Origin of the sequence: Dongia deserti (assembly GCF_003574735.1) — a bacterium.
Classification (GTDB): domain Bacteria; phylum Pseudomonadota; class Alphaproteobacteria; order Dongiales; family Dongiaceae; genus Dongia_A; species Dongia_A deserti.
This window is the reverse complement of sequence record NZ_QORW01000033.1, coordinates 1-40,569: the sequence shown is the minus strand read 5'-3', so window position 1 is coordinate 40,569 and position 40,569 is coordinate 1. Positions and strand designations below refer to the sequence as shown.

The window sequence follows — 40,569 nt, the reverse complement described above, 5'->3', positions numbered from 1 at the left end:
CCATCGAAACCACCTGGCGCGGCATCGGTCAGCTCATCGACGTCTTCACACCACAGGAATGCGCTAACTACTTCAGAAACTCAGGATACGCTCCAGAATGAAGGAATCACGCTCTAGAACTGCCGCAGCAGCCGGTCGAGATAGTCGCGCTCGATCTTGGGGCGGAAGGGCTGGTTGCGGCGTTGGCGGAGCTCTTCGAAGATCTGGCGGCTGCGGTCGAGTTGCTCGTCGAGCGGCACGACGTCCGAGCCTTCGCGGGCGAAGGCGTCGCCGCCGGGGCCTTCGTCGTCGCTCAGCGCGCGGCCGAAGGGATCCATCGGGTCGCGCTGGCCGGGGCCGCGCTGGGCGCCCATCTGCTGGCGCATCGCTTCGCTCATCTGCTGCATGCCCTGCTTCAACTGCTCGAGCGCGTCGTTCTGCGCCTGGGCCGCGCTGTCGAGCTGCTCGCCGCGCAGCGCGTCGGTGGCGCCGCGCATGAACTGCTCGGCCTGGCCCAGACCCTGCGGGATGTCGCCGGTCGCGTTGCCGAAGCGGCGCATCAGCTCGCCGAGCTGCTGGCGCAAGGCCTCCTGCGCATCCGCGCCGTTGCCGCCGGGCATGCCCTGGCCGGTGCCTTCGCCCATGCCCTGCTCCTGCTGCCCTTGGCCCTGGCCGGGCTGCTGGCCACGCTGCCGGCGGAAGGTGTCCTGCAGCAATTGCTGCTGCTCCTGCATGATCTTGCCGAGGTCGTTCATCATGCGCTGCGCCTGGCCGTTGCCCTGTCCCGGCATCGGCATCGCCATCTGCAAATTCTCCAGCATGTTCTGCAGCTGCTGCAGCATCTGCTGCGCGGATTCACGCGCGCCGTTCTGCGCCATGCGGCGGGCCTCGTTCAGCATCTGGTTCAGATCCTGCTGCGAGAGCTGGAGCGCGTTGGGATCGAGCCGGCCGAGCTCCATGCCCTTCTGCATCGCCTGGGCCAGCTGCTCCTGCATCTGGCGCAGATATTCGTTCATCGCCTGCTGCAGCTCGTTCATCAGGCGCTCGATCTCTTCATCGGAGGCGCCGCGCGCCAGCGCTTCCTCGAGCTCGCGCTGCAGCCGCCTGAGCTCGCGCATCGCCATGGAGACGCCGCCATCCTCGAGCGCCAGGGCGGTGTCCCACATGAGCTGCATGACGCTGCCCAGTTCCTCCTTGTCCATGGCATTGGAGGTCATGCGCTTCACCGCGAAGTCCAGCGCCATGAAGGTGGTGATGCTGTTGTCGAAGGCCTCCGGCTGAATCATCAACTGGATCAGCTTGCGCGCGACGGGCAGCGCGCTGGCGCCGCCATCCTTGGCCAGGCGCTTGCGCTGCTCGATGATGGCGCGCGCCACCGGGTGATAGAACTTGCGCTCGGGCAGGGTCATGGCAACGGGCGCGGAGGCGCCGATCTGATCCAGCGCATCGCGCGCGACCGCGCGCAGCTCGACCGGAAGGCCGGCCCAGGGATGGGCGGTCAGGTCCTGATAGCTGGCACCTTTCACCTGGCGCGGATCGGCGCCATGGGCGGTCAGCGGCAGCTCGAATGAGTCTTCGCCCTGGGTGATCACCAGGCGCATGTCGGTGACGCCGAAATCATCCTTGCCGCCATAGGCCACCTGCAGGACGGCACGCTCCGTCGCGCGCGGTTGCTGCAAGGCCGCGGTCGGCGGCAGGTCGGGCCGAAGCGCGATCGGCCAGCCGACATCGAGCCCGCCGCCGGAAATGCCGATCTTGTCGCCCTCCTTCAGCACCAGCTCGGCGCGTTGGGTCTCGCTGTCCAGCATCTCCAGCGGCTTGGTGGCGTTGTTGGCATTGAGGCTGGCGGCACCATCGAGCCCCTGGATCTGGACCAGCAGCTTGCTGCCGACGGGTGTCTCGATCGGGGTGGCGTCGGCGGCTTCCACCGGCTCCTCGGTCGACTCCGCGGCGGGGTCGGCCTTCAGTGCGATGGGTGCCAGGCGGGTGTAGTCCGGCGGTGTAATCCAGGCTTCAACCGTGATGGTGGAGAGGTCAGCGGTGCTGCGCGCCTGCGGCGTCACAGCGGCGAACAGGCGGGTGCCGGACTGATCCCAGGCGATGGCGATGCCTAGCGCCAGCAGCAGGACGGCGAGCCCGCGCAACGCCAGCGGATCACGGCGCGCCACATTGCTGGGCCGCCGCGCCAGGGTCAGCTCGCCAAGGCCGGCGAGCAGCCGCTTCTGATGATGCGCCCAGAGGACAGTGGCCCAGGGGTCGACCAGGTTGCTGGCCTGCCGGTCGGTCAAATGGGTGAGGGGCCGGTGAACGAGGCCGCTATCGGCCTCCAGCCGGTGGAGGGCATCGCTGCGCAGCGGCGGGCGCCAAGTCCGGAAGCCCCACCACAGGCCCGCAATGAGCGCTGCGGCGAACAGCGCCAGCAGGCTCCAATGGAGCCACAAGGGCAGGGCGCTGAAGACGTCGAACAGGCTGAGAATGGCAAAGACGCCGATCACCGCCAGGGCCGGGCCGAGCGACCGCACGGTCTGCTCCAGCACCATCAGCAGCCAAGCAGTCCAGGTCCAGAAGCGGACGCGAGCCGGCAGCGCCGCCATTGGATCGGTGGCAGCCTGCGAACGCAGAGAGGGTTTCGGGTCCTGCATGGGTCGCGCCGGCCTTCCGATCCGATCCTAACCCAGATTGGTTAACAATCTAGCCGGCAATTGGTTCGATTGCGAGGGCAAGGTTGTCGCAAAGTGTGTCAGGCCAGCCAGTCAGGAATTCTGTCTAGATCGATAATGTGGTCATAAGATGGCCGCGGCCGCACCACGTCGAAACGGCCGCCCTCAACCAGCACCTCGGCCGCCGGCAGGCGGGTGTTGTAGGTCGAGGACATGACCGAGCCGTAGGCGCCGGCGGTCGCGAATGCCACCAAATCCCCCGGCTTCACCGGGGGGAGGGGCCGCTGCTCGGCGAAGCGGTCGCCGGTCTCGCAGATCGGACCGACCACGTCGCACCGCTCGACCGGCGCATCGCTGGGTGGCAGGGCAATGGGGATGATGTCGTGATACGCGTCGTAGAGGCTCGGGCGGATGAGGTCGTTCATCGCGGCATCGACGATCACAAATTTGCGACTGACGCCCGGCTTCACGTTGATAACGCGCGAGACCAGCAGGCCGGCATTGCCGACGATGCTGCGGCCGGGCTCGATTTCGATCTTCGTGCCGAGCGGTGCGATGATCTCCTGCACCAGGGCCGCATAGTCCTTGAGGTCAATGGTGCTCTCGGCGCGGTAGGCGATGCCGATGCCACCGCCGAGATCGATGCGCTCCACAGGGAGGCCCGCCTTGCGCAAGGTTTGCGCGAGCTCGGCGATCTTGAGGAACGCGGCGCGATAGGGTGCGATATCCGTGAGCTGCGAGCCGATGTGGACGGCGAGGCCGACGATCCTGATGCCCCTCATGCGCGCGGCGGCGGAATAGAACTGCGCGGCATGATCGATGTCGATGCCGAACTTGTTCTCCGCCTTGCCGGTAGAGATCTTGGCGTGGGTCTTGGCATCGACGTCGGGGTTGATGCGCAGCGTCACCGGCGCCGTCACGCCGAGGCGTGATGCCACGTCGCTCAAGGTTTCGAGCTCGCCGAAACTCTCGACGTTGAACTGGTAGATGCCGGCCTTCAGCGCCGCCTCCATCTCGTCGATGGTCTTGCCGACGCCGGCGAAAACGATGCGCTCGGCAGGGATGCCGGCCTTGAGCGCGCGATACATCTCGCCGACGGAGACGACATCGGCACCGGCGCCGAGCTTGCCAAGGGTGCGGATGATTGCCTGGTTGGAGTTCGCCTTCAGCGAATAGAAGACGTCGACACCGAGCTTGCCGAGCGTATCGACATAGGCCTGGTAGTTGTCGCTGAGGGCTGCGGTCGAATAGCAGTAGAACGGCGTGCCGACCGCCTCCGCGATCCGCCGCACCGGCACCTGCTCGACGTGCAATTCGCCGTCGATGTAGGGGAAGTGAGTCATGAGGTATTACCGGCTGACGGCTAACGGGGCCGCAAATCCCGTCATCCTCGTGCTCGGCACGAGGATCCACGAGTTTGCCTGAAGCAGGACGATCTGGCTCAGCGAAACTTGTGGATGATCGGGCCAAGCCTGTCGGCGAATGCCGACATGCGTCGGCTGGCCATGACGAAAGGGGGAATGCTTGGAGTCCATGGCGTCCATATTGCGCGGCATCAGTTGAACACGCCCTGCTGGGGCTCGGTGCTCCGGGGGTACTGGTGCGGGAACTCGTCTGTCTTTCCGGGCGGCAGCACCGGCGCGCCCTTTTTGCCGCAGGCGGCAGGCATCAGCGCCAGCGCACCGAGCAGCGCCGCCAGCATCAACCGTCCGAAGATTCCACGCCGTCTCATTTGAATCGCTCCCGTGCCTCTGCGATGGCGCGCCGTACGGTGTCGGGGGCTGTTCCGCCATAAGACTTGCGGCTGGCCACCGACTGATCGACGCCGAGGACGGAGAATAGCCCATCGGTGATGCGCGGCTCCACCTTTTGCATCTCGGCGAGCGACAGGTCCTGCAAGCGGCAGTTCTTCGACTCCGCGAGGCGCACCAGCTCGCCGGTCACGTGATGGGCGTTGCGGAACGGCATGTTGAGCTGCCGCACCAGCCAGTCGGCAAGATCCGTCGCGGTCAGGAAGCCGCCGTCGGTCGCCTGGCGCATGCGGTCGGCGTTGACCTTCATGTCGCGCACCATGCCGGCCATCGCGGCGACGCTGAGCGCCATCGCATCAGACGCCGCGAAGGTCGGCGCCTTGTCGTCCTGCAGATCCTTGCCGTAGCTGAGCGGCAGGCCCTTCACGATGATCAGCAACTGCGTGAGCGCGCCGACCACCTGTCCGACCTTGCCACGCACCAGCTCCGCGGCGTCGGGGTTGCGCTTCTGCGGCATGATGGACGAGCCGGTGGTGTAGGCATCGCTCAAGGAGATGAAGCGGAAGCCGTCGCTCATCCAGATCACGATCTCCTCGGCGAAGCGCGAGAGATGCGCGCCGAGAATCGAGAGGGCGGCGAGATATTCCAGCGCGAAGTCGCGGCTCGACACGCTGTCCATCGAGTTCGCCGTCGGCCGGTCGAAGCCGAGCGCCTGTGCGGTCGCATGGCGGTCGATCGGGAAGGGTGTACCAGCGAGCGCCGCGGCGCCGAGCGGGCATTCGTTCAGGCGCGTGCGGCAGTCCGTCAGGCGGCCGAGATCGCGACCCAGCATCTCCACATACGCCATCAGATGATGGCCGAAGGTGACAGGCTGCGCGGGCTGCAGATGGGTGTAGCCCGGCATCACCGTCGCGGCGTGTTCCTCGGCACGGTCGAGCAAGGCGTGGATGAGATCCTTGAGCGCGGCGGACAGATCGTCGATCGCGCCGCGCACCCACAGGCGGAAGTCGGTCGCCACCTGGTCGTTGCGCGAGCGCGCAGTGTGCAGCCGCCCGGCCGCGTCGCCGATCAATTCGCGCAGGCGCGATTCCACGTTCATGTGGATGTCTTCGAGCGCGGTCTGGAACTCGAACCGGCCTTGGTCGATCTCCTTGCGGATGCGCGTGAGACCGTCCGCGATGGCGTCGCCATCCTCTTTCGTCAGGATGCCCTGCTTCACCAGCATCGCGGCGTGGGCGAGGGAACCCTGGATGTCCTCCTTGTAGAGGCGCTTGTCCACATCAATGGAGGCGTTAATCTGCTGCATGATCGCAGCTGGACCGGCGGCAAACCGGCCGCCCCACATCTGGCTGGCGCCGGATTGCGTGTTCTTCTGAGTAGCCGGTTTGGAGGGTTTCTTGTCCATCGCGTGCAACATGGTCCCCGATTGCCCCCGTCTTGTGGCCGACACGCGCGACCGGGTCAAGCACAGGGCGATCGCTTATGACAAGCCCGCGCTGATTCCCCCTTCCCCGACTTGGGGGAGGGGACCACAGCGTGCGTTCGTCATATGCGATAGCCCCCGAAGTTGGGGGACTGGGAGCCAGCCGCGATGAATCGCCTTCTGCTCATCGCGATCGCGGCGGTGCTTTCGGTCATCGGCGTGGTGGGGGCGTTGCTGTATCACCAGCCCCTGGAGCCGGCGCCCACGGCCGCCGTGACCGATCCCGCAACCGGCGCGCCGACGGGCCGCTTCGTTCCGATGGAGGGCGACTTCAACCGGGTGGCGCCGGTCGACGGCGCGGGGCAGCCGGCCGACATGGCGCCCTATCGCGGCAAGGCGCTGCTGGTCAATTTGTGGGCGACCTGGTGCGCGCCCTGCATCGAGGAGCTGCCGTCCCTGGGCGAGTTGCAGCGGGAATTGGGCGGGGAGAACTTCCAGGTCGTCACCATCGCGATCGACGAGCGCGACCTTTCCAAGATCGAGCCATTCCTGGAGAAGCACGGCGCCGGCGAGCTCCCCGCCTTGATCGACCGCGACCGCACCATCGACACGGTGGCGAAGATCATCGCGCTGCCCACCAGCCTGCTGGTGGCACGCGACGGCACGGTCAAGGCCAAGCTCACCGGCGATGCGCGCTGGCACTGTGGCAAGGCGCTGGAGGCGGTGAAAGCGTTCATCGCCGATGGGACGGTGATGGAGGACGAGCTGGAGAAATGCGAGTAGGCCTCGCGCACGTGAAAGCTTCGGGACGCGGCGTACGGCTTATTCCGCAACCAGCGGCGCGTTTTCCGACGCGTCACGTGCATCGGTAGCGCTGGAGGTAATCCCGCGGATGTAGTTCGCGAGGAAATCGGTGAGGGCCCGTACATGGGGCTGGGCCTTGATGTCCTCGCGCACGATCAGCCATAGCTCGGAGCGCAACTCCGGCGGTGGTGGAAGGCACCGCATCAGCTCCGGCTCGGCATCGCCGATCAGAGTCGGCAGCACACCAAGGCCGAGGCCCGCTTTCAGATTGGAGACCAGATTGACGAGGCTGTTGCTGCGGAACCGCACCACCGCGTCGGGCGCGGACTCCTTCAGCCAGAGCCACGCGGGCAGCCGTCCCATCAGCCCGTCCAGGCCGACAATCTCGTGCCCGCGGATGGCAGCGCGGTCCCCGGGAACACCGCGCTCGGCAGCGTAGGCGTGGCTGCAATAGACCGTCCAATACTGGTCCGGCAGGCGCCGGGCGACGATGCCGGCGCCCTCCGGACCTGAACCCGCGCGCAGTGCCACATCTGCTTCGCCGCTAGCGATGTCGAGGAATTCGTCGGCGACCAGCAGTTCCACCACGATGGATGGATAGAGCGACTGGAACGCGCGCATCCCCGGTATGACGAGCCGGTCGGCCAATCCCACGCTGGTCGTCAGGCGCACCGATCCGGCGAGGGTCCGCCGGCGCGCGGCGAGCGTGTTCTCGAATGCCTGCGCCTCGCGCTCCATCCGCAGCGCCGCTTCCGCCGCGAGGCGGCCGATCTCGGTTGGCTTCAGGCCTGAGCGCCGCCGCTCGAAGAACTGCGCTCCGGCGGCGGCCTCGATCGCGTCCAACCGGCGCAGAACGGTGGCCTGGTTGACGCCCAGCCGCTCTGCCGCGCGCAGTGCCGAGCCGGTCTGCACCACCGCGAGAACGTATAGGAAATCATTCCACCGCATGGCGGTTCATACTGCATTCGTGCAGCACGATTGTGCAAGCCGATGTATTCCGCCAAGGGTCCAGGCGAAACTATGTTCGCCGTCACATTCCGCGCGCCCGGTGCGCGCTATCAGCATCGAAAAAACTCGCTGGAAAGGACATGCATGTTTCGCACGCCCAGAACCCTGCTCGCGCTCACGTGTCTGAGCCTTGCTGCACACCTTGCCCCGGCACAGGCCGGGCAGACCTATCAGCCCGCACCCGGCGAGCCCACGCTTGAGGAGGTGCGCCGCGCGACCGAGCGCTTCCGCGATGTCGAGGTGGCGGTCGCGGAAGGCTATCTCCGCGATCCATTCGATCTGTGCGACACCGCAGAGATGATGGGCAAGCCGGCCGCGCTCGGCGCGATGGGCATCCATTATTTCCGCCCTGAGCTGCTCGGCATCAGCGCGCCGCCCTCGCCGCGCGTCGATGGCAACGGCACGCACACGGATTTCCTGAAGCCGTCGATCCTGATCTACGAGCCGCAAGCGGACGGCTCGCTCGAGCTGGTTGCGGTGGAGAACCTCGTCTTCGCCAAGGCTTGGCACGCGACCGGCCACGCCGCGCCGCCGAGCTTCCACGGCGTGGAATACGACACGATGAAGGATGATCCGCAGACGCCGGCCGACGAGGCGCACATGTTCGAGCCGCACTATGACCGGCACGTGTGGATCTATCGCGACAATCCGAACGGTGTGTTCGCGCCGTACAATCCGGCGGTCTCGTGCGCACACCACACCGGCGCGCATACGCACGCCACGCATCAGCAGTAAGAAAGCGGAGAGTCTACGACATGAGTCCCGATTCAGGAGCCCCGTCACCAATGCCGACCTTGCGCGCCGCGACTGCAGCGGACACTGCGGCGGCCGGCGTCATCTGCTACGAGGCGTTCAAGACCATCGCCGAGCGGCATAATTTTGCGCCCGACTTTCCCGATCCGGAAACCGCCATGGGGCTCATGGAGCACCTGGTCTCGCGCGAGGACATTTACGGCGTGGTGGCCGAGGCGGCGGGCCGCGTCGTCGGCAGCAACTTCCTGTGGGAGGATGGCGTGGTCGCCGGCGTCGGTCCGATCACCATCGATCCGGCAGCGCAGAACAACGGCCTCGGCCGCAGGCTGATGGAAGCGGTGATCGAACGGGCGCGCGAGCGCGGCATTCCCTCCGTGCGCCTGCTGCAGGCCGCCTATCACAATCGATCCATGTCGCTGTACACCAAGCTCGGCTTCGAGGCGCGCGAGCCCCTGTCCATCATGCAGGGGCCAGCGCTTGGGCTGCGGATGGAGGGCTACGCCGTGCGCACGGCGCGCGCGGCGGATATCGAAGCGGCCGATGCGCTGTGCCGGCGCGTGCATGGGCACGCCCGCTCCGGCGAACTCAGCGCGGCAACCGCGCAGGGCACGGCGATGGTGGTCGAGCGTCAAGGCCGGGTGACCGGCTATACCACCGGGATCGGCTTCTTCGGCCACGCGGTGGCCGAGACGGTCGAGGATCTGCAAGCGCTGATCGGAGCGGCACCCTCGTTCCCGGGGCCCGGCTTCATGGTGCCGACCCGCAATAGCGGCCTGGTACGCTGGTGCCTCGCGCGCGGCCTGCGCATCGTCCAGCCAATGACGCTGATGACGATGGGTCCCTATCAGGAGCCGCAGGGTGCCTACCTGCCGTCGATCCTCTATTGAGGCAGGCCGGCGCAGCGCGCCTTGAGGATCTAAGCAAACACCACCAACAAGACTGCGATCACCGCCACGACGATCCATGCGCTCATCACGAAATGGTGGCCGCGCGCGTGCTCCGCGAGCACCTCGCGGTAGGAGTCGAACGGCAGCATTGCCCGTCCTCCCAAAAAGACTATGTTCGAAAAGAGGTCGCCCGAGCCCAAATGCTCCACCGGCGATGACCGGAGCATAGAATACCGGAACGCCGCGCGCTGTGAAGCGGATCACGCCCCGGCGCGATCGCACGACTTTGTGAGCTGCAGGTGCGCGGACTTTGATCCGATATCTGCGCCCTATGTTCCTCTTCTACCGACTTGCTTCCCACGCCGTGGCGGGCATAGGACGAACCCGCAGCCTCTCACTTTCGGACACGCGATCTGGCGGCGGTCCTCGCTTTGCGCTGCGCGGGCGTTGCGATGAGGGCATCCCACGCCATCATCGCCGCGTCGGCGACCTTCGTCATCGCCTCGCGCGAGGCCCCGTCACGGGCGCGCAAGGACAGGCCCTGCATGACCGTGATGTAGAAGGCGGCGATCGACCTGACGTCGGCATCGGACGGCAGATCGCCCTCGGCGATGCCGCGGCGCAGGCGCTCCTCGAGCGCGGCCTGGATCTCCTTGCGACGCTGCGCGAGGTACTGGTGAACGCCGGCATTCTCCGGTGATGCATTGGTATCGCCCAGCACCAGGAGGCAGCCGCGGCAACCTGAATCCGTGAGATTGCCGATGGTGCGCTGGAGCATGGCTTGCACGGCATCGCGCGCGGTCGGCGCCTCGGAGAGCTTGCTGCGCGTCTTCTTGTCCTCGGTTGCCAGATAGAGATCCACCGCTTCACGGAACAAGCCTTCCTTCGAGCCGAAGCAGGCATAGAGAGAGGGCGAGTTGATGCCCATGGCTTCCGTGAGCGCAGACATCGACGCGCCCTCGTAGCCGAACTGCCAGAAGGTGTTCATGGCCGCGCTGAGGGCGGCATCGCGATCAAAGCTGCGCGGGCGGCCGCGGCCGACCATGCGTTCTCCTTATTTCTGTGTCGGGTAATACATAATTCGCTTGACTCGTTTTGGCAAGCTCCCTAGCTGTTTCTGTGTCGATCATTACAGAAATGGAGAATGTCATGTCGAGATTGAGCGGAAAGGTCGCGATCGTCACAGGTGCCAGCTCCGGGATCGGCCGCGCCGCCGCGAAGTTATTTGCCGAGGCAGGGGCGAAGGTGGTGGTGGGCGCGCGCCGAGAGGCGGAGCTCAGCCAGCTGGTGCGCGAGATCAAGGCGGAGGGCGGCGAGGCGCTGGCGCTTGCCGGCGACGTGCAGTCGGAAGCCTACGCGAAGGACCTGGTGGCGGCCGCGCTCAAGAGCTACGGCCGGCTCGATGCGGCGTTCAACAATGCCGGCACGCTCGGTCCGATCGGGCCGACCACCAAGGTCGACCTTGCGGCCTGGAACGAGGCGCTCGCGGTCAACCTCACCAGCGCGTTTCTCGGCGCCAAGCACCAGATTCCGGCGATGCTGAAACAGGGCAGCGGCTCGATCATCTTCACTGCCAGCATCGCCGGCAACACCGTCGGCTTTCCCGGCACGGCGGCGTACGCAGCGACCAAGGCCGCGCTGGTCGGCCTGACGCAGGTGCTGGCATCGGAATATGGGCCGCAGGGCGTGCGCGTGAACGTGGTGCTGCCGGGTGCCATCGACACGCCGATGTACCGCGAATTCAACGACACCGAGGACAAGCAGGCGTGGCTCACCAACCTGCACGCCCTGAAGCGCGCCGGAACGCCGGAAGAGCTCGCGCGCTCGGTGCTGTATCTCGCGTCGGATGATTCGGCGTTCGTGACCGGCACGGCGCATCTGGTCGATGGCGGGTTCTCCGTCACGCGGACGTAAAGAAGCCGCGTGACAGCGGCCACCGCGCGGCTGCCAGCATCACCGCGCGGTGGTCGTGCTGTCAGGTGATGTCCGGTCCCCAGGTGTCGGAGAGGGCGAAACCGATGGGAAACGGATCGCCTTGATCCATGCGAAGATACTCGCGGCCGTAGACCCACGCGGAGCCGGTAATGCGCGGCAGGATGGCCGGGCGGCCGGCAATGGTCGTTTCGCCGGTCGCCTCGATGGTGAACTCGCCGCCGATGATGGAACGCGACCGTCTGGTATCGCCGACCGTCACAACGCCGCGGGCGTGCAGAACAGCGAGGTTGGCGGAGCTACCGGTGCCGCAGGGAGAGCGGTCGACCCGGCCGGCCTCCAGTGCCGTACAGGTGCGGATGGCGCCGTCCGGCTCGGTACTGCGGAACATCACGTAGGCGAGTTCAGTGAGTGAAGGCAGTTCCGGGTGCCGGACAGAGGCTTGCTCCGCAATGATCTGCTTGAGCGCGAGGCCGACGTCCACGAGGGCGCGCGCGTTGCGACATGCTGGCGGCGATCAAGGCCGGCGATGTCGAACGCGCCGACCGGCTCGCGCGCGACCACACGCGCCAGTTCCGCGACAGCTTCATCGACTTCATGAAAGAGAACTACGCCACCGACATGGCGCTGGGGCAGACGCACGCGGCGGAGTGAAGCTGCCGTCTTCCCTCGAGAGACAATCAGCGAGAGCCTTTGCCGTTTCCTCGGCCGCCACGGTCCTTTCCGTCCTTGCCCTTACCGCGGCCCTCTTTGTCCTTGTCGGCGTCGCTCTTGCCCCTATCGGCCTTCCTGTCGTTGTCGTCGCCGCTTTTGCCTTCGTCGTTACCCCCTCTGTCGTTGTCGTCGCTCTTACTTTCGTCGCCACCTCCTCTGTCGTTGTCGTCGTTGCTTTCGCCCTCGTCGCCGCCCTCCCTGTCGTTGTCGTCGCTTTCGCCCTCGCTGCCGCCCTCTCTGTCGTTGTCGGCGTTGCTGTCGCCCTCACCATTCTTTTCGTGATCGGCAGAGTCCTCGCCGTCGTTGCTGCCCTGGCCAGGGCTCGCGCTGTCTCTGGTGTCCTGCTCGCCGGTCGAGCCCGAAGGAGCCGCTTTCCCAGTGCTGTCTTGCTGGTTCTTGGCCGGCGCACCGTTGCTCGACGGCTGCGAGCGATCCGAGCCCCTACTTGTGTCCGAAGCAGTCGTAACGCTCGGGGACGCGCTCTCCGGCTTGTCGGGGTATGGATCACCGAAGGAGGGACTGAGCCCGCCCTGATCACTTCTGTCTCGCGTGCCGGCCGGCATGCTCGTTCCTACGTCCGGCCACACGCCGCCACTCTCTTCAATTGGCGGTGCTGGCGGTGCGGCTATCGAAGGAGTCGGGGCGGGTGCAATCGCTGCGATCACCAAATCGGAAGCTGCTGGCGCCGCCGTGACCACCGAAGGCTGGGCGGGAAGCGCGGCCGCTTTGATCCCGATTGCGGTAGGTTGAGACGGTACCGGATCGATTGACCAGTCATACGGCAGGAAACCAGTCGCCACCTGCCCAATGGCGCTCAGAACCGGCATTGCAGGTGTCGCCCGGAACGCTGGAGCGGCAGGTCCTATGTCCTGCGACATCGCAGCAACAACGTGGGCATCTGCCGGATCGCGCGGCACGGCAGCAACCATTGCGTACCACCAGCCCGTGCCGCTGCCCGCCAAGAGCAGACATCCTATCATCCCCGCTATGAGAGTCGGCAGATGTTGCGCGTCGTCGGAGGAAAGCCGATGGCGCCGCGGAACGACTGCGGGCTTTCGCTTCGCGGCCCTTGCTGGAGATCCGCTTCCTTCCGCGAGCACTGCGACAAACGGATCGCTGTAGCACCCCACTTTGACTCGGGGAACGACGGCTTGGGAAGAAAGTGGCGGCCCCATGCGTGCAGGCCCTTGCGTGGTGCGCGCGATAAACAACGCCAGCGCAAATTGGTTCCAGGAGAGCGTTTTGCGCCGTTGCTGCGCCTCCAGTCGGCTATCGATGTTCTTTGGGCTTCGCGGGCGAGAGCCGCAGGCTACAGGTTTCGATGATCATGAGCGTCTCCTGTTGCCACTCGACAGCAGAACGAAAACGGGCGCCGGAGGGCGCCCGTGTTGGCTGGCTACTGATTGCACGTACCTACTTTTTCAGTTCGTCGCGACTGCCACCTCGCGGACGAGCAAGGCGTCGGCCTGCCGGCTGATCTCCACCGCGCCGGCGGTGACACCGGTGGAGAGCACTACGCTCTGGCCCGGGGCGAGGACAGAGACGGCGCGCACCGGTATCCCGGCCTCGCCGTCAACAAGGGTGGTCACGACGTGAAAACCGTCGCGCTCGACGGTGTAGTAAACGACGCCGGACACCTCGCCGAGATCGATGCTCTGGGCCTGCATCGGCTGCAGGCCGTCGGCATGGGCCGCGCCGAGAGGAGTGAAGGTGAGCGTGGCAGCAAGAATGGCGGTACGGATGGACATGATGATTCTCCTATGGCTTGAGCGACGGGCCCGATGCCCGCGGCTGCTTGCCAAGGGAGATGGTCGGGCTATGATCATCGATCAAACAGATTGGATCGATGATGGGCATCGATGACGTCAATTTAGGCCGCATCGACCTAAACCTACTCGTCCACCTCGATGCCTTGCTTACGGAGCGCAGCGTCACGCGTGCCGCGGCCCGCGTCGGCCTTGGTCAGTCGGCGATGAGCCACAACCTCGCGCGCCTGCGAGACCTGTTCGGCGACGAGCTCCTGACGCGGAGTGCGGAGGGCTTGCGCCTCACCCCGCGCGCGCTGGCCTTGGTCGAGCCGGTCAGGACAGCGCTGGCCCAGATCCAGGTGCTCGTCTCCCGAGACGAAGCCTTCGACCCACGCACGGCGGAGCGCACCTTCAGGGTGGGGCTGCCCGACAGCATGGAAACCCTGATCATCCCCTCGCTCCTTGCCTACCTGTGCGAGATTGCGCCCGGGATCCGTCTGCGGCTGCACAACATCGATTCGTCGAAGCTTCTCGACGATCTCGACAGCGACCGTCTGGACATCGCCGTCGGCTACGGCGACTTCGCGGAGGGGCAGGCGCACCACAAGCGTCGTCTGCTGTTCAGTCAAGCGTACCTGTGCATGTTCAACGCCGAACGTACGGGTATCACGGCCCCGATCTCGCTCGACGATTACGTGCGGCTGCCCCATGTGCTCACCAGCCTGCGCCAAGGCGAGCGCGGGGTGGTAGACGACGCGCTGGCGAAATTGGGGTTGCGGCGCACGGTCGTGCTCACCACGCCGCGTTTTCTTGCAGTGCCGCCCTTGGTCGCGCGTGCGCCGGTCGTGGTCACGATGCACGCAAGGCTCGCACGCTTCTTCGCCGCCGAATACGGGCTTAGCCTCAGCGTGCCGCCGGTGGAATTGCAGGATATTGCAGTTTCATTGCTCTGGCACGCGTCCTACGACCATGATCCGGCGCACGCATGGCTTCGTGAGATCGTGGTCCGGCTGGTCTCGGAGCTTTGAGGATGGAGGCTGCGGACGGACGGCCAAGAGGTTGCAGCGTCAAGCCGAATACCGCTAATCTATCGACGCGGGGACACGAGCAGACTCCCCGTTTCCCAAGACGCTCCAGCGTCCAAGCTCTGCTACCAACCGCGGCTCATGAGGTCAGCGGGGTGGTATGGACGCGCTCAAATTGCGCAGCAGAATCTCGCCGACGATCGCCCACCTTCTTTGGGCGCGGGCCTTGCGCGACTTTGGCGACGGCTTCGTCGCCGTGCTGCTCCCGGTCTATCTGCTTGCGCTTGGACTAGGGCCGCTTCAGGTGGGGATCGTCGCGACCGCGGCGCTGCTTGGGTCCGCATTGCTGACTCTCGGCATCGGCCTTCTCGGCGCCAGACACGACCACCGCCGGCTCCTGCTCGCGGCCGCCAGCTTGATGATCGCAACAGGCGTGGCGTTCGCGGTCGTCGACGATTACGCAATTCTGCTGGTTGTGGCATTCGCCGGCACGGCCAATCCATCGGCAGGCAGCGTCAGTGTATTCGTGCCGTTGGAGCATGCCGTGTTGGCACGCGAGGCTGCCAGCCAAGACCGCACAAAGATGTTTGCTCGGTATAGCCTGGTTGGCGCGCTGGCCGGGGCCGGCGGGTCACTTGCGGCGGCGATTCCGGATTTTGTTGAGCCTATCGGCCTCACTCAGCTCACCGCGCTCAAGATGATGTTTGCCCTATACGCTTGTCTCGGGTTGTTCGGAGGCCTCATCTACCGTCGCATTCCAGAACAGACGCCGTCCAAGGAGCAGCCTACGGCAAGTGCGCTGGGGCCATCCAAGACGACCGTCTACAAGCTTGCAGCGTTGTTTAGCCTCGATGCGTTCGCTGGCGGGTTCGTGGTGCAATCGCTGTTGGCACTGTGGCTGTTCGAGCGTTTTGACCTCTCGCTTGCCGCAGCGGGCACTTTCTTCTTCTGGTCAGGCGTGCTCTCCGCCTTCTCGTTCCCTGTGGCTGCGTGGCTGTCGCAGCGCATTGGACTCATCAACACGATGGTGTTCACGCACATCCCATCGAGCATCGCCCTGATGCTGGCGGCGATCGCGCCCACGCTGTACAGCGCATTGGCCCTGCTGCTGATCCGCGCCGCACTGTCGCAGATGGATGTTCCGACGCGTTCCTCCTACGTGATGGCAGTCGTCACCGAGGCGGAGCGCGCCGCGGCCGCGAGCTTCACGTCAGTGCCGCGCAGCCTGGCTGCAGCCGTTGGCCCGATGTTGGCCGGCGCTCTGTTCGCTGCCTCGTTTCGTGCCTGGCCGCTGGTGATTTGCGGCAGCCTTAAGATCGCCTACGACTTGCTGCTGCTGATCCAGTTTCGACACGTCAAGCCGCCGGAGGAGTCGTCGAACCAAAAAGGGCCCTGAGGCGGCTTGCGCTTCGGCCGGGGCGGTCACGCGTGCCGAGCGATGATCGTGTCAGCGTCGCGCGCACGGCCGTGCTTCAGCTGCCGCAAGGCCTCCACCATGTCGAGCCTGCCTGCCTGCCATCTCTCCTCGATCGTGCGGCGCGAAAAATCGTACAGTCGCTCCGGGCCGGCTTCGTGCCGTGGCGCGCGGTAGCTGAGATAGAAGACCCGCCGCGCGTCGCCGGCCGCCTTGCATGCCTTCTGATAGGCCTTGAGACGGCCGAGAGTCTGATTGCCGAAGATGAGATCGTTGCGGCGGGCCAAGGATTCCGCGAGATCGGCGGGCCGTCCGCCGTCGCGGGCGAAGAGATCGAGGATGAAGATGGGGCGGCGCGCGCGGTCGGGCTCATCGAATACCGGCTCGATCGGTGCATTGGCGGAAAGCCCGCCATCGCCAATCAGCCGGCCTCCGATCTCCACCGGCGCGAACTCCGGCAGGAAGCCGCTGCTGGCGAGCAGGTGGTCACAGGTGATGCGATCGCCGCGCGCCGTGTCGAACAGGACGCACTCCCCACTCTCGATATCCGTGGCCGCGACGGTGATGCGGATTTCGCCGGCATTCAGGCGGTCGAAATCCACCAGCGTTTCGAGTTTCGCGCGGGTGGGCGCGAGGTCGTACAGGCTCGTCGCACGGTCTAGCGGGTGAACGGGGATGCGGGGATAGAAGAAGCCCGGGGCGCCGGCGAGTCTTGCGCCGATGGCGCTCATCCAGCTCCAGGCGTGACGGCCAGTGCTCCCAGCGAAAGAGACGGCATCGGAGGCGGAAGGATTCGCGCCGGCAGTCCAGAACCGGCGCAAGGAGGCGATCGCTGCGCCGGGAGCGCTGCCCGCGATCAGGGCTGCATTGACGGCGCCAACAGAGGACGCGGCGAACCAGCTCGGCCGCACAGATCCATCCTCCAGCAAGGCCTCATAGGTGCCGGCCTGGTATGCGCCGAGCGCGACACCGCCCGAAAACACCAGGATGACGGACTCCGTCCGAGCCGATATGCGTGCAGGCACGATGCGATCCTCCAGCTGCTGGACGACGGAGAACAACTGAGGCCGGTTTTTCGCTCATCACCGGACCGCCGGGCCACGTGATGTGTTCACAAGCCTTGCCGGAAACGAAAACGGGCGCCGTGGGGCGCCCGTTTCAAGAATTGTTCGCGCTGTCACCTAGCGCGTCGGGACTGGATTCTCGCCAGAGTAGTCGTAGAAGCCACGGCCGGTCTTGCGGCCGAGCCAGCCGGCTTCGACGTATTTCACCAGGAGCGGGCAGGGGCGGTATTTGCTGTCCGCCAGGCCTTCATAGAGCACCTGCATGACGGCGAGGCACACGTCGAGGCCGATGAAGTCGGCGAGGGCGAGCGGGCCCATCGGGTGGTTGGCGCCGAGATGCATGGCGGTGTCGATCGAATCCACCGTGCCGACGCCCTCGTAGAGCGTGTAGATCGCCTCGTTGATCATCGGCTGCAGGATGCGGTTGACGATGAAGGCGGGGAAGTCCTCCGAAGTCGCGGTGGTCTTGCCGAGCTTCTCCGCCAGCGTCCTGGTGGCATTGAAGGTGTCGTCATCGGTGGCCAAGCCGCGGATCAGCTCCACCAGCGCCATCACCGGCACCGGGTTCATGAAATGCATGCCGATGAACTTGGCCGGCCGGTCGGTGACGGCGGCAAGCCGCGTGATCGAGATCGAGGATGTGTTGGAGGCGATGAGCGCCTCGGGCTTCAGGACCGGGCAGAGCGCCTTCAGGATGTCCTTCTTGATCGCTTCCTTCTCGGTCGCCGCCTCGATGACCATGTCGCAATCGCCGAGCTCGTCGACCTTGAAGCCAGTCTTGATACGCGCGAGCGCGGCCTTCTCGTCCTCCGGTGTGATGAGGTTGCGCTTGACCTGGCGCTCCATGTTGAAGCGGATGGTCTCCATCGCCTTCTTCAGCTGGTCCTCGCTGACATCGATCAGCTTCACGTCCAGCTTGGCGAGGGCGCACACATGAGCGATGCCATTGCCCATCGCGCCCGCACCGATCACACCGACCTTGTTGATCATGGTGACCTTGCTTTCCTGTTGCGCCGCTCCGCGACCTTCACCGTCCGGCATATATCTGAACCGCGTCATTTAGAAAGGGCCTGCTCCAATTCGGGCACCGCCTGGAACAGATCGGCGACGAGCCCGTAATCGGCGACCTGGAAAATCGGCGCATCCTCGTCCTTATTGATGGCGACGATGACCTTGCTGTCCTTCATGCCGGCGAGATGCTGGATCGCGCCGGAGATGCCGACGGCGATGTAAAGCTCCGGCGCCACGATCTTGCCGGTCTGGCCGACCTGGTATTCGTTGGGCACGAAGCCGGCATCGACCGCAGCGCGCGACGCGCCGACAGCGGCGCCGAGCTTGTCGGCAACCTTGTCCAACATATGGAAGTTCTCGCCGGATTGCATGCCGCGGCCGCCCGAGATCACGATGCGCGCGGAGGTGAGCTCCGGCCGCTCGGACTTGGAGAGCTCCTGGCCGACGAAGCTGGCAAGGCCGGTCTCGCCGGCCGCGCTCACGGCTTCGACTGCAGCCGAGCCGCCGGTCGCCGCGACCGCCTCGAATGCGGTCGGGCGGACGGTGATGACCTTCACCGTGTCGGCGGACTGCACGGTCGCCAGCGCGTTGCCGGCATAGATGGTGCGCACGAAGGTGTCGGCGCTTTCCACACCGCTGATGTCGGAGATCTGCTGCACGTCCAGAAGAGCGGCCGCGCGCGGCATCACGTTCTTGCCCGTCGCCGTGGTGGCGGCGAGCACGTGGCTGTAGTTCGGCGCCAAGGCGACGATCAGCTTGGCGGTGTTCTCCGCCAGGCGGTTGGCATAGGCGGCGTCATCGGCCAGCAGCACCTTGGAGACGCCGGCGATCTTGGCGGCTTCGTCGGCGACCGCGCGGCAGTTCTGGCCGGCCACCAGCAGATGGATCTCGCCGCCGATCTTCTGCGCGGCCGCGAGGACATGCAAGGTCGCCGACTTCACGGCTGCATTGTCATGTTCAACGAGAACGAGGTTGGTCATGATTTCGAGAATCCCAGTGAATTGCGGTTGATGGATCTGCCGGTCAGATGACCTTGGCTTCGTTGCGCAGCTTGTCCACCAGCTCCGCCACCGACTTCACCTTCACACCGGCCTTGCGCTTCGGCGGCTCCACCACCTTGAGCGTCTTGAGGCGTGGGGCCGGATCGACGCCCAACGCTTCCGGCGTCAGCTGCTCGATCGGCTTCTTCTTCGCCTTCATGATGTTGGGCAGCGACGCGTAGCGCGGCTCGTTGAGACGCAGATCCGTCGTCATCACCAGCGGCAGCTTCGCCTGGATGGTCTCGAGGCCGCCATCGACCTCGCGCGTCACGTTGGCCGTGCCGTCGCCATTGATCACCAGCTTGGAGGCGAAGGTCGCCTGCGACCAGCTGAGCAGGGCGGCGAGCATCTGGCCGGTCTGGTTGGCGTCATCGTCGATCGCCTGCTTGCCGAGGATGCAGAGCTGCGGCTGCTCCTTGTCGACCACCGCCTTCAAGAGCTTGGCGACCGCGAGGGGCTGCAGCTCGACATCGGTCTGGACATGGATGCCACGATCGGCACCCATGGCGAGCGCCGTGCGAATGGTTTCCTGGCACTGAGTCGGGCCGAGCGAGACGGCGATCACCTCGGTCGCCTTGCCGCCTTCCTTGAGGCGGACCGCTTCTTCGACCCCGATCTCGTCGAACGGGTTCATGGACATCTTCACGTTGGCGGTCTCAACGCCGGTGCCGTCCGCTTTCACGCGCACCTTCACATTGAAGTCAACCACCCGCTTAACGGCGACCAGTACTTTCATTTCGTGTGCTCGGCTCGAAAAATGAATCTTTGTCCCTGACAGACGCGGGCGAGGCCTTGATCGACCACGATTGTCCCGTCTGCCTCATCCCCTGATGGCTTCGCGAAACTGCCCGTGAGGAGGGTTGCCAGCAGGGCATTTCGCGGTTGCACAATAGGGTTACCCCATCCTGGTGTCAACGCGGCCCCCCGACTTGCCCAAATCCGCCGGGAAGCTGCGATTTGGCGAATTTTCAATGGGGTAGGGCGGGTCCGATGCCGCATCCCGCACCTGCGCACAGGCGTCGCACCTCAGCGATTCGCGCCCGGCTTCCAGAGCACGTCCTTGGCGCCCTTGTCGTTCTCGTAGCGCGCCATGACGAACAGGTGGTCGGAGAGGCGGTTGATGTAGCGGATGGCGGCCGGGTTGACCGGCTCGTGCTCGGCGAGGCGCGTCATGTCGCGCTCGGCCCGGCGCGCGATGGTGCGGGCAAGGTGCAGATAGGCCGAGGCCGCGCTGCCGCCCGGCAAGACGAAGGAGTTGAGCGGTGCCAACTCCTCGTTCATCAGATCGATCTCCTGCTCCAGGCGTTCGACCTGCGCGTCGGTGATGCGCAGGCGTTCCTTCGTGCCCTCGCCTTCGGGCGCGCAGAGATCGGCGCCGAGATCGAACAGATCATTCTGGATGCGCGCGAGGGTCGCGTCGGCATCGCCGCTGGTATGCAGCCGCGCGACGCCGATTGCGGCATTGGTCTCGTCGACCGTGCCGAAGGCTTCGACGCGCAGGTCGTGCTTGGGCACGCGCTTGCCGGTGCCGAGCGAGGTCGTGCCCTTGTCGCCGCCCTTGGTGTAGATGCGCGTCAGCTTGACCACGAGGCCTACCCCGCCTGATAGGCGAGGACCGTCAGGACGAGACACGCGACGGTCGCCAGCTGGAAGAACACGCGCAGGCGCATCAGCTTGTTGCCATATTTGCGATTGAACTCGCCGGCCTTGCCCATCGAGACGACTCCCGCCATCAGCGAGGCCAGCGTCAGGACCGCGAAGACGATTGTCAGGATCATGAGGAAAATAGCCATGGGCTCAACTATATCGGTTTGCCAGGGCGCGGCACAGGGTTAAGTTTGATGCGAGCATCCTGCACTTAAGGAGTTGAACAGCATGCGGCAGGTCGCATTGCGGAACGGGGCGCGTGTGTCGGCGGTGGGACTCGGCACCTGGAAGATGGGCGAGGATGTGCGGCAGCGCGCACAGGAGGTGCGGGCGCTTGCCACCGGCATTGATCTTGGCGCGACGCTGATCGATACCGCGGAGATGTACGCCGACGGGCGCGCGGAGGAAGTGGTCGCGGCCGCGATCAAAGGCCGGCGCGACGGCGTCTATCTGGTGAGCAAGGTGTTGCCGCAGAATGCGAGTCGCGCCGGCACCGTGAAGGCTTGCGAAGCCTCATTGAAGCGGCTGAAGACCGACCGCATCGATCTCTATCTGCTGCACTGGCGCGGCTCGGTGCCGTTCGCGGAGACCATGGCGGGCTTCGACGACTTGATTCAGTCCGGCAAGATCCTGAGCTTCGGCGTCTCCAACCTCGATCTCAACGAGATGCAGGAGTGGGTGAAGCTGAGCCGCGGCGACAAGACGCTGGTCGACCAGGTGCAATACTCGATCGACACACGCGGCATCGATTTCGACCTGGTGCCCTGGTGCCTCGACCACAAGATCGCGGTGATGGCCTATTGTCCACTGTCGCAGGGTACGATCCCACGCAACGCCACGCTGAAGCGGATCGCGGAGCGCCACGGCGCGACGCCGGCGCAGATCATGCTGGCCTGGGTGTTGCGCCACGAGCACGTGATCGCGATCCCCAAATCCGCAAAGCCCGAACGCGTGCGCGAGAACGTGCAGGCGGCGGACGTCCTGCTGTCGGCGGAGGATCTGATGGACCTCGACAAGGAGTTCCCGCCGCCGCGCAAGGCGCAGCCGCTGGCGATGACGTGATCGACTAGCGCCCCGTCAGCGTCAGGCCGCGGGCGGCCAGCGGTAGCTCAGGACGCGCGACTTGTCGTACCCTGCGATCGAGACCCGGTCACCTTGGTTGCCGCCGAGGAGGCGGATCTTCTGGGGATTGGCGTCGTCCGGCCCGACGTAAAAGGCCACGTGGCCCTTCGGTGAATTCCGATTCTCACGCCACAGCACGACGACACAGCCGAGCCGCGGTTCCGCGAGCTCTTGCCCCCAAGTCTGCCACGATCTGGCGTTGGCAAGGTTGGTTCCCTTGATGCCAACTTGCTGGAAGCACCAATTGACAAAGGCGGAACACCACGGCGTCTCATCATCGGGCGCCTTCAGGCTGGTGGCGCTGTGATATTCGATGATGCGCGGATTATCCATGTCGCCAGGTATTTCCGTGACGCCCAGCTCTTCTCGTGCCTTGGAAAACCACAACGAGCCATTCATCTCAGGTGCCATGGCAAACCTCCCCCTTGGCTTGAGCGGAAGACTTAAGTTGGAAATACTACCAAAAGTATAATACGAAGAAGCGGCGCGATCCAGTGACAACTTGCATTCACGTCCCATGGCGATGACGAAAGGGCATGGAACTGATCGCGCATGCGGCCCTGGCAATTTGGGCCGTGCGGTCTAGATTCAGGGTGCTGCCTGGTCCGTAGGAGACGCACCAATGTTCTCGTTCAAGCAGAAGCCGATGACGATCCCTTCCAAAGAGGAAGCGCTGCCCGGCCGGGCGACGCCGTTGCCGACGGCGTCCACACACTGGGTCAATGGCAATCCCATCAATCCGCCGTTTCCGGCGGGTATGGAGACGGCGCTGTTCGGGCTTGGCTGCTTCTGGGGGGCGGAGCGCAAGTTCTGGCAGCTACCGGGGGTCTACACGACGGCGGTCGGCTATGCGGCGGGGGTCACGCCCAATCCGACCTACCAAGAGGTCTGCACCGGCATGACCGGGCATAACGAGGTGGTGCTGGTGGTGTTCGATCCCAAGAAGGTCAGCTACGAGACGCTGCTCAAGACCTTCTGGGAAAGCCACGACCCGACTCAGGGCATGCGCCAGGGCAACGATGTCGGCACGCAATACCGCTCCGGCATCTATGTCGCTTCGCCGGAGCAGCGGCGCATGGCCGAAGAAGGTCGCACGGCTTACCAGAAGAGCCTGGCCAAGGCCGGTTACGGGACCATTACGACCGAGATCCTGGATGCGCCGCCGTTCTACTACGCCGAGGACTACCATCAGCAGTATTTGGCAAAGAATCCAAATGGTTACTGCGGATTGGGCGGCACGGGCGTCAGCTGCCCGGTCGGCGTGACGGCCGTCACTTAAGCTTCTGCACCACTCGACAAGCCCTGGCCCTATCGAGAACATGAAAGTAGACACGGTAAACGTGCTATAACCACGTGCCGCCGCTGCGGGCGGTGCATCCATTCCGTGTTGGGCGCAGATGGCGATCGGTGCGGCAGGTTCGCCGCGCCGGATCGGGAGGGTCATCATGAGGGCTTGCGTGGGCCGGGTCATCGCGATCTTGGGAGTCGCGGCCTGGCTGATCGTGTCAGGTGAAGCGTGGGCGGCCACGCGCGTTGCGCTGGTGGTCGGCAATGGCGAATACGGGCCCGAAGTCGGCCGGCTCAAGAATCCCGGCAATGACGCCCAACTGATGGCGGACACGCTGACCGATCTCGGTTTCGAGGTGACGCTGGTCAGGGATGCCGACCAGAAGGCGCTGAAGCGCGCGATCCGCGAATTCGGGCAGAAGCTGCGCGAGACCGGCGCGCACGGCATCGGCCTCTTCTATTACGCTGGTCATGGCGTGCAGGTGGATGGCGAGAATTATCTGCTGCCGATCGGCGCGGAGATCGCGGCCGAAGGTGATGTGGAGCTGGAAGCGGTCTCCGCCACCAGCATCCTCAGCCAGATGCAGTTCGCCGGCAATGCGATCAACTTGGTGTTCCTCGACGCGTGCCGCAACAATCCGCTGACCCGCAGCTTCCGCTCCGGCATGCGCGGCCTAGCGCGGGTCGACGCGCCGCGCGGCAGCTTCGTCGGCTATTCGACGGCGCCGGGCGATATCTCGGTCGACGGCGAGAGCGACAACAGCCCGTATGCGCTGGCGCTGGTCGAAGAGCTGACCAAGCCGGGCATCTCGATCGAGGAAGCGCATCGCGCGGTGCGCGGCAAGGTGCTGGCCGCCACCGGTCAGCGCCAGACGCCATGGGATTCCTCTTCGCTCACCGGGCCGGTCATCCTGGCGGAAGCCAAGCCCGCAGCGGAGCCGCAGGTCGCCGCCGTCGTGCCGGCACCGCAGCCGGCACCAGCGTCGACCCCGGCGCCATCGGCCGCGGCCAACCAGCAGGCCGAGCTGCTGTTCTGGGAATCGATCAAGGACAGCAACAACCCCGCGACCTTTGACGCCTATCTCAAGCAGTTCCCCAACGGCGTGTTCGCCGGCCTCGCGCAAGCGAAGCTCGATGAGCTGAAGCCGAAGGCGGAGCCGGTTGCCCCGGTGGCGCCTGCGGAGACGCAGAGCGCGCAGCGCCAGATCCAGCCGGCAGCCCCGCAACCCGAGCCAGAGCCGCTCGAGATCCAGGAACTGGCCGGCACTTACGTCGCGGCAAAGTCCGCCAACGTGCGCGCGGCACCGGCAACCGACGCGAAGATCATCGCCAAATTGTCGGCGGATCAGGCGGTCGATGCGACGGGGCTGGTGGCGGGCGGCGAATGGCTGCGCGTCTCGCTCAAGGGTAAGACGGGCTTCGTCAGCAGCAAGCTGATGGTGGAAACGGATGCCGAGGAAGTCGCGGCGTGGAGCCAGCTCAAGGCCGCGCCGAGCGAAGCCGGTGCGCAGGCCTTCCTCGCGGCGCATCCGAGCGGCTATTTCCGGCCCAAGGCCCAAGCGCTGCTCGCCACGCTGCAAGCAAAGAAAGCCGCGCCAGTGGCCGCGCCGGCAGCTGCAGTCGCCGAAGCGCCGCAGCCGATGGAGCCGGTCGCCGTCGCGCAACCCCAGCCCCAGCCACAACCGCAGCCGGCGCCGGCCGCGACCCAACAAGCGGCGGTCACGCCACAGCCGGCGGTCAACGTGGTGCGCATCTCGAGCGCCTTGCGCAAAGAGGTCGAGCGCTACCTCAGGAACTCCGAAAGCTTCGGCGGCTATTATCGCTTCCTCGCCGTCAACGCCGCCGGCGACAAGATCGGCGTTTCGAACTGCCGCAAGATGACCACGTGGATGTCGGACGGCTGCGGCGGTGTCGGCGATCCGCATGAAGGTGCCAAGCGTGTTGCGCTCAAGAATTGCGGCGGCACGACCGAATGCCGCCTGATCTTCGATGGCACGAAGAAGATCGGTTCGTTCGAGATCGAGTGGTACTAGACCACTTCGGCGGAAAATCTTCAGCGCCGAGCCGCTCTTGAGTTTTGGGGCGGGCTCCCGCACGATCGCTGCTCGCAACAGCACGGGCGAAGGACGATGGCCGAGATCGATCTTCAGGACAAAAAGCCGGACAGCGCGACGCGCGGCGTCTATGGCCTGCCGGCGCGCTGGTACTGGGAGCGCGCAATCTATCAGGCGGAACGCCGGCAGATCTTTGCGCGCGAATGGCAGCTGGTGTGCCCGGCGAGCGACCTTGCCAGGCCCGGCGATTACGTGGCGGCGGAGGTGGCGGGCTATCGCTTCTTCGTGATCCGCGACCGCGACGGCGTCTTGCGCGGCTTCCACAATGTCTGCCCGCATCGCGCCTCGCAGCTGCTCGATGACGGCGCCGGGCACTGCGACCTGCTGCGCTGCCGCTATCACGGCTGGGTGTTCGACACTGCCGGCAACCTGCGCCGCGCGCCGGATTTCGGCGAGGCGGCGTGGTTCCGCAAGGAAGAGCATAGCTTGATGCCGATCCGGGTCGAGACCTGGCGCGGACTGGTGTTCGCGAATTTCGATGCGAGCGCGCCGTCCTTGGTGGACGCGCTGGGCAGCCTGCCGAACACGGTGAAGGACTATCCGATCGAAAGCTTCACCAAGGTGCGCCAGGTGGAGTTCGAGATGGCGTGCAACTGGAAGAACTACACCGACAATTTTGTCGAGGGTTATCACATCCCGGGTATTCATCCGAGCTTCCATGCGGTGATCGACTTCTCCAGATTCGAGACGACCCATGGCGACGCGCTGGTCATCATGACCGCGCCGCAGAAAAACGGCTCGATCTATGGTGGCCTGTGGCTGTGGGGCTGGCCGAATTTCACTTTGTCGGTCTACCCGGGCGGCATGAATTGCTCGCGCATCGTGCCGGTCAGCGAAAACCGCACGCGGCTCGTCTATAATTTCTTCTTCCTCGACGTGAGCGATGCGGCCGCAGCGCAGAACGAAAGCACGATCGAGACCAATTGCGATATCGTGCGCGAGGATTTCGGCATCTGCGAACGCTCGCAGGCCAACCTCGAAGCCGGCATCTTCCAGCGCGGCCCATTGAGCCCGAAGCACGAAGCTGGCGTCCACTACTTCCACGACCGCGTGCGACAAGCGCTGGCGCGGCAAGGCATCGTGGAGGAAGAGTGGCTCGGTCGGTGAAGAAGCGGGCCACGGCGCGCGCAAGCGACGGCCGAAACGCGATTGTACTGCAGCTCGCGAAGTTGGTGGGCGTTCTCGTGGCTACGGTGGTGATGGTGATCGGGTTCGCGCTTTCGGAGTCAAGCGTCGGCCAGGTATCGGCGATGGTTGGCGGACTCGTGACAGGTTTGCTCGCCTACTACACAGTCATCAAGATCCTTTGGCGATTGACGAGGCGCACCCAACCGTCACCCCGGCCTTGAGCCCGGGCCTATGCGATAGAGCCACGCTACTGATGGACCGTATAGGTCCCGGCTCTCGCTACGCTCGGCCGGGATGACAGTCTGGAGTGCGAAGGAAAAAACAAAAACGGCGGCCCTTGTAGGGGCCGCCGTTTGCGAAGTCGAGATGAAGCTTATGCTTCCATCCACACGTCCTCGAAGAAATAGTACTCCGTCGGGTGCGCATGGTAGCCCTTCAGCTTGTTGGTGAAGGGCTGGTAGCTCGCGCGCCACAGCGGTTGGACGATCGGGCCGTCCTCCTGCATGATCTTCTCGAGCTCGGCGACCACCTTCTTGCGCTCCTCGAGGTCGATGATGCCTTCCGCCTTGGTCAGCAGCTTATCGAACTCAGGGTTGGCGTAGTCGCTCTCGTTCCATGGCACGCCGGTGCGGTAGGCGAGGCCGAGCACCATGATGGCGAGCGGACGGTGCGTCCAGGTGGTGAAGCCGAACGGCACCTTGGTCCAGACGTCCCAGTATTGCGCGCCCGGCATGACGTTGAGCTTCACCTTGATGCCGGCCTCGGCCCACTGCTCGACCATCGCCTGGGATGCCGTCGGCTCCCAGTCGGGGTCCTTCTTGCAGTGCAGTTCGACCTCGACGCCGTTCGGATGGCCGGCTTCCGCCAGCAGCTTCTTGGCGGCTTCGACATCGCGCTTCATCGGCGGCAGCTCGGCATAATCCGGATGGACCGGCGCCACGTGGTGGTGCTCGCCCAGCGCACCGAGATCGCGATAGGCGATCTTGAGCACGCTGGCCGGATCGATCGCGAGCTTGAAGGCCTTGCGGACCCGCGGATCGTCGAACGGCTTCTGGCCCACCTTCATGCGCGCCACGCCGGTCTGCGCGGTCGTGATCGAGTGGATCTCGATGCCGGGGATCTTCTTGATGCTCTCGTAGATCTTGATGTCGGCATCATAGAGGCCGTCGACCTGCTTGGAAGCGAGGGCCGCCAGCTTGGTCGCCGGATCGTCGCCGAGATCGACGAACTGGATCTCGTCGAGATAGCCGCCTTCCTTCCAATAGGAGTCGCGGCGCTTCAACACGACCTTCTTGCCGACCTCGATCTCCGCCGGATCATACGCGCCGGTGCCGATCGCGCCGACGCCGTATTTGCCTTCATCCTTCGGATGCAGGATGAAGGCGGGATAGTGGAACAGGTTCTCCGGCATCGCGAGCATCGACGCGGAGCCGTTCAGCTTGACGGTGTGGTCGTCGATCTTCTCGATCGCGTTGGCGTCCCACAGCTCGGTCGTCATCTTCGGCGAGCCGTCTTCGTTCTTCTGGCCGGTGTCGACGTCCTTGAGCATGAAGCCCTTGAGGAGGCCCAGCACGGAGGAACCGACATTGGGATCGATCCAGCGCTGGATGTTCCAGATGACGTGATCGGCGACCAGATCCTCGCCGTTGGACCACTTCACGTCTTTGCGCAGGACGAGGGTCCAGCTCTTGAGGTCCTCGCTTGGCTGCCAGGATTCGAGCAGGTACGGGACGGTGACGCCGTCCGGCTGAGTCCTGGTGAGATAATCGTTGGTCTGGCGCACGATGTTCGAGTCATAGACCCAGGAGAAGGTGTGCGGATTGTCGACCGCGGGGATGCGCATGCCGACCCGCAGGATGCCGCCCTTCGTCGGTGTCGCAGCACGCGCGGACTTGATCGCGGGCTCGCCCAGGATTTTGCCGGCGACGCCGTAGGCGATCGGCGCCGACATGCCGAGCAACGTCGCGGTGCGCAGGAACTCGCGCCGGCCGAGCTGACGCTGCTCGAGCGCATCGACCAGGCGCGGAATGGCTGGATGTTGGCGGTCCTTGCCGCCTGAACCGGAACGCATATGCATACCCTCCCTATTGTGGTTGGCTTATTCGCCGAACTCGGCCGTCCGATCCCGGAAGCAGGTCGCTGGGCGACCGGATCCGGCTGGATTTCGGCGATGTTTCGGTCCGCGCATTTCCTTACGGCGCGGCAATTTAGTCGATTATTGTTACGTTATCGGCGGAGGGGGAAAGCGTCAATCACGACACCCGCTTAAACGACAGCGACAATTCCGGGTGGCGTCCGCCGCATCGGCCCTCAACCCTTTGGCCGCAAAGCGGAACCAAGTCCGTGATCGGTCCTTTAGGGGGCCTGCCCGCTCGGGCGGAACGCCCGCCTTGCGCCGAAGGCCTTGGGCGCTTGCGGATTTCTCATGTGGCAAGCGGGGCGCCGCCGCCTAACCTCGCGGGCGGGGAGAATCCCGAAAATGACCGCCTACCACCCGAGCAAGGTCGACCGGCGGAGCCTCCGGCGCTATCGGCTGGCCCGCATCCGCGAGCAATTGCGCCGGCGCGATTACGGCGGGGCGCTGCTGTTCGATCCGCCCAACATCCGCCACGCCACCGACATCGCCAACATGCAGGTCTGGGCCCTGCACAACAAATGCCGCTACGTCTATGTGGCGACCGAGGGGCCGGTCATTCTGTTCGACTACGGGTGCGCGCGGCACCTGAGCGACGGCGATGACCTGATCGCGGAGACCCGCACCGCCTTTCCGCACACTTATTTCACCAATGGCCCGCGGCATCGCGAATATATCGGCAACTGGGCAGCGGAGATCGCCGACCTCGTGCGCCAGCATGGTGGCGGCAACCGGCGGCTCGCCATCGACAAACTCGATCCCGTCGCGGCCCACGCGCTGGAGCGCGCGGGCGTCGAAATCACCGACGGCGAAGAGCTGATGGAATGGGCGCGCTGCATCAAGAATGCGGACGAAGTGCTGGCGATGAAGGAGGCGATCGCGGCGTGCGAAGCCGGAATCGCGGCGATGTGGCAGGCGCTGAAACCCGGCATGACGGAGAACGCGCTGTGGTCGCATCTCCATGCCACCAACATCGCCAATGGCGGCGAGTGGATCGAATGCCGTCTCTTGACTTCCGGCGAGCGCACCAATCCCTGGTTCCAGGAATGCTCCGACCGCGTGATCCAGAAGGGCGACATCGTCGCCTTCGACACCGACCTGATCGGACCCAATGGCTATTGCGCCGATGTGAGCCGCACCTGGGTGGCCGGCGACGTGCGGCCGAGCAACGAGCAGCAGCGGCTCTATGGCATCGCGCTCGACAATCTGCATCACAATCTTGCGCTGGTGAAAGCAGGCTTGGGCTTGCGCGAATTCACGGAGAAGAGCTTCCCGCTGCCCGAGGAGTTCGTGGCGCGGCGCTATTCCTGCATCATGCACGGCGTCGGCTTGTGCGACGAATATCCGTTCGCGGTCTATCCGCAGGATTGGCGGCGCTGGGGCTTCGACGGCGTGCTGGAACCCGGCATGACCATCTGCGTCGAGGCGCTGATCGGCGCCGTTGGCGGCAAGGAATGCGTCAAGCTCGAGCAGCAGGTGCTGGTGACGGAGACCGGCTACGAGCTGCTGTCACATGCGCCGCTGGGGTTAAGGCCGGAATATTAGTGCAAGAGCCCCTTCCCCCCTTTGCGGGGGAAGGGAACTTCCTTCCGCCTCTCAAAACGTCGGTGTCGGGATGTCGCCCCAGCGGACGTGGGCTGGCGGACGCTCGACGGCGGTCACGCGCCCGGCGGCGAGGTCGATGCGCGCGACGATGATCGGGTCCAGGCCATAGGCTGCGCGCACGATATCCTGACCGCTCGGCGCAGGCTCATGGCTGCGGATGTTGGCGAACAGCAGCTTGAAGTGTGTCCGGTCGAAACTGGCGGAGCCGTGGTGCACGCTGCCTGGAGCGGGTTGGGCCTCGACCGGCAGATCGGGCAGATACCAGTCCGCCGGGATCACGTAGATGAGCCGCTTGCCGGCCGGAGCATTGTCGAGGGCTGCCCGCACCGCTTCATTGTCCATTGCGGTGCGACGGGCGGCTTCCAGCTCCTGCTCGGTCAGCTGCGCGGGCGAGAGGATGGCGAAGTTGGTCTGGTAGACGGCCGCGACCTGCGACAGCGAATAGTTCCTGAGGCCGAACGCGGCGGCGATCGACAGTGCCAGCGTGGCGATGAAGACGGCCAAGCCGGCAACCACCCGGCCGGGCCCGGCCGCCGGCAGCACGCGCGGCAGCCATCTCTGCAGAGCGTGCGGCACGAAACGGCCGGTCCGCGCCATGTAGTCCTTGTAGTGCTCGCCGAACCGAGCTAGGCACTGCGACTCCTCCCAGCCCGCGAGCACGCGGTAGAGGCCGAGCATGACGATGAGGCTGACGAGCACCAGGAAGCGCGGCCAGATGAGCAGCACGCCGAATCCCATGATGGCCAGTCCGACATATTGCGGATGCCGGATGTGGCGATAGAGGCCGCCCGTCACCTCGCCGCGACGTCGGATCTTCGCCCAATAGAGCGGGAGGGCGCTGGCGAGAAAGAAGAGCGTGCCAAGCGCGAGCAGTAGCCAGCCCGCAGGGCCGAGCAGGTTGAGGACGGGGCTGGCCGTGGTCGAGATGTGCGGCAGGAAGAACTGGGTCAGCCAGGCGGTCTCGGGGTGCTGGCCGAGGAAACGCAGCGCCGGACCATAGAGCGCGTAGAAGTGCAGCGCAGCCGGGCTGATCATAAACAGGATCTCCAGCACGAAGATCGCGTAGAACACCCACGCCGTTCCCCTGAGCGCTGTCCTTGCCTCGACCATCTGCTGTGTTCCTCCCTCCGCCTGACGCCGGACCCGCCGTTTCCCCGCTGCGGGAAACGCAAGGGGTAAATGGCGCAAGGGCGGATTTGGTTGCGGACTGTGAGCCGAATACGTTAGCGGGACACAGAGATGCTGGCATATGGGCGGCCAGGGCCTGCTGAGCCATTCGGCACCGCGTCAAGCCTAGAATGGTGATTGCGACCCCGCCCCAGTCGAGATGGTCATGCTTGGCGTGACCACGAGTTTGCCTGAGGCGCGCTGTCATCGTCAGCCTGGTCGTTCGATGAGAAGCGCGCGGATTTTCCGGCAGACTATCAGTACTACCCCAAGCAAAGAGTAGACGGAGACCAGCGAAACGAGGCTCGTGCCAATGAGCCACATAAGCAAAGGTGAGCGCCGTGCCGGCGCGACTGCATATGTGACGCCGACAAAGAACACGTCCATCCAGAGCACATACGCCAGCGCGACAAAGAACAGAAAGATAAAGGCGTTTAGCTCGATTGCGGCCCGGCGTCGGGCTTGCTTGCGAGCCATCAGAATGAAGATGCCCAGGGCAATGAAGGGGACAACGACACTCAGCTGAACGGCAAGCACTGAACAGGGGAGCGCGATTCTTCCCAATGCCGGAGCAATTCGGCTCGTCGTGATCATGATCTCATGCGAGAGAAAAGCGGAGCAGGTGTCCCACCATGGTTCCCGTGGCAGCAGCATGGCAACGAGACCAAATATGATGGATAGAATCGCTGGACTTAACGCCACGATCAGGATGGCCCATGCTCCCCACTGCTTGCGAATAAGCTGCCGCTCTGTCATGTCGCGCTCAAAAGGCTTGCTTGCTGCAGCGCGATAGCGACGGCAGAAACTCGTGGATGATCGGGCCGAGCCCGACCATGACGAGCGAGTGGGGATGACAACGCGTTCCCATGTCCGCAGCTAAGGTCGCTGCGATTCTGCGCTGAGGCCCCAGAGGCGGATCAGGGATTGGCGGCCGCGGACGCGATGTTCGCCCAGGTCGCGGAAGCCCTCGGCGGCTTCCTGGCCGCATTCGGCGATCGCCTGCTGGATGATGTCGTCGCTCGCAACCACGGCCGTGCGCACCAGGCGGCTCATCTGCTCGATGCGGCTGGCGATGTTGATGGTGTCGCCGACCACGGTGAGCTCGAACCGCTGGTCGGTGCCGACATCGCCCAGGGTCGCCATGCCGAAATGCAGTCCGACGCCGATACGGATGCGCGGCTCGCCCCTGGCCTCGCGCCGCTGGTTCCAGCGCGCGAGCTCGCGCAGCATCTGGCGCGTGGCGGCAATAGCGTTGGTCGCATCCATCTGGCCCGGCGTCGGCGTGCCGAAGGTCGCCATCAGGCCGTCGCCGATATATTTGTCGAGCGTGCCGCCGTGGTTGAAGACGGCATCCTCGACAATGACGTGGAACTCGCGCAGCAGGGCAATCACCTGCTCGCCGGACATCGTGGCGCTCATCTCCGTGTAGTCGTAGAGGTCGGAGAACAGCACGGCCATCGGCTGCGTTCGCGCAGTGCCGATACGGCCGCCCGCCTGCATGATCTCCTCAACCATGTTGGGGGAGAAATGGCGCGTGAGCTGTGCGCGCTGCCGCTCCGCATTGGCAAGCTCGGCCTCGAAGCGCTTGCGCTCGGAGATGTCGCGCAGGACCGCCGTGAACAGGCGCCCCTCTGCAACTGGCACCTCGGTGACCGAGAGGTCGACCGGAATGTGGCTGCCGTCGTGGCGCAAGGCCTCGACCTCGACCATGCGGTTGAGGAGGCCGGCCTCGCCGGTCTCCAGGTATCGTCTCAGCCCCGCTTCGTGGGTGGCGCGGTGAAGCGGCGGAATAATGAGCGCGCTGACCGTCTTGCCGACCGCCTCATCGCGGCTGAAGCCGAAGGTGCGGCTGGCGGCGGCGTTGAACTCGACGATCCGGCCATCGGCATCGATGTTGATGATGGGGTCGAACGCGGTGTCGAGAATGGCGCGCGCCCTTGTCTCGCTGGCGCGCAGTGCGAGTTCCACGCGTTTGCGATCGGTGATGTCGCGCAGCGAGCCGACCAGGCGGGTCGCTCGGCCGCCCTCGTACATGATGAGGCCGCGGATCACGACCCAGCGCTGCTGCATCGCATCCTGCGCCGTGTTCGCGAGGCGTGCCTCGAACTCGAATTTGCTACGGCCTTCGGCTATGCATTTCTCGATGTGCTTGCGCCAATCGGCGGCATCCTCGGACAAGCAGCAGGTGGCGAAAACACTCTGTGGGCCCTCCAGGCTGCCCTCCGTAATGCCGAGAATCTCGTAGAGCCGCGGCGAGAGATAGGTCCGGTTCTCGACCAAGTCCCAGTCCCACAGCCCGTCATTGGTGCCGCGTGCCGCCAGCTCGTAACGCTCCCGGCTGTTGCGCAGCGCTTCGTCGGTGGCCGCGCGCTCGATCGCGCCGGCGATGAGGGCTGCAGCGGTCTTGAGTACGTCGACCTCGAGCGGATGCCAGACGCGCTCGATCCGGCAATCATCGAGGCCGAGGAAGCCCCAGACGCCGGTGCGCAACATGATGGGCACGGAGATGAAGCTCTGGGTGCCGTGCTCCAGGAAGCTCTGGCGCGTCTCGCCGGTCACGTCCTTGAGGGTTGCCTGCACGATCTCGCCGCGCTGGCGGGCGGCGGTCCAGGCCGAGAGCTGGCCGCCGGCGCTCTCCACCAGCGGGATGTTGTGATGGCGCGGATCGCCGCTGAGCCGCGCGTAGCCCGGCTCCGCCCAGTCGTAGCGGCAGCTTTCGACGGGTCGCCCGTCCGGGCCCTTGTGGATCTCGAACAAGGTGACGCGGCTGACATCGGTGGCACGGCCGAGGCGGTTCAGCAGCTCCTGGATGCCGATGCGCCAATCCTCGGCGCCGATGATCTGGGCGGCGGCGTAGGAGATGGCGTCCAGCATCGCCGTGCGCCGCGCCAGCTCGGCCAGCGCTCCTGTTGCATCCACCGCCTGGTCAACCGGAAACGCCTCTTTCTTCACCCCACCGCCTCGCCTCGATACGAACTCTAACCCGCGGGGGATCATACAGGTGCGTGTCTAAACGATCCATGAGCGATTGGACTAAGGAGAATGGGCGGGGCTTTGGCCCGATCTATTCCCTCAAGGCGTGGAATCCGACAGCCTCCTGGCGCCGATTAGGGGGTGCCGAAGCGTGCAAGCGTCGGACAATGACGCCGACCTGCAACAAGAACGCAGATCGGAGTACCTGTCAGCGAGCACTACCGGCTAGAGACTGATTCAGCATCGGTTCGCGGCCTCGGCCAATATTCGCTTCCTCGAACAGGCGCAGCGCCTTTTCCATGTCGTATCGCTGCTCGCGGAGTGTCTCCGGATCCCATTCGCTCCGCGTGACGCCGAAGAAGTCGCCGCCATAGACGTGGAGTGCGGCGGTGAAGCGCGAGAGCGGATTGGTCACCGAATGGATGATGTCGCGCCCGAGCGGCTCGGCATCCTTCTCGCCAAGCGCCTTCGCGCCCGCAGCCTCCACCCGGCCCGCAGGGTCGCCGGCCACGCGACGCCAGAAGATGTTGTCCTCGCGGCCGGTGTAGATTCCAATGACCGCCCACATGCGGTGCTCATGGGGCATGAGCGTCATGTGTGGCCCCCAGACGACGTTGATGATGGTGAGATCAGCGGCGTGGTACAGCTTTCTGATCTCGGCGCGCGTTGGTGCGCCCACACACTTGATAACCATGGCGGGATCCGAGACGGCGCGAGCCACGACTTCGCGGACGAGCTTGTGGGACTTGTCGGCTGCGAGAGCGCTGCGGCAGTCGACGATGAACTGCTCAAGGTCAAACATGGTCTCGCCCCCTTCCTATGTTCCGATCGGGTTCTGTGATCCGCTTGAGCTCACCCGCCGCGGGCCCACCGCAGCAGATCACTCGTTGCGCCGTGGCCTGCGATGGTGCTCATTCGGCCTTGACCATCCGCGGCTCGCCTTCGGGCGTCACCTGGAAGACGAGAAGTTTGAGCGGCTCGGATGTATTTAGATTCCGCGCCCGCATCGTTGTCCCGATCGGTTCCTTGTAAACTTCACCTGCCTTCAAGGTCCGACGTTCCTTGCCTTGCTCGTCGATCGTGAACGAGCCCTCCAACACGTACACATAGACAGGACCGCTGTGATAGTGCTTCCCACCGACCCAGCCGGGAGGCACAGTCAGACGGTGGATGGTTACGACCTGCGCCTCCACCCCATGCAGAGGCTCATTGACCAGGGCCTTCGTCTCCGCCTCCGGTGAAACGTACGCCTCCTTCTTGTCGGTAGCGCGAGCATCGGGCCCGGCAACGACTGCAGCCATGAGTCCACCGGCAACGATGAGGCTGATGGCAATCGCTGATCGATCCATTGTGTCCTCCCAAGAGTGGCCAAATGACACACTGTTCCCCATGACAATCGCTCTTCATGGCAGGGGACTTCTCTTGCCAGGAATGTTCGACGAGCGCGGGTGATACGTCCAATGCATTTGTTTTCTCACATATGATGCACTATGCTGATTAGCGATGAACCTTCGGGCCCTGCGCACGTTCGTGGCCATTGCCGATGCCGGCGGCATTCACCGGGCGGCTTCCCGGGTGAATCTGAGTCAGCCAGCGCTCTCGCGGCAGATCCGTGCGCTGGAAACCGAGCTAGGCGTGCCGCTTTTCGATCGCATCGGCCGGCGCGTACAACTCACCTCGGAAGGGGAGGATCTGCTCCGGCGCAGTCGCCACCTCCTCGGCGAAGTCGACTCGCTCGTCGAGCGGGCGGGCGCGCTCAAGCGGGGAGAGACAGGCATCTTGCGGATCGGGGCGACACCGCAGGTGATCGAGAACACGCTCGCACCGTTCCTGGGCCGTTACCAACGCCGTCATCCAGGCATCGAGGTCCAACTGATCGAAGACGGTGGCGCCCGGCTGCCAAGCCGGCTCGCCAACGGCGACATTCAGCTGGTGCTCACCGTCGTGATCGATGAGCGCTTTCGGCAACGACCGCTCTATCCAGGATACGGCGTCGCGGTGCTGTCGAAAAAGCATCGGCTCAGCCGGCGTCGCACCATCGAGGTCGAGGAGTTGGCAGATGAACCGCTTCTGCTGCTCCACCGGACGTTTGCCTCGCGCGAGTGGTTGGATACGGCGTGCAATGTCGCGCACATCCGGCCGCGGGTGCTTCTGGAGAGCGGCGCCCCTCACACGATCATTGCGCTGGCTGAAACAGGCTATGGAATTGCGATCATTCCCTCCACAGTGACGGTTCCGCGCGGAAACGTCTCGGCTGCTCCGCTGACCCAGCGCGGCGCGCCGATCGGGCGATGGTTGACGGTGGCCTGGGACGCGCACCGTTTCCTTGCGCCTTACGCCGAGCAGTTCGTCGAGGAACTCGTCACGCACTGCCAGCGCGTCTATCCCGGCCGCGAATTCACAAAGCGCGCACCTCTGCCTCCCCAACCGAGGGAGGCCGCGGGAGCGAGCGCGCGGCCCAGCGAGAGTTGCTAGCGCGGTGTCGACATCGCGCACGCAGCGGCGACAGAGCGTCTGCATCTGCGACAGTCGGCGCAAGCGAAGCGGGCGGGGCTTACGGCCCCGCCCGCGCTGTCATTTGACAGGTTTGGCTTACTCGAGGGTGAAGATCCAGTTGGAGATCAGCACGACGCCGATTCCGGCGGCGATCGCGAGGTAAGGCAGCATGCCCGCTTTCCGCTCGCCGAGGTCGCCGCTCTTGAGGCCGAGATCCGCCAGCATCTGCGGCGGGAACTGGCCCTTGTCCTGAACATAGTGCCGGAACGCGAACACCGGGATAATGAGCGCAGCGGCGCCGAGGCCGTACCACAGCGCCTCCGCGTTCCACACTTTCGCGCCGGCGCCCATGAAGATTGCGTTCACGAAGGCCAGCACCGTGCCCGCCGCCAGGATGACGGTCGGCGCGCGATAGGGCCGCTTGATGTGGCCGCTGTCGATGCGGTGGATCCAACCCGAATTGAGGTTGAGGAAGTTGAAGATGATGTAGCCGCAATTGCTGACCGCCAGGATGAAGAAGTACGCATCCACGTCGGTCGAGGCGATGGAGAGCAGGATCAGGTTGAAGCCCAGATCCGTCCACATCGCCGCGGTCGGTGCGCCATTGTGGTTCACGTGCGACAGATAGCGCGGCAGCCAGCCGTCGACCGAGCCCTGATAGAGCGTGCGCGAAGAACCCGCCATCGCCGTCACGATGATGAGGATCAGCGCAGCGATCATCAGGACCTCGAACAGCTTGATCATGATGGCATTGCCGCCCGACACCATGTGGGCCAGCGCTGCCGCCACGCCGGAGCCGTCGGCGATCGCATCCGCCGCCATGCCGTCCGGGCCGAGATAGCCTTGGAACGTGATCGGCACCAGGATGAAGAGCGCAAGGCACAGCAGGCCGGAATAGAAGATGGCCTTGAATGTGTCGCGCTCCGGGTTCTTGAACTCGCTGGTGTAGCAGACCGCGGTCTCGAACCCATAAGTCGACCAGGCGGCGATGAACAAGCCGCCGAGCACCAGGGTCCAGCCGCCGATGCTCCATTCTCCGGTCGCCGCCGGCACGAAGGGCGTGAAGTTGGCGGAATTGAAGTTGCCGTTGAAGAACGGGATGACGCCGACCACGAACAAGGTGACGACGATCACCAATCCGACGACGGTCTGGACGCTCGCCGTGCCGAGGATGCCGCGATGCTGGATGGCGAAGGCCAGCAGCATCAGGATCGCGCCGATGAAGAAGGTCCAGTTGACGGAGAGCGAGACCACTTCGCCGAACGGAATGGTGAAGAGGGTCCAGTTGTGGATTGGCATGAGTGCGGCAGTCGCGCCCGCATCATCGACAGTGATGCCGAGGGCAGCCTGGCCCGCGATATACTGCGCAATGGCGTCGGCGGCCGGTGCGGGTTCCATCGCATTGAGGATGTAGCCGGCCGCAATCGCCGACCCGAGCGAGAGGACAGGGGTCCAGGCGATCCAGTTGCACCACACGGAGAGCGGCGCGATGAACTTGCCGTAGCGCAGCCAGGCCGACGCACCATAGATCGAGGCGCCGCCCGACTTGTTCGGGAACAGGCCCGCGATCTCCGCATAGGTGAAGGACTGAATGAAGCCCATGGTCATGGAGACCGCCCAAATCGCGAAGGCCGGGGCGCCGACCGTGGCGGCGATGCCGCCGATGGAGAACAGTACGAGCGCGGGCACGCCGCTCGCCACCCAGAACGCGCCGCGCCAATCGATGGCGCGCTTCAGGGCATGTTCGCCGTTTGCCGTTGTGGTGCTGGTTGCGCTACTGACCGACATGGTTCCTCCCCAGATTCAAGTCGCATTTCAGTTGAGGTCGCGAGTCTCAGGGCAGGCTCGTTGGCCGCCGCCGCGCATCAGGCTGTTGGTCTGTTCCTTTGGTCCCCTGGACCCGGGCGTCCATGCGCCGGGCCTGAATTGATTGCGCCAGCTCCGATCCGACTCGCGGAGCGAGGACCGGATCGGACCAGGATGCGCCAGTTTGTCGCGCCAATCTAGATCAATTTTGGCGAATTGGTCTGAAATTGGTTCTGGAATGCTGAAAAAGCAAGGTTCGCCAGAGCGTTCAGTCCATCACAGCGCCGACCAATTGCCGCCGTGCGTAGTGCAGGTGGTTGGTGATCATGGCGACGGCACTGTCCACGTCGCGGGCGCGGATGGCCTCGAACAGGGCGGTGTGGTCGCGGTTGTAGTCGGAGATGCGCTCGGGCGTCAGCACCTTGTCCTTCATCGCGCTCCACTGATGGTGGGCGCGCACCTCGTTGATCTGGCGATAGAGCGAGATGAGCAGGGGATTGCGCGTCGCCTCGGCGATCGCGAGATGGAAGGCTTCGTCCCAGCGCGAGAAGCTCTCGCGGTCATTGACGTTGCACTCGCGCTCCTGCCGCTCCATCAGCTCCGACATCCGGTCGATGTCGCGGGCGGCGGCGTTGAGGCAGGCGAGGCGCGTCATATAGGGCTCCATTGCAATGCGCACCTCGATCAGCTCCAGCGGGCTGGTCTGATCCGCCACATCCTCCGTCTCCAGCCTGGCCGGCGAATTGACGAAGGTGCCGCTGCCGATGCGGCGGCTGACCAGGCGCTCGGCCTCCAGCTGGTCGAGCGCCGCCCGAACCGTGGTACGTGAGGTGCCGAAGGCTTCGGCCAGCTGACGTTCGGCCGGCAGCTTGTCGCCATGGGCGTATTGGCCGGCCTGAATCGCCTGCCGCAGTTGCGCCGTGATCCAGGATGAGCCGCGCACCGGATCATTCACCAGCTTCACCATGGGATCTCCCCGATCTCCTGCCTTTGGACGATTTTACGCCAGAATGCCGGTCCTGTGCCAGTCCAATAGCAACCAATCAGACCCATTTCTGTGCCTCTTGAAAAATTGGTTTGTAACCGGACTGGAGGTAGCTATAGTGACATGAGTGCCTGTCATCCGCTGCTGGGAAACGGAATTCATGGCAATCCCGAGTCACGTCAAATACTTAATCATCGGGGCCGGCATCCATGGCCTCTCGACCGCCTGGCATCTGGCTGAGAACCTCCGCAAGAGCGGGACGGGCAGCGGCAAGGACATCCTGGTGGTCGACAAGACCGCGATCGCGGCCGGCGCCTCCGGTATCGCCTGCGGGGTGGTGCGCAACAACTACTTCCAGCCCGCCATGCGCCGCCTGATGGCGCACAGCGTCTCGGTCTGGGAAAGCGACCCCGAAGCCTTCTCCTATCACCCGGTCGGCTACATGCAGATCAGCCCCGAGGTGATGCACGCGGACGTGGCCTCGATCTACCAGCAGCAGAAGGAGATCGGCTATCCGTCGGTCTTCATCGAGGGTGAGACGGACTGCATGAGCTACATGCAGGGCATCTTCTCCGACTGGCAGGCCAAGGGCATCACCTCCGTCCTGCACGAGAAGAAGGGCGGCTACGCCAACAACACGCGCTCGATCTACGGCCTCGCCCGCAAGGCGGAGAACGAGGATGTGCGCATCCTGACCGGCGTCAAGGTGACCGGCTTCGAGAAGGACGCCTCGGGCGCGGTCAAGACCGTCGTCACCGACCAGGGCAAGATCGCCTGCGACCAGGTCATCATCGGCACCGGCCCATGGGTGAAGCAGATCTGGGACATGCTGGAGCTGCCCAAGGCGATCTCGATCAAGGGCCGCGACGGCCAGATGCACCACGACGTGCCG

Annotated in this window: 37 protein-coding genes and 1 pseudogene; 14 read left to right on the top strand and 24 right to left on the bottom strand. The window is 64.9% G+C overall.

The genetic code is table 11. The features are described 5' to 3' along the window. Positions 1–113 precede the first annotated feature (113 nt). The 4 genes from DTX69_RS29220 to argH form a co-directional block, all read right to left on the bottom strand. Positions 114–2,621, bottom strand: a complete 2,508-nt coding sequence (locus DTX69_RS29220; protein ID WP_119305123.1) for a TIGR02302 family protein — start codon at positions 2,619–2,621, stop codon at positions 114–116. A gap of 98 nt (positions 2,622–2,719) precedes the next feature. Next, positions 2,720–3,982, bottom strand: a complete 1,263-nt coding sequence (lysA, locus tag DTX69_RS29215; RefSeq protein WP_119305122.1) for a diaminopimelate decarboxylase — start codon at positions 3,980–3,982, stop codon at positions 2,720–2,722. Positions 3,983–4,194: 212 nt separating this feature from the next. Continuing rightward, complete coding sequence (locus DTX69_RS30475; RefSeq protein ID WP_162917670.1) at positions 4,195–4,371, bottom strand: hypothetical protein; 177 nt, start codon at positions 4,369–4,371, stop codon at positions 4,195–4,197. Then, entirely contained in the window at positions 4,368–5,795 is a 1,428-nt protein-coding gene (gene argH / locus DTX69_RS29210) for an argininosuccinate lyase (RefSeq protein ID WP_284736145.1), read from the bottom strand. Before argH ends, DTX69_RS30475 begins: the two co-directional genes overlap by 4 nt. Before the next feature lie 186 nt (positions 5,796–5,981). Here argH and DTX69_RS29205 point away from each other — a divergent pair, with 186 nt between their 5' ends. Next, positions 5,982–6,596, top strand: coding sequence for a redoxin domain-containing protein (locus DTX69_RS29205; protein ID WP_119305120.1), 615 nt, complete (start codon positions 5,982–5,984; stop codon positions 6,594–6,596). Positions 6,597–6,635: 39 nt separating this feature from the next. Here the strand turns inward: DTX69_RS29205 and DTX69_RS29200 are convergent, their stop codons facing one another. Then, positions 6,636–7,565: a LysR family transcriptional regulator gene (locus DTX69_RS29200; protein WP_119305119.1), complete on the bottom strand. Its 930-nt coding sequence runs from the start codon at positions 7,563–7,565 to the stop codon at positions 6,636–6,638. Positions 7,566–7,709: 144 nt separating this feature from the next. Here DTX69_RS29200 and DTX69_RS29195 point away from each other — a divergent pair, with 144 nt between their 5' ends. Both DTX69_RS29195 and DTX69_RS29190 read left to right on the top strand, forming a co-directional pair. Next, positions 7,710–8,360, top strand: a complete 651-nt coding sequence (locus DTX69_RS29195; protein ID WP_284736144.1) for a hypothetical protein — start codon at positions 7,710–7,712, stop codon at positions 8,358–8,360. A gap of 50 nt (positions 8,361–8,410) precedes the next feature. Beyond that, positions 8,411–9,265, top strand: coding sequence for a GNAT family N-acetyltransferase (locus DTX69_RS29190; protein WP_119305118.1), 855 nt, complete (start codon positions 8,411–8,413; stop codon positions 9,263–9,265). A 394-nt stretch (positions 9,266–9,659) separates the two neighbouring features. On the opposite strand, the gene DTX69_RS29185 is transcribed toward DTX69_RS29190, so the two are convergent. After that, positions 9,660–10,310, bottom strand: coding sequence for a TetR/AcrR family transcriptional regulator (locus DTX69_RS29185; RefSeq protein ID WP_119305117.1), 651 nt, complete (start codon positions 10,308–10,310; stop codon positions 9,660–9,662). Positions 10,311–10,414: 104 nt separating this feature from the next. Between DTX69_RS29185 and DTX69_RS29180 the strand changes: the two genes are divergently transcribed. Then, positions 10,415–11,179 carry an SDR family oxidoreductase gene (locus tag DTX69_RS29180; protein ID WP_119305127.1) on the top strand — a complete coding sequence of 255 codons (765 nt, stop codon included), beginning with the start codon at positions 10,415–10,417 and terminating at the stop codon, positions 11,177–11,179. 61 nt (positions 11,180–11,240) lie between these two features. Here the strand turns inward: DTX69_RS29180 and DTX69_RS29175 are convergent. Further along, positions 11,241–11,687, bottom strand: a pseudogene (locus DTX69_RS29175) (proline racemase family protein); the annotation flags it as partial. A 14-nt stretch (positions 11,688–11,701) separates the two neighbouring features. Between DTX69_RS29175 and DTX69_RS29170 the strand changes: the two are divergent. Beyond that, positions 11,702–11,851, top strand: coding sequence for a GntR family transcriptional regulator (locus tag DTX69_RS29170; protein WP_119305115.1), 150 nt, complete (start codon positions 11,702–11,704; stop codon positions 11,849–11,851). A 26-nt stretch (positions 11,852–11,877) separates the two neighbouring features. Here DTX69_RS29170 and DTX69_RS30470 read toward each other — a convergent pair whose 3' ends face one another. Together DTX69_RS30470 and DTX69_RS29160 are read right to left on the bottom strand one after the other, a co-directional pair. Continuing rightward, on the bottom strand, positions 11,878–12,474 hold the full coding sequence (locus DTX69_RS30470) for a hypothetical protein (RefSeq protein ID WP_162917678.1): 597 nt from the start codon (positions 12,472–12,474) through the stop codon (positions 11,878–11,880). A gap of 858 nt (positions 12,475–13,332) precedes the next feature. Further along, positions 13,333–13,659, bottom strand: a complete 327-nt coding sequence (locus tag DTX69_RS29160) for a hypothetical protein (RefSeq protein ID WP_119305113.1) — start codon at positions 13,657–13,659, stop codon at positions 13,333–13,335. Positions 13,660–13,757: 98 nt separating this feature from the next. On the opposite strand from DTX69_RS29160, the gene DTX69_RS29155 reads away from it, so the two are divergent. Together DTX69_RS29155 and DTX69_RS29150 are read left to right on the top strand one after the other, a co-directional pair. Further along, complete coding sequence (locus DTX69_RS29155; protein WP_284736143.1) at positions 13,758–14,687, top strand: LysR family transcriptional regulator; 930 nt, start codon at positions 13,758–13,760, stop codon at positions 14,685–14,687. 157 nt (positions 14,688–14,844) lie between these two features. Further along, positions 14,845–16,080 (top strand): MFS transporter, encoded by a 1,236-nt coding sequence (locus DTX69_RS29150; protein WP_119305112.1) that lies wholly within the window; start codon positions 14,845–14,847, stop codon positions 16,078–16,080. A gap of 26 nt (positions 16,081–16,106) precedes the next feature. On the opposite strand, the gene DTX69_RS29145 is transcribed toward DTX69_RS29150, so the two are convergent. The 6 genes from DTX69_RS29145 to DTX69_RS29120 all read right to left on the bottom strand — a co-directional run bounded on the left by DTX69_RS29145 (position 16,107) and on the right by DTX69_RS29120 (position 21,006). After that, positions 16,107–17,123, bottom strand: a complete 1,017-nt coding sequence (locus DTX69_RS29145; RefSeq protein ID WP_162917677.1) for a patatin-like phospholipase family protein — start codon at positions 17,121–17,123, stop codon at positions 16,107–16,109. A 156-nt stretch (positions 17,124–17,279) separates the two neighbouring features. Then, complete coding sequence (locus DTX69_RS29140; protein WP_119305125.1) at positions 17,280–18,152, bottom strand: 3-hydroxybutyryl-CoA dehydrogenase; 873 nt, start codon at positions 18,150–18,152, stop codon at positions 17,280–17,282. A gap of 65 nt (positions 18,153–18,217) precedes the next feature. Further along, complete coding sequence (locus tag DTX69_RS29135) at positions 18,218–19,153, bottom strand: electron transfer flavoprotein subunit alpha/FixB family protein (RefSeq protein WP_119305110.1); 936 nt, start codon at positions 19,151–19,153, stop codon at positions 18,218–18,220. A gap of 43 nt (positions 19,154–19,196) precedes the next feature. Next, positions 19,197–19,949, bottom strand: coding sequence for an electron transfer flavoprotein subunit beta/FixA family protein (locus tag DTX69_RS29130; protein WP_119305109.1), 753 nt, complete (start codon positions 19,947–19,949; stop codon positions 19,197–19,199). A 290-nt stretch (positions 19,950–20,239) separates the two neighbouring features. Continuing rightward, complete coding sequence (locus tag DTX69_RS29125) at positions 20,240–20,800, bottom strand: cob(I)yrinic acid a,c-diamide adenosyltransferase (RefSeq protein ID WP_119305108.1); 561 nt, start codon at positions 20,798–20,800, stop codon at positions 20,240–20,242. 5 nt (positions 20,801–20,805) lie between these two features. After that, positions 20,806–21,006, bottom strand: a complete 201-nt coding sequence (locus DTX69_RS29120) for a twin transmembrane helix small protein (RefSeq protein WP_284736142.1) — start codon at positions 21,004–21,006, stop codon at positions 20,806–20,808. Positions 21,007–21,088: 82 nt separating this feature from the next. Here DTX69_RS29120 and DTX69_RS29115 point away from each other — a divergent pair, with 82 nt between their 5' ends. Continuing rightward, positions 21,089–21,922: an aldo/keto reductase gene (locus DTX69_RS29115; RefSeq protein WP_119305106.1), complete on the top strand. Its 834-nt coding sequence runs from the start codon at positions 21,089–21,091 to the stop codon at positions 21,920–21,922. A gap of 21 nt (positions 21,923–21,943) precedes the next feature. Here DTX69_RS29115 and DTX69_RS29110 read toward each other — a convergent pair whose 3' ends face one another. After that, positions 21,944–22,393, bottom strand: coding sequence for an NlpC/P60 family protein (locus DTX69_RS29110; protein WP_162917676.1), 450 nt, complete (start codon positions 22,391–22,393; stop codon positions 21,944–21,946). A 211-nt stretch (positions 22,394–22,604) separates the two neighbouring features. Between DTX69_RS29110 and msrA the strand changes: the two genes are divergently transcribed. The 3 genes from msrA (at position 22,605) to DTX69_RS29095 (ending at position 26,490) form a co-directional block, all read left to right on the top strand. Then, a complete protein-coding gene (gene msrA, locus DTX69_RS29105; RefSeq protein ID WP_119305104.1) occupies positions 22,605–23,261 on the top strand; it encodes a peptide-methionine (S)-S-oxide reductase MsrA in 657 nt (218 codons plus the stop codon). A gap of 166 nt (positions 23,262–23,427) precedes the next feature. Next, positions 23,428–25,302 (top strand): caspase family protein, encoded by a 1,875-nt coding sequence (locus DTX69_RS29100; protein ID WP_162917675.1) that lies wholly within the window; start codon positions 23,428–23,430, stop codon positions 25,300–25,302. A gap of 96 nt (positions 25,303–25,398) precedes the next feature. Then, positions 25,399–26,490 (top strand): aromatic ring-hydroxylating oxygenase subunit alpha, encoded by a 1,092-nt coding sequence (locus tag DTX69_RS29095; protein WP_119305102.1) that lies wholly within the window; start codon positions 25,399–25,401, stop codon positions 26,488–26,490. Positions 26,491–26,884: 394 nt separating this feature from the next. Here DTX69_RS29095 and DTX69_RS29085 read toward each other — a convergent pair whose 3' ends face one another. Beyond that, the gene (locus DTX69_RS29085) at positions 26,885–28,582 is read right to left on the bottom strand and encodes an ABC transporter substrate-binding protein (protein ID WP_119305124.1); all 1,698 of its coding nucleotides are present in this window, start codon (positions 28,580–28,582) and stop codon (positions 26,885–26,887) included. A gap of 408 nt (positions 28,583–28,990) precedes the next feature. On the opposite strand from DTX69_RS29085, the gene DTX69_RS29080 reads away from it, so the two are divergent. After that, positions 28,991–30,190 carry a M24 family metallopeptidase gene (locus DTX69_RS29080; RefSeq protein WP_162917674.1) on the top strand — a complete coding sequence of 400 codons (1,200 nt, stop codon included), beginning with the start codon at positions 28,991–28,993 and terminating at the stop codon, positions 30,188–30,190. A gap of 51 nt (positions 30,191–30,241) precedes the next feature. On the opposite strand, the gene DTX69_RS29075 is transcribed toward DTX69_RS29080, so the two are convergent. From DTX69_RS29075 to DTX69_RS29055, 5 genes are all read right to left on the bottom strand, one after another. Beyond that, positions 30,242–31,360, bottom strand: a complete 1,119-nt coding sequence (locus DTX69_RS29075) for a methyltransferase family protein (protein ID WP_119305099.1) — start codon at positions 31,358–31,360, stop codon at positions 30,242–30,244. A 267-nt stretch (positions 31,361–31,627) separates the two neighbouring features. After that, positions 31,628–32,173 carry a hypothetical protein gene (locus DTX69_RS29070; protein ID WP_119305098.1) on the bottom strand — a complete coding sequence of 182 codons (546 nt, stop codon included), beginning with the start codon at positions 32,171–32,173 and terminating at the stop codon, positions 31,628–31,630. Positions 32,174–32,293: 120 nt separating this feature from the next. Next, positions 32,294–34,369 carry a PAS domain S-box protein gene (locus tag DTX69_RS29065; RefSeq protein WP_162917673.1) on the bottom strand — a complete coding sequence of 692 codons (2,076 nt, stop codon included), beginning with the start codon at positions 34,367–34,369 and terminating at the stop codon, positions 32,294–32,296. Between the two features lie 229 nt (positions 34,370–34,598). Then, positions 34,599–35,192: a hypothetical protein gene (locus tag DTX69_RS29060; RefSeq protein ID WP_119305096.1), complete on the bottom strand. Its 594-nt coding sequence runs from the start codon at positions 35,190–35,192 to the stop codon at positions 34,599–34,601. A gap of 109 nt (positions 35,193–35,301) precedes the next feature. Next, the gene (locus DTX69_RS29055; RefSeq protein ID WP_162917672.1) at positions 35,302–35,739 is read right to left on the bottom strand and encodes a cupin domain-containing protein; all 438 of its coding nucleotides are present in this window, start codon (positions 35,737–35,739) and stop codon (positions 35,302–35,304) included. 154 nt (positions 35,740–35,893) lie between these two features. Between DTX69_RS29055 and DTX69_RS29050 the strand changes: the two genes are divergently transcribed. Next, a complete protein-coding gene (locus tag DTX69_RS29050) occupies positions 35,894–36,865 on the top strand; it encodes a LysR family transcriptional regulator (RefSeq protein ID WP_119305094.1) in 972 nt (323 codons plus the stop codon). Positions 36,866–36,982: 117 nt separating this feature from the next. Here DTX69_RS29050 and DTX69_RS29045 read toward each other — a convergent pair whose 3' ends face one another. Both DTX69_RS29045 and DTX69_RS29040 read right to left on the bottom strand, forming a co-directional pair. Next, positions 36,983–38,674, bottom strand: coding sequence for an APC family permease (locus tag DTX69_RS29045; RefSeq protein ID WP_119305093.1), 1,692 nt, complete (start codon positions 38,672–38,674; stop codon positions 36,983–36,985). Positions 38,675–38,960: 286 nt separating this feature from the next. After that, on the bottom strand, positions 38,961–39,659 hold the full coding sequence (locus tag DTX69_RS29040; protein WP_119305092.1) for a FadR/GntR family transcriptional regulator: 699 nt from the start codon (positions 39,657–39,659) through the stop codon (positions 38,961–38,963). A gap of 178 nt (positions 39,660–39,837) precedes the next feature. On the opposite strand from DTX69_RS29040, the gene DTX69_RS29035 reads away from it, so the two are divergent. After that, on the top strand, positions 39,838–40,569 hold a 732-nt coding region (locus DTX69_RS29035; RefSeq protein WP_162917671.1), incomplete at its 3' end, for an NAD(P)/FAD-dependent oxidoreductase.

Bases quoted from the DNA above. Each gene is read 5' to 3' on its own strand.
- DTX69_RS29050 (WP_119305094.1), top strand. From the start codon at position 35,894: ATGAACCTTCGGGCCCTGCGCACGTTCGTGGCCATTGCCGATGCCGGC.
- DTX69_RS29170 (WP_119305115.1), top strand. From the start codon at position 11,702: ATGCTGGCGGCGATCAAGGCCGGCGATGTCGAACGCGCCGACCGGCTC.
- DTX69_RS29140 (WP_119305125.1), bottom strand. From the start codon at position 18,152: ATGATCAACAAGGTCGGTGTGATCGGTGCGGGCGCGATGGGCAATGGC.
- DTX69_RS29055 (WP_162917672.1), bottom strand. From the start codon at position 35,739: ATGGATCGATCAGCGATTGCCATCAGCCTCATCGTTGCCGGTGGACTC.
- DTX69_RS29150 (WP_119305112.1), top strand. From the start codon at position 14,845: ATGGACGCGCTCAAATTGCGCAGCAGAATCTCGCCGACGATCGCCCAC.
- argH (WP_284736145.1), bottom strand. From the start codon at position 5,795: ATGGACAAGAAACCCTCCAAACCGGCTACTCAGAAGAACACGCAATCC.
- DTX69_RS29040 (WP_119305092.1), bottom strand. From the start codon at position 39,659: ATGGTGAAGCTGGTGAATGATCCGGTGCGCGGCTCATCCTGGATCACG.
- DTX69_RS29100 (WP_162917675.1), top strand. From the start codon at position 23,428: ATGAGGGCTTGCGTGGGCCGGGTCATCGCGATCTTGGGAGTCGCGGCC.
- DTX69_RS29155 (WP_284736143.1), top strand. From the start codon at position 13,758: ATGATGGGCATCGATGACGTCAATTTAGGCCGCATCGACCTAAACCTA.
- DTX69_RS29070 (WP_119305098.1), bottom strand. From the start codon at position 32,173: ATGACAGAGCGGCAGCTTATTCGCAAGCAGTGGGGAGCATGGGCCATC.
- DTX69_RS29095 (WP_119305102.1), top strand. From the start codon at position 25,399: ATGGCCGAGATCGATCTTCAGGACAAAAAGCCGGACAGCGCGACGCGC.
- DTX69_RS30470 (WP_162917678.1), bottom strand. From the start codon at position 12,474: ATGCCGGCCGGCACGCGAGACAGAAGTGATCAGGGCGGGCTCAGTCCC.
- DTX69_RS29180 (WP_119305127.1), top strand. From the start codon at position 10,415: ATGTCGAGATTGAGCGGAAAGGTCGCGATCGTCACAGGTGCCAGCTCC.
- DTX69_RS29110 (WP_162917676.1), bottom strand. From the start codon at position 22,393: ATGGCACCTGAGATGAATGGCTCGTTGTGGTTTTCCAAGGCACGAGAA.
- DTX69_RS29045 (WP_119305093.1), bottom strand. From the start codon at position 38,674: ATGTCGGTCAGTAGCGCAACCAGCACCACAACGGCAAACGGCGAACAT.
- DTX69_RS29120 (WP_284736142.1), bottom strand. From the start codon at position 21,006: ATGGCTATTTTCCTCATGATCCTGACAATCGTCTTCGCGGTCCTGACG.
- DTX69_RS29220 (WP_119305123.1), bottom strand. From the start codon at position 2,621: ATGCAGGACCCGAAACCCTCTCTGCGTTCGCAGGCTGCCACCGATCCA.
- DTX69_RS29160 (WP_119305113.1), bottom strand. From the start codon at position 13,659: ATGTCCATCCGTACCGCCATTCTTGCTGCCACGCTCACCTTCACTCCT.
- DTX69_RS29195 (WP_284736144.1), top strand. From the start codon at position 7,710: ATGTTTCGCACGCCCAGAACCCTGCTCGCGCTCACGTGTCTGAGCCTT.
- DTX69_RS29205 (WP_119305120.1), top strand. From the start codon at position 5,982: ATGAATCGCCTTCTGCTCATCGCGATCGCGGCGGTGCTTTCGGTCATC.
- DTX69_RS29060 (WP_119305096.1), bottom strand. From the start codon at position 35,192: ATGTTTGACCTTGAGCAGTTCATCGTCGACTGCCGCAGCGCTCTCGCA.
- DTX69_RS30475 (WP_162917670.1), bottom strand. From the start codon at position 4,371: ATGAGACGGCGTGGAATCTTCGGACGGTTGATGCTGGCGGCGCTGCTC.
- msrA (WP_119305104.1), top strand. From the start codon at position 22,605: ATGTTCTCGTTCAAGCAGAAGCCGATGACGATCCCTTCCAAAGAGGAA.
- DTX69_RS29115 (WP_119305106.1), top strand. From the start codon at position 21,089: ATGCGGCAGGTCGCATTGCGGAACGGGGCGCGTGTGTCGGCGGTGGGA.
- DTX69_RS29085 (WP_119305124.1), bottom strand. From the start codon at position 28,582: ATGCGTTCCGGTTCAGGCGGCAAGGACCGCCAACATCCAGCCATTCCG.
- DTX69_RS29185 (WP_119305117.1), bottom strand. From the start codon at position 10,310: ATGGTCGGCCGCGGCCGCCCGCGCAGCTTTGATCGCGATGCCGCCCTC.
- DTX69_RS29075 (WP_119305099.1), bottom strand. From the start codon at position 31,360: ATGGTCGAGGCAAGGACAGCGCTCAGGGGAACGGCGTGGGTGTTCTAC.
- DTX69_RS29130 (WP_119305109.1), bottom strand. From the start codon at position 19,949: ATGAAAGTACTGGTCGCCGTTAAGCGGGTGGTTGACTTCAATGTGAAG.
- DTX69_RS29190 (WP_119305118.1), top strand. From the start codon at position 8,411: ATGCCGACCTTGCGCGCCGCGACTGCAGCGGACACTGCGGCGGCCGGC.
- lysA (WP_119305122.1), bottom strand. From the start codon at position 3,982: ATGACTCACTTCCCCTACATCGACGGCGAATTGCACGTCGAGCAGGTG.
- DTX69_RS29200 (WP_119305119.1), bottom strand. From the start codon at position 7,565: ATGCGGTGGAATGATTTCCTATACGTTCTCGCGGTGGTGCAGACCGGC.
- DTX69_RS29135 (WP_119305110.1), bottom strand. From the start codon at position 19,153: ATGACCAACCTCGTTCTCGTTGAACATGACAATGCAGCCGTGAAGTCG.
- DTX69_RS29080 (WP_162917674.1), top strand. From the start codon at position 28,991: ATGACCGCCTACCACCCGAGCAAGGTCGACCGGCGGAGCCTCCGGCGC.